The 44,985-nt window shown below is 61.7% G+C and carries 33 protein-coding genes, 2 tRNA genes, 1 other RNA gene, 1 pseudogene and 1 riboswitch; of the genes and pseudogenes, 16 read left to right on the top strand and 21 right to left on the bottom strand.

Translation table 11 applies throughout. From position 1 onward, the window contains the following. The 8 genes and pseudogenes from A3736_RS15090 to A3736_RS15055 form a co-directional block, all read right to left on the bottom strand. Positions 1-83, bottom strand: a pseudogene (locus A3736_RS15090) (glycine cleavage system protein H); the annotation flags it as partial. 3 nt (positions 84-86) lie between these two features. Continuing rightward, positions 87-1,277: a glycine cleavage system aminomethyltransferase GcvT gene (gene gcvT / locus A3736_RS15085; protein WP_067684632.1), complete on the bottom strand. Its 1,191-nt coding sequence runs from the start codon at positions 1,275-1,277 to the stop codon at positions 87-89. Positions 1,278-1,443: 166 nt separating this feature from the next. Next, a riboswitch (glycine riboswitch) is annotated at positions 1,444-1,552 on the bottom strand. 104 nt (positions 1,553-1,656) lie between these two features. Further along, positions 1,657-2,595 carry a sulfite exporter TauE/SafE family protein gene (locus A3736_RS15080; RefSeq protein ID WP_082851536.1) on the bottom strand — a complete coding sequence of 313 codons (939 nt, stop codon included), beginning with the start codon at positions 2,593-2,595 and terminating at the stop codon, positions 1,657-1,659. Then, a complete protein-coding gene (metH, locus tag A3736_RS15075) occupies positions 2,571-5,168 on the bottom strand; it encodes a methionine synthase (protein WP_067684630.1) in 2,598 nt (865 codons plus the stop codon). The genes A3736_RS15080 and metH overlap by 25 nt, the downstream gene beginning before the upstream one ends. Before the next feature lie 7 nt (positions 5,169-5,175). Next, positions 5,176-5,703 (bottom strand): GNAT family N-acetyltransferase, encoded by a 528-nt coding sequence (locus A3736_RS15070; RefSeq protein WP_067684628.1) that lies wholly within the window; start codon positions 5,701-5,703, stop codon positions 5,176-5,178. 10 nt (positions 5,704-5,713) lie between these two features. Further along, positions 5,714-6,760 (bottom strand): homocysteine S-methyltransferase family protein, encoded by a 1,047-nt coding sequence (locus A3736_RS15065; protein WP_067684626.1) that lies wholly within the window; start codon positions 6,758-6,760, stop codon positions 5,714-5,716. After that, complete coding sequence (gene metF / locus A3736_RS15060) at positions 6,757-7,662, bottom strand: methylenetetrahydrofolate reductase [NAD(P)H] (RefSeq protein ID WP_067684646.1); 906 nt, start codon at positions 7,660-7,662, stop codon at positions 6,757-6,759. Before metF ends, A3736_RS15065 begins: the two co-directional genes overlap by 4 nt. 17 nt (positions 7,663-7,679) lie before the next feature. After that, entirely contained in the window at positions 7,680-8,663 is a 984-nt protein-coding gene (locus A3736_RS15055; RefSeq protein ID WP_067684624.1) for a metalloregulator ArsR/SmtB family transcription factor, read from the bottom strand. Positions 8,664-8,939: 276 nt separating this feature from the next. On the opposite strand from A3736_RS15055, the gene A3736_RS15050 reads away from it, so the two are divergent. Then, entirely contained in the window at positions 8,940-10,745 is a 1,806-nt protein-coding gene (locus A3736_RS15050; RefSeq protein WP_067684622.1) for a fibronectin type III-like domain-contianing protein, read from the top strand. 1 nt (position 10,746) lies between these two features. Here the strand turns inward: A3736_RS15050 and A3736_RS15045 are convergent, their stop codons facing one another. The 4 genes from A3736_RS15045 to A3736_RS15030 are packed head-to-tail and all read right to left on the bottom strand — an operon-like array spanning position 10,747 to position 15,446. Further along, positions 10,747-11,946 carry an ABC transporter permease gene (locus A3736_RS15045; protein ID WP_067684644.1) on the bottom strand — a complete coding sequence of 400 codons (1,200 nt, stop codon included), beginning with the start codon at positions 11,944-11,946 and terminating at the stop codon, positions 10,747-10,749. Between the two features lie 8 nt (positions 11,947-11,954). Then, entirely contained in the window at positions 11,955-12,671 is a 717-nt protein-coding gene (locus A3736_RS15040; protein WP_067684620.1) for an ABC transporter ATP-binding protein, read from the bottom strand. Positions 12,672-12,690: 19 nt separating this feature from the next. After that, positions 12,691-13,995 carry an efflux RND transporter periplasmic adaptor subunit gene (locus tag A3736_RS15035; RefSeq protein ID WP_067684618.1) on the bottom strand — a complete coding sequence of 435 codons (1,305 nt, stop codon included), beginning with the start codon at positions 13,993-13,995 and terminating at the stop codon, positions 12,691-12,693. Further along, positions 13,992-15,446 (bottom strand): efflux transporter outer membrane subunit, encoded by a 1,455-nt coding sequence (locus A3736_RS15030; protein WP_233999428.1) that lies wholly within the window; start codon positions 15,444-15,446, stop codon positions 13,992-13,994. Before A3736_RS15030 ends, A3736_RS15035 begins: the two co-directional genes overlap by 4 nt. Positions 15,447-15,664: 218 nt before the next feature. Between A3736_RS15030 and rnpB the strand changes: the two genes are divergently transcribed. Continuing rightward, an RNA gene (gene rnpB / locus A3736_RS15025) (RNase P RNA component class A) lies at positions 15,665-16,086 on the top strand. Positions 16,087-16,096: 10 nt separating this feature from the next. On the opposite strand, the gene A3736_RS15020 is transcribed toward rnpB, so the two are convergent. Beyond that, positions 16,097-16,876, bottom strand: coding sequence for an acyl-CoA thioesterase II (locus tag A3736_RS15020; RefSeq protein WP_067684640.1), 780 nt, complete (start codon positions 16,874-16,876; stop codon positions 16,097-16,099). A gap of 179 nt (positions 16,877-17,055) precedes the next feature. On the opposite strand from A3736_RS15020, the gene A3736_RS15015 reads away from it, so the two are divergent. The 3 genes from A3736_RS15015 to A3736_RS15005 all read left to right on the top strand — a co-directional run bounded on the left by A3736_RS15015 (position 17,056) and on the right by A3736_RS15005 (position 20,696). Then, positions 17,056-17,129, top strand: a tRNA-Cys gene (locus tag A3736_RS15015). Positions 17,130-17,158: 29 nt separating this feature from the next. Continuing rightward, positions 17,159-17,234: transfer RNA gene (locus tag A3736_RS15010), tRNA-Thr, on the top strand. 264 nt (positions 17,235-17,498) lie between these two features. Beyond that, positions 17,499-20,696, top strand: a complete 3,198-nt coding sequence (locus A3736_RS15005; RefSeq protein ID WP_067684616.1) for a type ISP restriction/modification enzyme — start codon at positions 17,499-17,501, stop codon at positions 20,694-20,696. A 23-nt stretch (positions 20,697-20,719) separates the two neighbouring features. On the opposite strand, the gene A3736_RS15000 is transcribed toward A3736_RS15005, so the two are convergent. After that, positions 20,720-22,117: a hypothetical protein gene (locus A3736_RS15000; RefSeq protein ID WP_233999426.1), complete on the bottom strand. Its 1,398-nt coding sequence runs from the start codon at positions 22,115-22,117 to the stop codon at positions 20,720-20,722. 207 nt (positions 22,118-22,324) lie between these two features. Further along, the gene (locus A3736_RS14995) at positions 22,325-22,624 is read right to left on the bottom strand and encodes a helix-turn-helix domain-containing protein (protein ID WP_233999425.1); all 300 of its coding nucleotides are present in this window, start codon (positions 22,622-22,624) and stop codon (positions 22,325-22,327) included. A 13-nt stretch (positions 22,625-22,637) separates the two neighbouring features. Between A3736_RS14995 and A3736_RS14990 the strand changes: the two genes are divergently transcribed. From A3736_RS14990 to A3736_RS14960, 6 genes are all read left to right on the top strand, one after another. Then, a complete protein-coding gene (locus A3736_RS14990; protein WP_233999423.1) occupies positions 22,638-23,198 on the top strand; it encodes a DUF805 domain-containing protein in 561 nt (186 codons plus the stop codon). Between the two features lie 66 nt (positions 23,199-23,264). Further along, the gene (locus A3736_RS14985; protein ID WP_067684610.1) at positions 23,265-23,597 is read left to right on the top strand and encodes a hypothetical protein; all 333 of its coding nucleotides are present in this window, start codon (positions 23,265-23,267) and stop codon (positions 23,595-23,597) included. Positions 23,598-23,682: 85 nt separating this feature from the next. After that, positions 23,683-24,057 carry a hypothetical protein gene (locus tag A3736_RS14980; protein ID WP_067684608.1) on the top strand — a complete coding sequence of 125 codons (375 nt, stop codon included), beginning with the start codon at positions 23,683-23,685 and terminating at the stop codon, positions 24,055-24,057. Between the two features lie 706 nt (positions 24,058-24,763). Then, positions 24,764-25,039 (top strand): hypothetical protein, encoded by a 276-nt coding sequence (locus tag A3736_RS14970; protein WP_067684604.1) that lies wholly within the window; start codon positions 24,764-24,766, stop codon positions 25,037-25,039. Between the two features lie 67 nt (positions 25,040-25,106). Continuing rightward, complete coding sequence (locus tag A3736_RS14965; protein WP_197465627.1) at positions 25,107-26,348, top strand: VapE domain-containing protein; 1,242 nt, start codon at positions 25,107-25,109, stop codon at positions 26,346-26,348. Between the two features lie 277 nt (positions 26,349-26,625). After that, positions 26,626-27,783, top strand: a complete 1,158-nt coding sequence (locus tag A3736_RS14960; RefSeq protein WP_067684600.1) for a site-specific integrase — start codon at positions 26,626-26,628, stop codon at positions 27,781-27,783. A gap of 480 nt (positions 27,784-28,263) precedes the next feature. Here the strand turns inward: A3736_RS14960 and A3736_RS14955 are convergent, their stop codons facing one another. After that, positions 28,264-29,898, bottom strand: coding sequence for a recombinase family protein (locus A3736_RS14955; protein ID WP_067684598.1), 1,635 nt, complete (start codon positions 29,896-29,898; stop codon positions 28,264-28,266). 184 nt (positions 29,899-30,082) lie between these two features. Further along, positions 30,083-31,192: a ParB/Srx family N-terminal domain-containing protein gene (locus tag A3736_RS14950; RefSeq protein WP_156502161.1), complete on the bottom strand. Its 1,110-nt coding sequence runs from the start codon at positions 31,190-31,192 to the stop codon at positions 30,083-30,085. Positions 31,193-31,870: 678 nt separating this feature from the next. Here A3736_RS14950 and cobA point away from each other — a divergent pair. From cobA to A3736_RS14925, 5 genes are read left to right on the top strand one after another with little or no spacing between them, the layout of a single operon-like run. Then, positions 31,871-32,662, top strand: a complete 792-nt coding sequence (gene cobA, locus A3736_RS14945) for a uroporphyrinogen-III C-methyltransferase (RefSeq protein ID WP_067684593.1) — start codon at positions 31,871-31,873, stop codon at positions 32,660-32,662. 4 nt (positions 32,663-32,666) lie between these two features. Then, entirely contained in the window at positions 32,667-33,602 is a 936-nt protein-coding gene (locus A3736_RS14940) for a GAF domain-containing protein (RefSeq protein ID WP_067684591.1), read from the top strand. Between the two features lie 13 nt (positions 33,603-33,615). Further along, the gene (gene nirB / locus A3736_RS14935) at positions 33,616-36,051 is read left to right on the top strand and encodes a nitrite reductase large subunit NirB (RefSeq protein ID WP_067684589.1); all 2,436 of its coding nucleotides are present in this window, start codon (positions 33,616-33,618) and stop codon (positions 36,049-36,051) included. Then, the gene (gene nirD / locus A3736_RS14930) at positions 36,048-36,380 is read left to right on the top strand and encodes a nitrite reductase small subunit NirD (protein ID WP_067684587.1); all 333 of its coding nucleotides are present in this window, start codon (positions 36,048-36,050) and stop codon (positions 36,378-36,380) included. The genes nirB and nirD overlap by 4 nt, the downstream gene beginning before the upstream one ends. Next, complete coding sequence (locus A3736_RS14925; RefSeq protein ID WP_233999420.1) at positions 36,377-39,016, top strand: nitrate reductase; 2,640 nt, start codon at positions 36,377-36,379, stop codon at positions 39,014-39,016. The genes nirD and A3736_RS14925 overlap by 4 nt, the downstream gene beginning before the upstream one ends. Here the strand turns inward: A3736_RS14925 and A3736_RS14920 are convergent. The 4 genes from A3736_RS14920 to A3736_RS14905 form a co-directional block, all read right to left on the bottom strand. Then, on the bottom strand, positions 38,996-40,780 hold the full coding sequence (locus tag A3736_RS14920) for a bifunctional protein-serine/threonine kinase/phosphatase (protein WP_156502160.1): 1,785 nt from the start codon (positions 40,778-40,780) through the stop codon (positions 38,996-38,998). The two genes, A3736_RS14925 and A3736_RS14920, sit on opposite strands and share 21 nt — an antisense overlap. A 28-nt stretch (positions 40,781-40,808) precedes the next feature. Then, on the bottom strand, positions 40,809-42,293 hold the full coding sequence (locus A3736_RS14915) for a NarK family nitrate/nitrite MFS transporter (protein ID WP_067684585.1): 1,485 nt from the start codon (positions 42,291-42,293) through the stop codon (positions 40,809-40,811). Positions 42,294-42,311: 18 nt separating this feature from the next. Beyond that, complete coding sequence (locus A3736_RS14910; RefSeq protein WP_067684583.1) at positions 42,312-43,535, bottom strand: alginate export family protein; 1,224 nt, start codon at positions 43,533-43,535, stop codon at positions 42,312-42,314. Between the two features lie 741 nt (positions 43,536-44,276). Next, a partial coding sequence (locus tag A3736_RS14905) for an ABC transporter substrate-binding protein (protein WP_197465626.1) occupies positions 44,277-44,985 on the bottom strand: 709 nt, incomplete at its 5' end.

Here is a 44,985-nt window from a genome sequence, read left to right as displayed (position 1 = left end):
TGCGCATAGGCAGTGATACCGACGGTGGCGGTATCGCCCTCGACGTCGATCCATTCGTGTTCTTCGGTGAAATAACGAGCCATCGGTCAGTTTCCTCTGTGATAACGATGGGGGACGAAGGGCAGCTTCGCGACCTTCGCGGGCAGACGCTTGTTACGAACCTCGACGGTGAGTTCGGTTCCCGCTTCGGCATGGCCGCTCTTCACGTAAGCCATGGCGATCGGGTGGCCGAGCGTGGGCGAGAATCCGCCGCTGGTGACGCGGCCCACCTCGTCCTCGCCGTGATAGACGATGGCGCCCTCGCGCGCAGGCAGGCGGCCTTCGAACACCAGGCCGACGCGCTTATCGGCACATCCCTGTTCCAGCTTCACCGCGCAGGCGGAGTGGCCGATCCAGCCGCCGCTTTCGCGCCGCGTCTTGGTCAGCGCGAAGGTGAGATCGGCAGTGACGGGATCGATCTCGGCCGTGAGATCGTGGCCGTAGAGCGGAAGGCCCGCTTCCAGACGCAGCGAATCGCGCGCGCCCAGTCCGGCAGGACGCACTTCGATTTCCGCGCAGAGGCGATTGGCGAGCGATTCGACCAGTTCGGCCGGGACCGAAATCTCGAACCCGTCCTCGCCGGTATAGCCCGCGCGGGTGATCCGTAGCGGCCATTCTCCAAACTGGTAGAGAGTGGATTGCATGAAGACGAGATCGTCGGGCACGCCGCGCATCACCCGGCCCAGCGCCGTCGCCGCCTTGGGGCCCTGAAGCGCGATCAGCGCCTGCTCGTCCATGTGAGTGAGCGTGACATCGTCGGACAGATGTTCGCGCAGATGGGCGATATCGTCCCACTTCATCGCGCCGTTGACGACCACGTAATAGGCCGGTTCGCCCCAATGGCCTTCGGTGCCCGCCTCTTCGTCGCCTTCTATCCAGGGCGTGGCGTTGGTGACCATCAGATCGTCGAGGATGCCGCCCTCTTCGTTCAGCAGCAGCGAATAGCGCACCCGGCCCGGCTTCAGCGAAGCGATCGCGCCGGGCAGAAGTTTTTCCAGTTCCGCAGCGGCATTCTCGCCCGTGACCATCAGCTGGCCCATATGGCTGACGTCGAACAGGCCCGCCTGATCGCGCGTCCAGTCGTGCTCGGCCACGATGCCGCCGCCCTCATCCTTGTTATACTGGATCGGCATCTCATAGCCCGCGAAGGGCACCATGCGCGCACCCTTCTGTCGATGCCAGGCGTCCAGCGGCAGGGTCTCGGTGGTGTCGGGCGTATCGCCGGTGTCGTCGCTCATATCAGGCCCCGCAAGCATGGCGCACGCCGGGACGGCGCGCGTATGGATCCATGCCCCCTCTGTCGGGATACCTGAGAGACTGACGCGCGGCACAGCCTTGCGCGCTTACCCCTTCGGTGGTTCCGCCCCCGATCGTGGATCGGGCGGAACGCTTTCCAGAGTGTCGACGGCGCGCGCGGTCCCTATCGCCTGAGAGTTTCCGGGGCGGTTGCTCCTTCGGCGCCGCCCGGCCACCCGAAAACGGCTGACCCGGCGAGCTCTCCCGCGCGCACCCGCCGCAGAATCGCTCCCACGGCAGACGGATATCCGGTGAACGCTTCGCGCGCGCCGGTCAATCGGCAAACGGCGTCGCCAAGCGGTTTTGCACGCTGTATTCGCCCTAGGCGTTGAGCCACAACAGGTAGAGCGCCGACAGGACGATCCAGCCTCCGTCGAGCGTCTTCAGACGCTTCGCACCCAGCCACAGCGCGATCGGCCGCGCGAGGAACCCGCCGAGCATGGCAGCAGGCGCGGCAAGCAGGACAACCTCCCACGCGATCGTGCCCGCCTCGATATGCCACACGCTGCCTGCGATCACGCTGATGGCGGAGATAACACAGGCCGCACCGGTGCATAGCAGGACCGGATAATGGCGGATGAAGAGATAGAGCGCGACGAGCTCGCCCACGCCGACCGAGAACAGAGCGGTAATCGGCCCGCCGACGAGGCCGATCGCAGCGAGCATCGCCAAATCCCTGGGCGCAAGCCGGTCCCGCTCCGCGCGGCGCGCGTTCACTGTCCAGGTTGCGGCGATCAGGGCCGTGCCGAGCAGGATCGAGAACGCCTTGTAACCGAGCAGAACGGCATGCTGATCGAAGCTGCCCAGTCGTTGCGTCAGCAGCATGCCCGGCACGGACAGCGCAAGCACCCCGGCGACCACCAGCGCGAAATCGCGCGGGCGGACCTCCGCTTCGAGGGGCTTCGGCTCCGGCTGATGCAGCAGCCGGTCGGTCCAGCGCAGCGCCCCCATGCTCATCCCGAAGCTCTGGATCGCCATCGACACGCCGACCACCTGCAACGGCGCGAGCGTCATCACGTCCAATTCGCGCAAGGCGTTGAAGACAGGCACGAACACCACGCCTCCGCCGGTGCCCGACGTATTGGCGATGATCGCGCCTGTCAGGCCGACACCGGGGAGAAACCACAGGCTCCCCATCAGGCCGCGCGATACCGGCACCAGTAGCCACAGCGCGGCATAGGCCGCGAGAAGCACGGCACCCCCGATCAGGACCAGCCGCCCCGGCGGCAGTCGGCTCAGTCGAGATTGGGCCGCAGCCATCGTTCCGCCGTGGCAAGATCGACGCCGCGCCGCTCCGCATAATCCTCAAGCTGGTCGCGGCCGATGCGGGCGACGCCGAAATATTCGCTTTCGGGATGGGCGAAATAGAACCCGCTCACCGCTGCGGTCGGCCACATGGCGAAGTTTTCGGTCAGGGTCAGCCCGGCGTTTTCGGGCGCATCGAGCAGATCGAACAGGATCGGTTTCAGGGAGTGATCCGGGCAGGCGGGATAGCCCGGCGCGGGGCGAATACCGCGATATTCTTCCTTGATCAGCGCCTGATTGGTGAGCTGTTCGTGCGGGGCATAACCCCATAGATCGGTACGGACATGTTGGTGCAGACGCTCCGCAAAGGCTTCGGCGAACCGGTCGGCCAATGCCTTCAGCAGGATGTCAGAATAATCGTCTTTGTCCGCGCGGAAGCGCTCCGAATGCGGATCGATCCCATGGATGCCGACGGCGAAACCGCCCATCCAGTCGCCCGCCGGATCGATGAAATCAGCCAGGCACATATTGGCCCTGTCGCGCGATTTCTGGACCTGCTGGCGCAGGAAGGGAAGCGTGACATGGCCGCTGTCAAGGTGGAGCGTGATGTCGTCCTGATCCCGCGCACACGGCCAGAATCCGCAGACGCCGCGCGCGGTCAGCCATTTCTCCGCGATAATGCGATCGAGCATGGCGTTGGCGTCCGCGAACAATTGCGTCGCGGTCTCGCCCACCACCTCGTCGTCGAGGATCTTGGGATAGGTGCCGTGCAATTCCCATGCGCGGAAGAAAGGCGTCCAGTCGATATAGTCGCGCAATTCCGCCAGATCCCAGTCGGGGAAGACGTGGCGCCCCGGCTGGAGCGGCGGCGCGGCCTTGTCCGAGAGGTAGACGTCGCAGAAATTCGCCCGAGCCTCTTCGAGCGACAGCAGCACGCTTTTCGACTGGCCCTCGCGCGCCTTCCTCACCTTGACGTATTCGCCCGCCGTGTCGGTGACGAAATCGTCGCGCTGAGTGTCCGACAGCAGGCGGCTGGCGACGCCGACCGCGCGGCTCGCATCGAGGACGTGGATCACCGGGCCTTCATAGGCCGGATCGATCCTGAGCGCAGTGTGCACCTTGCTTGTCGTCGCCCCGCCGATCAGCAGCGGCATGGTCATCTTCGCGCCCTGCATTTCCTGCGCCACGGTCACCATCTCGTCGAGCGAGGGGGTGATGAGGCCAGACAGCCCGATCATATCGGCCTGGTTCTCGTTGGCGGCTGCAAGGATTTGCGACCAGGGGACCATGACGCCCAGATCCACCACCTCGTAACCGTTGCACTGCAGGACCACGCCGACGATGTTCTTGCCGATATCGTGCACGTCGCCCTTCACCGTGGCCATCACGATGGTGCCCTTGGCCTTGGCGCCGGGCTCCTTGCTCGCTTCGATGAAGGGGATGAGGTGCGCGACCGCCTTTTTCATCACGCGCGCCGATTTGACGACCTGGGGCAGGAACATCTTGCCCGATCCGAACAGGTCGCCGACCACGTTCATCCCGTCCATCAGCGGGCCTTCGATGACTTCGATAGGCCGCGAAAACTGCTGCCGCGCCTCCTCGGTATCGGCGACGACATGCGCATCGATGCCCTTCACCAATGCGTGTTCGAGGCGGCGCTTCACGTCCCAGCCGCGCCATTCCTCGGCCGCCTTCTCGTCCGCCGCGCTTGTGCCGCGATAGCTTTCGGCAAGGTCGATCAGTCGCTCGGTCGCGTCGGGACGGCGCATGAGGATCACGTCCTCGCAGGCCTCGCGCAGGGTCGGGTCGATCTGGTCGTAGACGTCCAGCTGCCCCGCATTGACGATCGCCATGTCGAGCCCGGCGGGGATGGCGTGATAGAGGAACACCGAATGCATCGCGCGGCGCACGGTCTCGTTGCCGCGAAAGCTGAAGCTCAGATTTGACAGGCCGCCGCTGGTCTTCGCCTTGGGACACCGCTGCTTGATCTCGGCCACCGCCTCGATGAAATCCAGGCCGTAACGGTCGTGCTCCTCGATCCCCGTCGCGACCGCGAAGATGTTGGGATCGAAGATGATGTCCTCGGGCGGGAAGCCGATCCCGACCAACAAATCATAGGCGCGCGAACAGATTTCGACCTTGCGCGCCTTCGTATCGGCCTGCCCCGCCTCGTCGAAGGCCATGACGACCACTGCCGCACCGTAATCGCGGCAGATACGCGCGTGATCGAGGAAGGGCTCCTCGCCCTCTTTCATCGAGATCGAATTGACGATCGGCTTGCCCGATACGCATTTCAGCCCCGCTTCGATCACGTCGAATTTCGAACTGTCGACCATAACCGGCACGCGCGCGATGTCGGGCTCGGCGGCGATCAGCTTGAGGAAAGTGGTCATCGCGTGCTTCGCGTCGAGCAGGCCTTCGTCCATATTGACGTCGATGATCTGCGCGCCGTTCTCGACCTGCTCGCGCGCGACTTCGACGGCGGTCTCGTAATCGCCCGCCATGATCAGCTTCTTGAAGCGCGCCGATCCGGTGACGTTGGTACGCTCGCCGATATTGACGAAACGGGCGGTGGAAAGATCGCTCATGGAAATATCAGACCTGTTCGAGATCGCGCGCGAGCACGACGTCATCGTAAAGAGTGCCACCGACATCGAAGCGGCGCGTGGCGATCTGGCGGAAGCCGTGCTTCGCATAGAAGCCGATCGCGCGGTGATTGTCGTCCTTGACGCCCAGCAGCAGGCGCGAGTGCCCTGCCGCCCCGTCAATTGTGCTGGTCAGCAGGCGCGCTGCCGTATCGCCGCAATGGAAGCGCGACAGAAGATAGATCTTCTTCAGCTCGATATCGCCGGGCTCTGCGGCATCCAGTTCGGGCTCCACCAGCAGCGCATAGCCGACCGGCGCGCCGTCGAGTTCGGCCAGCCAGGCCCGCGCTCCGGCGGCGAGGCCCGCGCGCAGATGGTCGGGCTCGTGATGGCGGGCGCAATGCGCCACCAGCGCCTCGCCATCGATCAGCCCCGCAAAGGTTTCGAGAAAGGTCGCATCGGCCACCAGCGAAAGGCGCGCCGCGTCCGTCGCGCTCGCCTCGCGAATGGCGATATCGGGTCGGGCGGTTTCGCTCATGCCGCTCCGATCACGCCGCGATCGTGAAGGATTCGAGCCCGGCCAACTGCATATTGGCGTCGATCTCCGGCACGGTGCGCGGCGTCACGCCTTGGACCGCGCGCGCCATCGCCGCGATATGATCGGGCGTCGAACCGCAGCAACCTCCCAATGCGTTGATCCGCCTGTTGTCAGCCCAGACGCGGGTCAGCGATGCGGTCGTTTCCGGCAGCTCGTCATATTCGCCCAGATCGTTGGGGAGGCCGGCATTGGGATAGGCCATCAGATAGGTGTCGGCGATATCGGACAGGAGCTGGACATGCGGGCGCAATTGTTCGGCACCGAAGCTGCAATTCAGCCCGATCGTCAGCGGCTTTGCGTGGCGCACCGTATACCAGAACGCCTCCACCGTATGGCCCGACAGATTGCGGCCCGAAAGATCGGTGAGAGTCAGCGAGATCATCAGCGGAATGTCGGTACCAAGCTCGCGCTCCAGCTGCTTGACCGCCATGATCGCGGCCTTGCAATTCAGCGTATCGAACACCGTTTCGATCAGGATGAAATCCGCCCCGCCCTCGATCAGCGCGGCGCATTGTTCGCGATAGACATCGACGATGGTGTCGAAATCGACCTCGCGGAAACCGGGATCCTCGACATCTGGGGACAGGGACAGCGTCTTGTTGGTCGGCCCCACCGCGCCCGCGACGAAGCGGGGGATACCGTCCTTCGCGCTGGCCTCGTCCACTGCCTCGCGGATGATACGCGCGGCGGACACATTGATGTCGCGCACCAGCCCTTCGGCCCCGTAATCGGCCTGGCTGATGCGGTTGGCGTTGAAGGTGTTGGTGGCGAGAATATGCGCGCCTGCATCGATATAGCTGTCGCAGATTTTACGGATCACCTGCGGCTGCGTCAGATTGACGAGGTCGTTATTGCCCTTCTGATCCGCGTTCAGCCCGGTATCGCCCGCATAATCTTCGGGCGAGAGTTTCGCGCGCTGGATTTCGGTGCCGTAGGGGCCGTCCTTGATCAGGATACGCGCCTTGGCGGCGGCTGCGAAGGCTTCGCGTTTGGTCATGATGCGACTTTCGGACGCAGGCCGAGCATGTGGCAGATGGCATAGCTCAGCTCGGCGCGGTTGAGAGTGTAGAAGTGGAACTGGCGCACGCCGCCTGCATAGAGGCGGCGGCAGAGTTCGGCGGCGATGGTGGCGCTGACGAGCTGGCGCGCTTCGGGCTTCTCGTCCAGGCCTTCGAACAGGCCCTCCATCCAGGGCGGGATCGCCGTACCGCAAAGGCCCGACATCTTCTGGACCGCGGCGAAGCTCATCACCGGCATGATGCCCGGCACGATTTCGCCTTCGATACCCGCCGCCGCTGCGCGGTCGCGAAAATCGAAGAAACATTCCGGCTCGAAGAAGAACTGCGTGATCGCACGGGTCGCCCCGGCATCGAACTTGGCCTTGAGATTGTCGAGATCGGCCTGGCGATCTTTGGAATCGGGATGCATTTCGGGATAGGCGGCGGCGGAGATTTCGAAGTCGCCGACCTTTTTCAGGCCCTTGATCAGATCGACCGCGTTCTCGTACCCGCCGGGATGGGGAGAATAGCCCTTGTCGCTGTCGGGCGCATCGCCGCGCAGGGCGACGATGTGGCGGATGCCCTCTTCCCAGTAATGGCGCGCCACCGCATCGACCTCCTCGCGCGTCGCGGCGACGCAGGTGAGATGGGCAGCGGCGGGAATCTGCGCCTCGTTCTGAATGCGAACGACCTGTTCGTGCGTGCGCTCGCGCGTCGAACCGCCTGCGCCATAGGTGACCGAGACGAAGCGCGGGTCGAGCGGCTTCAGCGTCTCGACGCTCTGCCACAGCGTCTCGCTCATCTTCTCGCTCTTGGGCGGGAAGAATTCGAAACTCACTTCGATATCGCCAGCGAGGTCCGAAAACATCGGCGCTTCCAGCGCGCGCTGCGCTTCTCGCATCTGATTGAGAGTCGGGCTCACGATGCGGCCCTCCTGTCGATGCGCGAGGCCTCGTCATGGGCCAGCGCAATCCAGATCTTCACAACCAAAGAACCTCCGTCGAGCGATATGGGGGGCCGATGCGCCAGTCCGGCGTCGGTCAGCAGGGTCTGCATCTGCGCATCGGTGAAACCGAGGCGCGCATGGGCGTGGCGCTCGCGCAATTCCTCCCGGCGATGCGCGGCGAAATCGACGATCGCCACGCGCCCGCCAGGCCTCAGCACGCGCGCCGCTTCCGCTATCGCCAGCGCAGGATCCTGCGCGAAATGGAGCACCTGATGGAACAGGACGGTGTCGAAGCTGGCATCGTCGAAAGGAAGATGGGCGAAATCGCCTTGGACCAGTTCCACGCGCTCCGTCGGCAGATGTTGAAGCTTGGCGCGTGCGACGCGCAGCATGGCGAGGCTCTTGTCGAGTGCCACGATGCGATCGGCGGAGCGGGCGAACAATTCCGCCATCCGGCCCGTTCCGGTGCCGATATCGAGCAGGCGACCGAGCGGATCTTCGCCCAGAGCCGCTGCCAGCGCATCTTCAACCTGTTCGTCCGAACTGTGGAGCCGCCGAACCTCGTCCCAATCCCCCGCATGCTCGGCAAAATAGGAGGCGGCCTCCTTCTCTCGCGCAGTGCGGATCTGGGCGAGCTGGCGCCGGTCCTGCTCGCACACGGCGCCGAAATCGCGATCCTCGCCCTCGCAGGCCTGGAGCAGTCCCTCGATGCGTTCACCCACCGCGTCCGAAACATCGCCCCCGTGGCGTGCGCGCAGGAAAACCCAGCTACCTTCCTTGCGCCGTTCGACGAGACCGGCGGCGCTCAATATCCCGACATGGCGCGATACGCGCGGCTGGCTCTGCCCGAGAACCTGCGCCACTTCGCCCACCGATAGCTCCATTGAGCCGAGCAGGCGCATGATCCGCAAGCGCGTCCCATCCGCCAGAGCCCGAAAGATCGCCTCGATGTCCATCGGACGCAATATAAAGATATCTGCAAGTCTGTAAATCGGCTTTCAAGTCGATGGATTTGACTGCGCGCGCGGCAAGCTGAACAATCGAAAACGATGGAAAAACCGTCTGTTAAACTTCCTTCCCCTATCGGATGGAAACGCTTCGGCCTGCGACGCGATGATTCGCGGGGTCATGTCGATTGGCGCTCGGATCACATGCGAAGGGTGGGGAAAATGCTTTCAGCGATGCAAATCGACACGAAATTCTCGCGACCCGCAGCGGAGGTTCGCTGAGCCTTGCCGCTGACTGCCGCCCTGCGATCCAATCTGCTGCACTTCGTCGAGGATCTGTTGTCCTACATGACGACGGCGGAAAAGCGCGGCCAGCTGGAAACGGCGATGCTGCCCTTGCGGGAGAGTGAAAATGCCCTCGATCATCAAACGCTCCGCAAGCTACGCGCGGGGCAGGTTGGGACAGTCATTGGGCCACGCTCGCCCGCAGAGGCGACGGAATTGCAGCGCCTTGCGGTTGAAGAGACACGGCTTGGCATTCCCCTTCTCTTTGCCGACCGGATCGACGAGGCGGCCTGGCCTTCTCCTCTTGCCATGGCAGCGAGCTGGGACGTCGAGGCGGTGGAAAATCTCGCACGGCACAAGGCGATCGAAGCCAACACGCGCGGCGTGACATGGGTCGCGGCACCGTCTTTCCGCTCCCTTGCCACGACCTCACGCTATCGGTCCTCCAGCGAGTTCACTTTTCTGGCACGGTATTTGCGCGATGCGGTCGTGCGTGAGCTCTCCGGTAGCGAAAATGGCAGAGATCTCGCTCGCTTCGGCCATGCCCTGGTTCTGCTGCGCGATGGCGATCTTGGATCGTCCGGTATCACTCGGCCGGACGATGAGCCCACGGAGGCGCCTAGCGAAGCTTTCATCGGCCGCGACTTTTCCAGCTGGCATGCGGATGTGGGTGCGGATGGTCCGAAGCTGGATCAGACGGTCCGCCGAATCCTGATGGCAAAGGCCCAGCTCGGCCTGTTCCGCGATCCGTTCAAACGCGTCGAAGGATCCCGCCTGGCCGTTTCGGGAGATTACGCCGCCGCAAGAGCCGCGCTGGCCCGCAAGTCGATGATATTGCTGCGCAACGAAGACTCCGTACTGCCCCTGCAGGTCCAGTCCGAGCCGGTGCTGTGCGTCGATTGCGGCAGCGGCATGGGCGAGGCAGTGGGCGAACGGCTCGCTGCGCGAGGCATCGCGTATCGCAAGTTGACCGGGCTGGCCTTGCGGCAGGAAGCCCTCGATCAGCCGAACGCGCTTTTCGCGGCAGATGGCATGGCGATCGGTATCGCCGCCAATGCGGCATCGCGCGCGCGGGCAGTGATGCTGTTCGTGGGCGAGGCGGATTGCGAGCCCGGCCCCGGCCTGCCGCGCCTCGGCCCGGCGGCGAAGGCCTTGCTGGCCGGGCTGGTGCACGCCAACGCGCATTGCTTGCTCATATCGGCGACCGCGCTGCCGCTCGATCCGACATGTCTGCCCAAGGATCTTGCCGCGCATCTGCATGCCTGGTCGCCGGAAACCGGCTTCGAGGAGCCCATCGCCGCAATCCTGACCGGAGAGAGCCCACCGCAGGGCAAGCTTCCCATGGCGCTCGGCGAGCCGGAGCAGCCGCAGTTTCATCCCTTTGGCCACGGCCTGACCTACGGCACGCTCCAATCTTCGCCTCTGACGGTCGAATTCGGCTGCGACAGCGTGATCGCGCATGTGAAGCTGACCAATCCGCACCCCCATCCGGTCTGCGAAACGGTTCAGCTTTATGTACGCACACCCCACACGCCGGACCTACGCCTGCGGGGTTTTCAGCGTCTCGAAGTTCCCGCAGGAGGCAGTCAAGAAGCGCGTTTCCAGCTAAGCGCCGCGCATCTGGGCGAGGCAAATGACAGTGCGCCTTGGCGGGTTCAATCCGGACGGTTTGCGATTTCCATCGGGTGCGACAGTGTGTCGGGGCAAACCGGCGAAGTAGATATCCCCGCCGATCTGGCTCGCGCGATTTCGGTCCCCGCGGCGTTACGCGGCTTGGACTATATAGGGGCCAGAAACAGCGGCTGATCTATTCGTGGCGAAGCGCGTCGATCGGGTCGAGCTTGCTGGCCCTATGGGCGGGATAATAACCGAAGATCACGCCCATGATCGCGCTGAATACGAAGCTGACGATATTCACGACCGGATCGAACAGGAACGGCAGGTCGATCGCATTGGCCAGCGACATCGACAGGCCGAGCGCCAGCAATATGCCGAGCAGTCCGCCGAAACAGCACAGCACCACCGCTTCAGTCAGGAACTGCATTCTTACCTCCTTCGCCAGCGCCCCGATGGCGAGGCGGATGCCGATCTCGCGCGTTCGCTCTGTCACGCTGACGAGCATGATATTCATGATCCCGATCCCGCCGACCAGCAGGCTGATCGCGGCGATCACGGTGACGACCGCCGTCATCGTGCCGGTCACGTTGTTGACCGTTTCGTTGATGTCGGCGGTATCGACGATGTTGAAATCGTTGGCCTCGCCTTCCTGGATCACGCGGCGTTCGCGCAGCAGGTCGATCAATTGCTGCTGGATCGAGGAATTGGTGTAGGAATCGTCGTATTTCACCACGAAGAACTGGACGTTGCCCGATCCGGTGAAGCGCCGCTGCACTGTCTTCAGCGGCATGAACACGACGTCGTTGGCATCCTGCCCGCCGCCGCCTCCGCCGGAAGACCGCTCCCCAACCGTGCCGATCACCTGGCAGCTGACATTGCCGATCCGCATCTGTTCGCCCAGCACTTCGCCCTCGACGAAGATCTCGTCGACCACCTTGGTGCCGAGGATGCAGACCGCCTCGCCGCTTTCCACTTCCTGAGCGTTGAAGCTGCGTCCTTCTTCCACGTCGATCGATTGCGCGGCGAAGAATGCGGGATCGGCGCCCTGGACGCTGGTGCGCCAGTCCTGCCCGTTGTGAAATGCAGTCGCGCCTGCCTGGGCGGTACCCGCCGCGCTCACGACGCCGGGTATTTGCCGCTCCACGGCGCGAATGTCGTCGTCCTCGAACGGCGGCGGGGCGCGGCCTTCGACGCTTTCGGGAAACACGATGAAGACGTTGGAGCCCAACCCGGCGATATCTTCCTGCACATCTGCGGTCAGGCCCCGCCCCAGCGTCACCATGGTGATCACGGCGGCGACGCCGATGATGATCCCCAACGTCGTCAGGAAGCTGCGCAGCAGATGCCGCCGGATCTCGCGAAAGGCGAGCAGCAACGTGGCGCCGAACATCCGCAGCCTCATGGCCGCACCTCCGCCCCGGCTCGCGCGCCCGCCTCGCTGCGTTCGACCAATCCGTCACGGAAGTGGACGATGGTACGCGCGAAAGCGGCCATCTCTTCCTCGTGCGTCACCGTCAGCACGGTGATGCCCGTTTCGCTGAGGCCGCTCAGAAGTTCCATGATCTCGACCGATCGTTCGGTGTCGAGATTGCCCGTCGGCTCGTCCGCCAGCAGGACATCGGGATCGGTCACGAGCGCGCGGGCGATGGCGACGCGCTGTTGCTGCCCGCCCGACAATTCAGCGGGCGTATGGCTGGCCCAGGGGAGCAGCCCGACCTTGTCGAGCGAGCGCTCCGCCGCCTCGCGCCGCGCCTTCTTGGTCTCGCCGCGATAGAGCAGCGGCAATTCGACGTTTTCGAGCGCGCTGGTGCGGGCGAGCAGGTTGAAGCCCTGAAACACGAAACCGAGATAGCGGCGGCGCAGCATGCTGCGCTGATCGCGCGACAGCGATTGCACTTCGACCCCGCGAAACCGGAACGTCCCGCTGGTCGGCGTGTCGAGGCAACCCAGAATGTTCATCGTGGTCGACTTGCCCGAACCCGATGGGCCCATCACCGCGACGAAATCGCCGCGCGCGATCGACAGGTTCACGCCCTTCAGCGCCTGGAACGCCGCCGCCCCGGTGCCGAAGGTCTTGGTGATCCCTTCCAATTCGATGATCGGTGCATCGCTCACGCTACGGGAATGCCTCGCGTCACTGCGGCCCCGCCGCGATGCCGGTGACGACGTTCATGCCGCGCTTCAGCTCCTCGGACGCGACCACGGTGAAGCGCCCGTCGCTCTGGCCAGTGACGACCTCGATACCGCGCAGGGATCCATCGCTTTCGACGACATAGACCGTCTGGCGGCTGCCCACGCCGATGCCGGCTTCGCTTTCCTGCTGGAGCCCGATATTGGGATTGCCGAAGATGCCGCCGCCCTCGTCCTCGCTCTCGGGCTCGAACCGCAGCGCGGCGTTGGGCACGAGCAGACGATTGCCGGTGCTCTGCGTCGCGATCGTGGCGGTGGCGGTCATGCCGGGGCGAAGCAGGCCCTGCGGATTATCGACCGTCAGCCGCGCTTCATAGCTGACCACGGACTGGCCCTGCTGCGCGCTTTGTTGCTGCTGGGTCTGCGAGACCGTGTTCGAAGCGAGGTCGACCCGCTCCACCTGCGCCGGGAAACGGCGGCCGGGATAGGCATCGACGGTGAAGGTCGCGCGCTGCCCCTGCTCCACCTGGCCGACATCGGCTTCGTCCAGATTGACGCGCAATTGCATCGTCGCGAGATTTTCCGCGAGCACGAACAGCGTCGGCGTGTTGAAGCTGGCAGCCACGGTCTGGCCCGGTTCGACCTGCCGCGCCAGCACCACGCCGGAAACGGGCGCGCGGATAACGGCGCGCTGCGACTGGGTCTGCGCGGTCGAAAGCTGCGCTTCCACTGCCGAGGCGTTGGCGCGTGCCGAGGCGACCGCCGCCTGCCCGCGGCGTACCGCAGCGACGGCCTGCTCCATTTCCGCATCCGAAGGCACGCGCCCGCCGGACAGCCGCTCCACCTCACGCAGCCGTTCGAGCTGCGCGCTGTCGGCCGATAGCGTCGCCTGCGCCTGCGCGATCTGGGCGCGCGCGGCATTGAGGCTGGCGCGGTTCTGGTCGATCTGATCCTGAATCACGTCCGTGTTGATGACGGCCAGCACCTGGCCGCGCGTGACCTGGTCGTTCACATCCACGAGGATGCGATCGATCCGACCCGATATTTCCGAGCCCACCTCGACCTGATTGGTCGGGCGCAGATTGCCCGTCGCCGTCACGGTCAGGTCAAGCGAGCGCGACACGACTTCCGCCGTCACGTAATTGGGCGCAGGCTCCTCGCCCATGCAGCGCGAAAGGGCGAAGACCAGCAGGATCGCCACGATGATGCCGCCCCAGACCCGCTTGCGCCTGTACCATTTGCGCGGCTTTCCGGTGTCGAGATAGCTCTCGATTTCCTCTTGTGGGCTTGCGGCTTCGGGATCGCTCATTCGGCTGTCCTAGCTTGGCCCTGCGCCGCATAGGGTGCGGGCAGGGGAAAATCGTAATCGCTCGCGCTCCATCCGCCGCCCAGCGCCTGGGTCAGGCGGACGAAGGCCGTGGCGCGATCGGCCTGAGCGCCCACCAATTGGTTGCGCGCGGACAGAAGCTGGTTCTCGACCACCAGCAGCGTCTGGAAATCGGTGAGGCCGGCTTCGTACTGGCTGCGTGCGAGAAACGCGGAATTGTTCGCCGCGTCGAGCGCTTCTTCGGTGATCGCCACCCGCTCGTCCGCCGTTCGCTGATCGACGGCGGCAGTCTCGACCTCCTCCAACGCCGACAATACGGTGCGCTCGTAACTGGCGAGCGAAGCTTCGGCGATCGCCTCGGCGCTGTCGATTCGCGCCCGCGTGCGCCCTCCGTCGAAGATCAGCTGAGTGAGGCCTGCGAACAGATTGCCGGTGATGATGTCGAACAATCCGCCGAGCGAGGTCGCTCCGGTCGCTATCGTCCCACTGATGCGTGCGGCGGGCAGCAAATCGGTCCGCACCACGCCGATACGGGCCGCGGCGGCGATCAAATCCGCTTCCGCCGCGCGCAGATCGGGGCGGCGGCGAAGCACATCGGCAGGTGCGGCGAAGCCGGAGGCGGCGGGTGGCACCGGGACCGGCTGCGGTTCGGTTTCGGTCAGCGCTTCGTACGTCCGGCCCGGCGGCTCTCCGATCAGCGTTGCGATGGCATTGGCCCGGGCGACGAGATTGCTTTCGAGAAGCGGGATCGTCGCGGCGGTCTGCGCCCGCTGCGCCCGCGCCTGCTCGACATCCAGACTGGAGACCAGCCCTGCCTGATTGCGCCAGCGCGCGAGTTGGAGATTGTCCTCCTGAAACACTAGCGTCGAACGTGCGATGGCGAGCTGTTCGGCGAGCGCGCGCGCCTGTACCGTCTGGATCGCGACCTGGCCCACGATCAGCCGCTGAACGTCCGCCAGCGAATAGCCCGCCGCCGCCAGATCGGCGCGGCTGGCGGCAATCTGGCGCGAGATGCGGCCGAACAGATCGGCTTCCCAGGCGATATCGGCACCGACGCTGAGATCGAATTCCTCGCGCGCGAAATCGCCCACATCGCGGCTCACGCCCGCCCTGCCCGATACGTTCGGGAGATAGCCTGCGCGCGCCAGACGCAATCCGGCCCGCGCCTGATCGAGGCGCGCGATCCCCAGCGCAATGTCGCGATTTTCCGCGATCGCCTGACGGACGAAATCGTCGAGCAGCGGATCGCCTAGAGCGGTCCAGTATTCGGACAGATCGACAGCGATCGGCGCAGTGTCGGAAAAGGCCCAATCGGCCGGAACGGGCACGGAGGCTTCCTCGATCGCCCCATCGCGCGTCCCCGCGAATGTCGCACAGCCGCCCAGCGCCAGCGTCGTCAACGCCAGCCCGCCCCTACGGAACAGCCTGCCCACCCCCGTTTTCAAATCGAAATCACCCCCAAATTCGCCCCCTTTTCACGATCCTTCGCCAATCGCGCAAGTCCAAAGCCGACCCATTTTTAATCTAAACACGAACGATTACGTCGGTCAGGCGTGCATCGGCGGACATGCGACTGTGTTCGATGAGCCACCCCCACGGCTACTTTCAGGACATCTTGGCGAACGGGTTCGGATGGCCTATCGCGCCCCTGCCAGGGGGCTGGGCAGCCGCGGCATTTCGATGTCGAGGAAAGTCCGGGCTCCACGAAACGAGGGTGGCGGGTAACGCCCGCCAGAGGCAACTCTAGGGAAAGTGCCACAGAGAGCATACCGCCGATGGCCGGCCACGTACCGGAACAGGCAAGGGTGAAAGGGTGCGGTAAGAGCGCACCGGGGCTTCGGCAACGCGGCCCGCATGGCAAACCCCACCCGGAGCAAGGCCGAATAGGGGCGGCGCGCCGGCTCGTCCGGCAGGGGTGTTTCGCCCCTGGCCTTCGCGCTGCGACCGCCCGGGTTGGCTGCTCGAGCCGTGGAGCGATCCACGGCCCAGACGAATGGCTGCCGCCGCAGATACGGTCCGCCTGTCGGATACCGTCTGCGGATACAGAACCCGGCTTACAGGCCCCCTGGCACCTTAAATGCGCTCAACCGAAGATCGCGGCGCACTGCATCCCGTCCAGCACCTGCTGGCCGTCCGTGTTCCACAGCCGCAACCGCTCGCTCGAATACCCGCCATCGGCGTGCTGGCTTGCATTCTGAGACAGCCACCAGCCATCCTGCGTCCGGGGTTCGGGGTCGAGCAGGTTGAAGGACCAGTTGATCGAACTGAGCGGCCCCGGGCGCTGCATCGCGCGCACGGCGCCGGGCGGCAGCACGTCGCCAAGCAGGATAAGCTCGGACACCGGATCGAGCCCCTGACGATCCGTGACCCGCGCCCAGCGCTGCACCACCGGCTCGCCCGGCCCGCGCTGGTCCTGCGCCCGCCGCAATTCGAAATTATTGCGGATGAAGGCCGGACCCTTGTCGGCGAGGACCGTCTCGTTCTCTTCCGGTCCACCGGGCCAGTCGGCATGCTTTTCCGCCGGGTGGACCGCATTGGGCTCGCGCGCGGCGCCAAACAGCCAGAATGCGGTCAGCGTGCATTGCCCCTCGCACCAGATCTCGCTGCGGACCTGGGTGACGTTGCGCCCCTGCCGCACGATCTCGCGCCGCAGATCGACCTCGCCGGACGAGGGCGCGACGAAGGCGATCTGACCGGCGCGCAGCGGCGGCAGGTCGGGAAAGGCGCGGATCGCCGCCGTATAGGCGATCAGGGCGGAGGCGCCGCCATAGAGCGTGCGGCCCTGCATCCAGTCTTCGGCATCGGGAAGCGTGCAGGAACCGCCTTGCGCGGTGATCGGTGCGAGCAGATCGAACATGGCCATGGCCCCGCCATAGCAAGCGATCATCGCAGGTCCAGCGCGGGCGATTCCGAAATGACGATCAAGCGGGGTCGGCGCAAAAACCGGCAAACAGGCGATTGCCTTGCCGCGCGCCTTTCGCTAGGTGGCCGCTTCCCTGTCGCGCACCCGCTTCGCAAGAGGCGGCGAACGATATGGGACGAGGCCCGATGGCGGAGTGGTTACGCAGAGGACTGCAAATCCTTGCACGCCGGTTCGATTCCGGCTCGGGCCTCCATAATTTCCCGGTTCATGCCGGGCTGGAATGCCGCTTTAGCTCAGTTGGTAGAGCACATCATTCGTAATGATGGGGTCACGTGTTCGAGTCACGTAAGCGGCACCACCACTTCCAAGAGGCAAATTCAGCGGTTGAGGCGAACGGTCGTTCGGCTGATTGCCTGTCTTGGGTTCTGTTTGGGGCACTTTGGGTAAGAAAGTAGGCTGCGCCTCCCCTATACCCAGTTTCACTGCATTGCAGCCTACAAGCTTGGCGGGGCAGGCTCGGTTAATTCAGAACAAATGTGATCCAACGATCATGTTTCCGGAGGCGCTTGGCGAAATCGGTACATAGCGTTAAGCCCCTGTGGGCAAGAGGGCGCAACCGCAAATGGACGTTCAAGGTTATCTATCTGAAATTCGTGCGCTCTACGCCAGTGGCCAGACAACCGAACACAGTTTCCGTCCTGCATTGGCGAAGCTGTTCGCGTCGATCGATCCGGCCATTACCGTCATCAATGAGCCCAAGCATATTACCGATGTCGGCGCGCCTGATTTCGTGTTCCAGCGCGGGGATGTCGCCATCGGCTGGGCCGAGGCCAAGGACATCGGCAAGGACGTTCGCAAGTTCGCTGCCAATGACTACAGCAAGGGCCAGAAAGAGCGTTACCGGAAGGGCCTGCCCAATCTGATCTACACGAACGGGCTAGACTTCGAGTTCATTCGGGATGGCGAGGCTGTGGATTTCATCACCATTGCCGACCTGACCCCGACCATGCCCGCAAAGCCGGACAGCTTTGCGCTCTTGGAAAACCGGCTACGCGACTTCACTCACGTCACGCCACTCAGCATCACGTCATCCAAGCGGCTGGCGGAAATGATGGCTGGCAAGGCCGCCATCATCAAGGACATCATGGGCCGCGCTCTGGTGGCCGATATGAAGGCAAAGGAGGCAGGCCAGCCAGCTTCCGACCTGATCGGGCAGTATGAGGCGTTCAAGGCAAACCTGATCCACGACATCACGGTTGATGAGTTTGCAGACATCTACGCCGAGACAATTGCGTACGGGCTTTTCGCGGCGCGCCTACATGATGATACGCCGGCCACGTTCACGCGAGGCGAAGCGCTGGATCTCTTGCCTAAGTCCAATCCGTTCCTGCGCCAACTGTTCATCTACATCGCGGGGCCGAATCTGGACGAGCGCCTGCGCCGCGTGATCGATGAATTGTGCAACGTCTTCTGCGCGACGAACATGGAACAGGTGCTTCGCCACTTCGGGAAGGTCACGGCGCGGCAAGACCCGTTCCTGCATTTCTACGAAGTGTTCCTGGCCGAATACAACCCGGCCAAGCGCAAGGCACGGGGCGTTTGGTACACGCCTGAGCCTGTCGTGAATTTCATCGTCCGTGCGGTCGACGAAGTGCTGAAATCAGAATTTGGTCTGTCAGACGGGCTTGCTGATACCAGCCGCATTTCGATTGATTGGGACACAGGCCAAACGGACAAAAAGGGCAAGCCAGCTACCATCAAAAAGCAGGTTCACCGCGTCCAGATTCTAGACCCTGCAACCGGAACAGGAACGTTTCTGGCTGAAGTATTGAAATTAGTGTCGGAGCAGGTGAAGGGCATCGCGCCCGGCCAATGGTCAAACTATGTCGAGCAAGACCTAGTTCCTCGTATCCACGGCTTCGAACTACTTATGGCGAGTTACGCCATGTGCCACATGAAGCTAGATATGATCCTGACGGGTCTTGGCTATAAGCCAACGGACAAGCCGCCTCGCCTGGGAGTTTATCTCACCAACTCGCTGGAGGAAGGCGAGCGCGTGGAACAGACGCTTTTCGGCCTGTCCCGTGCTATCGCAGAGGAAGCGAAGGCCGCTAGTGACATCAAGCGCCAAACGCCAATCATGGTGGTCATCGGCAACCCGCCATACAATTCGAGCAGCTCGAATAATGGACCTTGGATCGATGGGCTCATTGCGCCGTACAAGGCGGAACTGGGCGAGCAAAAGGTCAATCTCAATGATGACTACATCAAGTTTTTGAGGCTTGGCGAAAGTTTCATTGAGCGGAGTGGCCGAGGCATTTTGGCCATGATTACCAACAACTCTTTCCTCGATGGAATCACACAAAGGCACATGCGCCGTCATTTGCGCCGAACCTTTGACGCAATTTATGTCATGAATCTCCATGGGGATATTCGAACGGATTCGGGATTTTCCGACAGGGACGAAAACGTCTTCGACATCACCCAAGGTGTTGCCATATCCATATTCGTTAGGAAGGGGACGTCTGAAAAGGCCAAACTTGGCCAAGTGCATTACGTCGACATCCACGGAAGCCGAAAATCGAAGTATGAGCGGCTGTTTTTAGATTCGCTTTCGTCCGCAAAATTCTCTGAGATTGAAGCTGAAGCGCCCAATTTCCGGTTCGTGCCATCCAGCGACCCCTCGCGGGAAGCCTATGAAGCTGGGTTCCCCATCAATGCGCTCGCTTTGACATATAGTTCAGGGGTCCAAACCAAGCGAGACAGCATCTGTGTTGCACACACGCGTGCAGACTTGGAGGCGGTATTATCGGACTTTGCTGAAGCTCCAGAGGATAACCTTCGCGAAAAGTACGGCTTGCCGAAAGACGGTCGCGATTGGACCATCAGCAACGCTAAAGCCGATGTTATTTCCGGCAAGGGCGAGATTCGTGAGTTCACCTATAAACCGTTTGACACCCGGTTTTTCTACTACTCTGGCAAAACGAAGGGCTTCGTGGCCTACCCGAGGCGCGATGTCATGCAGCACATCGTCGACAGGCAGAACCTGTCGTTATTGTTCAACCGCCAGACTGTAAGGGACTATTTTTCATATGCAGGATTGACGCCGTTTGCCTGCAATCACGGTACTTTCTATCTCGGGAACAGAGGACAAGACTACTGCTTCCCGCTCTACCTCTACCCGGAGGATGACACCCTCGACCAATCGATCCAGGTCAATTTCGAACCCAAGCTTTACGCCCGCATTCGCAAGGCGGCTGGTCTCAGCAGCACCTCCGCCGCGCCCGATGGCACAGAGGCATTCCGCAGCGTGACAGGGGAGGCACGGCCCGATGAAGTCAAGGTGTTCGACTACATATATGGCGTCCTGCACTGCCCTGCCTACCGCGCAACCTATGCGGAGTTCCTGAAGATCGATTTCCCGCGCATCCCTTTCCCGCCATCACCCAAGGTGTTTCGCAAGGTGAGCGAGAAAGGCGAAGAATTGCGCCGCCTTCACCTGATGGAAGACGCGGCCATCGGCGAAGCCAAGTTTCCCTTTGAAGGCGAAGGCGATAGCGTTGTCGACAAGCCCCGCTTCGAAGGCGGCAAGGTCTGGATCAACAAGGATCAAGGCTTCGCTGGCGTCCCCGCCATCGCTTGGGATTTCCCCATCGGCGGCTACCAGCCCGCGCAGAAATGGCTGAAAGACCGCAAGGGCCGCGCACTGTCATGGGATGACATTCGCCACTATCAGAAGATCATCAAAATCCTCGCTGAAACCGACCGCATCATGCAGGGCCTTAAGTTGCCGTTGAGCGCTGCGAACGCAAGCGACTGATTGGTTTGGCGGGCTTGCTCCCGTCAGAGCATCGTGTCGTTCCGTACGCTCGCAGAAGCCTTCCGGCGCGCATCGATGACCACGATTTCCGAAGTCCGTTCACCGCGTGCTTCTGCGTCCTGCTTAAGCTTTTCGATCTTGCGCAACTTTCGGCCCATACCACCAATATCCATGATGACGAAAATCGCTTCGGAGGTGGTTGCTGCCTTTTTGTAGATTTCTAGCTGCGTCTTATAGCCATGCTCTACGCGCCCCTTGGAAAGCTTCATCTCGACAAGGACGCGCCCACGAAAGCCCGTGGAGAATTTGAAGTCTACCGGTCCGCCGCCTGAGTTAGTCTCTGGCGAGATGTCAACGTTGTTCACCGCGCACATGATGTTGGCGATTGCGAAGAAGAGTAGCTGACTAGCCCGTTCGTGCTTATGCGTGTTGCCGTGCCAGAGCAGCTCCCACATGTTGTTGTCTTCGACCAGGCCCTGGAACGTTTCCACGATGGTCATGACCGATTCGAGGAGTGTCGAAGCATGCTTCGTAGCGGGATTGCTTAGTGCTCCGACATAGGGGGTAGGGTCTTCACTGAGGATTCGCCGGAACTGAAAGTATCCGTCTAGGTCGGCTTTCTCATCATAGCTTTCAGCCGCGGCTCCCACAGCTTCGATCAGTTCGCGAAGTAGCGATTCCGACGAAAGCACGGCTCTCCGCAGCGCTGCCTTCTTTTGTGACAGGGTAGCCTTGGCGAGGTTCCCGAACATGCTGTTTACCGCGTCCCGGATTTCCTGAATTTCCATGACAACACGGCTGACATCCGACCAGTCAGCGGCGAGAGGCAAATCACGAAGAATATCGCGTGGCACCAAAATGACGGGCTTGTCCGGCTGGTACGGATTCTCGGGCAGCCTGCGGTTGTCGTATTTCTTGCCGAAAGCGCGAACAGGGACGTTGTTAGCTGCGCAGAATTCCTCAGTCACCTGACACAGGACGGGCAGAAGGAAATTCGTTGTCATATCGCTGAGCGTGTCTGGGCCGACCCCCTCTTCAAATAGAGGCATTAGCGGGATCATGCTTGGGTCTTTTACGCCAAGCGCAATGATCTCCTTGGCCGTTCGAAGGATTCCGTTTCTGAGCTTTGGCGGCCGGGAGCTGCCACTTGTTCCTGCGCCGCCATAGCCCAGCCCGGTTTCCGACCGTTCTGACAAGTCGAGAGCATTGAACGCGCCGCGCCACGCGACATCGCCCTCATTCTCCGAAATGGATAGCAAGCCGACAACGTGCTGGAAGCCACTTTCAAGATCCTTCCGTCCCTGCCTCTTCATTTTCGTGTTCTGACTTTTCGGGACGAGCAGAGGATCGATGAAAAGCTTCGTATCGCTGTTGAGCACGGGATCAAGCAACTTGGCTTTGGCGAGCGCTGTGGTGCTCACCCTAAAGTGCTTTGAGAAAAGCACCGGGTTCACGAGTGTTTTTCTTGCTGCCATACTGCCTCGCAAATTTGGAAATTAATCGGATGCTCGGTTTCGTAAGTCCTACTTCATATTAGCGGAAACCGATTAGCAATTTATCCGCAGCAATTTTATGCAGAGCGAGTTCCGGTCAAACACGCAAACCTCAGTATCTTATGTGGAAGTCCGTTAGTCGAGCAGGTCGCCGAGTTTGCAACCAAGTGCTTTGGCGATCCGTTCGACGACCGTGATCGTCGGGTTCTTCACTTGCCGCTCAATCCCGCTGACATAGGTCCGATCAAGCCCGGCTTCACCAGCGAGAGTTTCCTGCGGCCAACCGCGCTCTTTCCTGAGCGCCTTCATGTTTGCGGCGAGGCGGCAGCGGACTTCCATCCACCAGACTGAACCGAACTGTAGTCCATCAAACCACGGACTATGAATCTCATTTTTCCTTGCCTTTGCGCCCGCAATGGCAAAACGATCCCACACGACAGGAGGACATATGATTGACGAAGATAACCTGAAAAGCATCGAGAAGCTTCACGCGATGCGAGCTGAAGGCATTCTTTCAGACGAGGAATTTGATGCAGCGAAACGCAGAATCTTGAACGGGACATCAAACCGTCCAAGGACGCGCCCTCCCACAGGACGACCTGCGCAAGAGCCTGGCGAAACCGATTATCTTGCATGGGCCATTCTTCCCTTACGTCGATACGCTCAATTCACGGGTCGATCGGGACGGAAGGAGTTTTGGCTGTTCCTGTTAGGGGTGAACCTTGTCGGAGCTGCGCTCGCGATTGTCTGGACAGCCGATACCAATGTCCTCGGCTTCACCGGTACGATAGGGAACATGGCATTCGCCGTTTTGATTATCGGGTTCCTGGGCATCCTGTTGCCGTACCTCGCAGTGCAGGTCCGCAGGTTCCACGATCAGAACCGCTCGGGCTGGTTCGCACTGATCAATCTCATTCCGTACATCGGTCCTCTGATCGTTCTCGTGATGATGGCCTTGCCGGGGGCCGACGGGGAAAACGAATACGGCCCCGATCCAGCCGAACTCTGACTATCTACACCTTAGCCAACGAGGCCTCCGGAGCGATCCGGGGGCCTTTTTTATTGGAGATTTCTCATGCTCTATATCTCGACAGCCAACACGTTGGCACACATCCTCGAAACCGGTTGCGATCGCAATTTAAATACGATCCTGGCGCGCTATCAAGAGCACCTGTCAGATGAACCGATTGCGGAGCTCTTCGTCATCCAGCCTGGCGATTTGCAATCCGACTTAGCTCGTTGCCGAGGACGTCCTTTCAAACTTTGGGAGTTCATCGACTTCGCCGACGGTTGGTACGAGGCCGTGTTCATCATCAGCGACGATGGTTTCGGTCACGTGGTGCTGATCCCGGACCAGCCGAGCACCGACCCCACGCTGAGGGCCATTTGCAAGGCTCACGGCAGCTAACCAACCTACCTAATTAATCGAACCGAACCGCGTCCAGGCACCCCGCCTCGGGCGCATTTTTTATGCCCAAATTCGGAGTATTCATATGATCGATCTACCCTCTATCGATTCCATCAAAGCCATTCTGAACCAGCCGCTCGATGAGGCCCTTAAGAAACTGCTTGAGGATCGGCTTGCTGATACCATCCACTGCGGCTTGCAGGATTATACGCATGTCCACGTGGTCGAGGCAGGCGACACGGAACAACAGATTATTGATGCAATCGGCTTCTCACCGCTCAGAACTCGAATTGATAACCGTCCGAACTGTCCCGATTGGGACTGGTGCGAGCGGCACCCCGGCTGGTGGGAACTGCTCTACACCGTCGGCGACGGTGGGTTCGCTTACATCCTTCTCGTCGAAGATGCCGAAAGATCGCCGCTAGCAAAGCTTTGCCACAGCGAGGGGCCGAGCCGATGAGGTTGCTGGGTCAAATAGTGCTCGCGTGCCTCATCCTCACGGCTCTGCGCTGGGGATTCCAGGTAGCCTTCGTAGCGATGGCACTTGGCTTGATCTTCGCCCTCTATCGAGCCCCAATGCAAACGCTGTCGATCCTTTTCGGCCTGATCCTACTTGGTGCGTTCGCTGCGTACCCACTCCCCGGCCTTATTCTCTTCATTCTGGCGATGTTGGGTGGGCAGCTAACTGCCAAGTGATTCGCAGAATAGCTTCAAACAGGCGTGCGAAACGAAGTCCGCGCCCGGCATTCCAACCGGTAGACCATCACCGACCACTCTGCTGAAAGTACCGTTCGCTCGGATGCTCGGGCGATGACCGGGTTTACGTGCCTTTCGCCGGACGAAAATTAATTCACCTGGCGAATGTACGTAAACCCGGATAATCCTTTGAAAACAACATTTTACGCGAAATTTGTGCTTGCGTACCTGCTTCATGTTTTTAGATGGAAGCCAACCCCGGCGGAAACGCTGGGGAGATCCAGTTTCGATCCTGCTGAGAATAGATCGCTGACCCTCAGGCGAAGGGTTCAGGTCTTTGACAGTCCGCAATCGCCACGGCAACTAGAAGAAAGGAATTATATCATGCTCTTGGCATTTTAATAACACCAAACCCAATAAATTTTTACAATACACTTGTCGTCCAGGACGACCAATAAAGAGAAAAGACTATGAATACGAATATCAATGCCGACCTTGGCTTCATCATTTTCAAGCGCGCGCAAAACCTCTCACTCGATTTCCTCCGAGCAGGTTATGAAGGTGCGATCAGCTTCGCCAAGGCGGCGATCAGTCTCGGCTACACAAGCGACGATGAGATCATTGCCGAGGCCTGCGCCATCGCAGGAGATCATGTTGAGGCTCGCTTCGAAACCTTGCTGATGGAGGGTGAAAATATCCATTGGCTTCGGACCGGCGACGGACAGCTAGCGCTGCTCCCGAACTGAGATGGAAGGCGTACAGACAGCTGGGGGATCGAAAGGTCCTCCAGCGATTTCCAAGACCCTAGCTCAAGTGAGCAAACTCGATCGCGACGAGTTTCCCGATCAACCTCGATCGGCGAACAAATCGGTCCCAGCGACCTACGAGAACTTTCTGCACGTCCTTGAGGCGACCGGCATCGACGTTCGCTTTAATGTCATTGGGAAGCGTCCGGAGATCACCATTCCTGGCTTGATCGCAGGGAGGCAGAATCGCGATGCTGTGCTGCTCTCCCACCTTGAGAGCTTCATCATCCGGAACGATATGTCTCCGGCAAAAGTCTGCAACTATCTGTTGGCACTCGCCGATACCAAACCCTTCGATCCGTTTGCTGACTGGGTGAATGGAAAAGAGTGGGACGGTAAGACCAGGCTGCCTGACATTTGCGCAACGATCGAACCGGAGGACGACTATGATCGGTCCTTCAGGGACACGCTCGTAACAAAATGGCTACTGAGTATCGTCGCTGCCACCTTCAAGGCGGAGGGCTTCCGTTCACGAGGGGTCCTTACGCTACAAGGCGGTCAGGGTATCGGGAAAACGACTTGGTTGTCCAAGCTAGTGACCCCGCAAGCTCTCAGAGACGATGTCGTGAAGCTTGGTCATAGTTGGGATGGCGGCAGTAAGGATGCTAAATTGGGTGCCTTGCGGCATCGCATCGTCGAACTTGGGGAGATCGAGGGTTCATTCCGAAAGCAGATGCCATCGCTCAAGGCCTTCCTCACAGAGACCAGCGATAAGATCCGCCCACCCTACGGCAGGGTCGAAGCAGAGTATCCGCGCTCGACCATTTTTGCTGCCACGGTGAATGATCGTCAGTTCCTAGTCGACACAACCGGGAATAGCCGCTTCTGGACCATACCGGTCACGCGGCTCAAATCCGATCATACAGTCCCTATGCAGCAGGTGTTCGCGGAGCTCAAAAGTCGCTTCGAAGATGGCGAGCAATGGTGGCTGACGGACGAGGAAGAGGAAACGTTGGCGACCATCAACCGCCAGCATCGCCTCATTAGTGCCGTCGAAAGCAAGATCGAGGAAGCGCTCGACCTTGAACTCGTTGGTGCCAGCGGTCTTCCTCGGATGACAGCCAGTCAGGTTCTGAAGGCAATCGGGATCGAGAAGCCGACGAATGCCCAGTCCAAGGAAGCGAACGTAGCCCTACGTACGCTACTGGGAGAGCCGACCCGATCGAAAGGCTACCACTGGTGGAGGGTGCCGTGGCGTCAGCCGGATCAGTCAGGTGCCGCCTACGACCCTGAGTCCGAGACTTACTAAAGCTCGGAACTTGCCCACCCCTGCCTCCCCCCCTTTGCACTGTGGCCAACTGGCCCTTTCGACAGGGGTGAGCAGGGGGCGGCAAAATCACCCATAAACCCCGTCCCGCGTCCGGCTCCGAGTTCGGCTGGCGCAGGACGGGGTCTTTTTTCGCCCCCGGCCCCGCTGGGGCACCCTCCGACCACGAAAGCGCACGCTCCGGCATCCTCCCCTCCGGAGGGCGTCGACGCATTTCTGCAAGCTGCGCTTATCGTACATAAATAAGGAAAATTCGATCATGCCAAAGCAAGCGCTCACAGCCGCGTTCTGCAGCGCCGCCACCTGTCCAACGAACGCAACCAAGGCGGTGTACTGGGATACTGTGGTTTCGGGCTTTACGCTCGAAGTGCGGGCCACAGGAGGCAAAACCTATTACCTCCGCTACTTCGACGCTCATGGGAAGCAGCGGCAGCACAAGATCGCGAAGTTCAACGATATCACTTTCGCGCAAGCCAAGAAGGTAGCCACACAGCTGCGATCCGAAGTCGTCCTAGGCGGCGACCCCGTCGCTCGGAAGCAGAAGAAAAAAGCAATCCCGCTGTATAGCGAACTCGCCGCGAAGCATCTGGAATTCGCCCGGTCGCACCAGCGTCGACCATACAACACCGAAGCCGTCCTGCGCATTCACGTCACTCCGCGTTGGGGCAACATGCGGCTGGATGAAATCAAACAGGAGGACGTGGCCACGTGGCTGGCACGGAAGCGTGAGAGTGGGCTGTCTCACTCGACCGTCGAGAAAATCCGCATCACACTGAACCGGTCGTTCGAACTGGCCAAGAGGTGGCGAATTCCCGGTGCCGAGATTAATCCCGTCCATGGCATCCCCCGCCCTCGGTACAATAACAGCCGCGAACGTTTCCTGACGGCTGCAGAGGCTAGGCGGCTGATCGATGCGGCTGGGCGGTCGGCTAACCCGCAGCTGAAGTCGATCGTTCAGCTATTACTCCTCACCGGAGCACGGAAGACGGAGCTGCTCACTGCCAAATGGGAGCACGTCGACCTCGTACGGAAGGCATGGCTCATTCCCGACAGTAAGACAGGGAAGCCACGATACGTCCCACTATCGAAAGCTGCCGTCGCAGTGATCGAGGGGTTGGTTCGGATACCGAATTGCACATGGCTCTTGCCCAACCCCGAAAAGCTCAAGCCCTACTACGATATCAAGCGGGCATGGGACACCGCGAGGGAGGAGGCCGGTCTGACGGGTCTTCGCCTTCACGACCTGCGGCACTCGGCAGCATCGTTCATGATCAACGCCGGGACCGATCTCTATGCGGTCGGGCGCATTCTCGGCCATGCCGATCATCAATCTACGATGCGTTACAGCCATCTTGCCGACGCTACCCTGATGGCGGCGGTCGAAGCGGGTGCGGCTGGTATGGCGGAGGTGCTCTGACATGGCGTTCGAAGATGGAAGCCACGACATCACCTGCCCGAATTGTCAGACAAGGCAGCGTGCAGGTTGGTACCGAATGCCTTTCAAGGAACCACATAATTGAAGTGTCTCGTCTGCGACAGCATCCTTCAGAAAGGAAATAGCATCCGCAGCTACGAGTCTGTATCTCTGATCCCAAATTGACCCTGCCATCTCGCCCCCGGACCGCTCGCCCTTCATGGTGTGCGGTCCGGGGGGCACTATTTTATATTTTTCGGCGAGCGCCTACCATCATCGCATCGGTTTCAAGGGGCCTGGAAGGGGATGCATTTCGCGTTCGGACCAAGCCAAGGCACTTTCAATAGTGTACCGATTCACGCGCACGTTAACGCTCTTTGGGGCATTTTTGGGAAAAGGGGGAAAGGGTGCCCTCGACCATGCTTAAGTGCATGCATTACCTAACTTTTATACGCCCCTTATCAGCGTTTCGTAATGATGGGGTCACGTGTTCGAGTCACGTAAGCGGCACCACTTCTGGTCAAAGATGGGAACACTGCCCTCCAACCGGGGGAGCCCCTTTGCCAGTCCGCGCTCCAGCACTAATTTCGAACCAGAAATCTGGACGCCCTGATCGCTTACCGACACCTCGGAAACGAACATTCTGAGGTATGCCGAGCGCAGCGAACTGTCCTCGTCCTGAAGCTTCTCAGCGACTTGCTGTGAAAATTTCTCGATCACGGCTGGCGTGATTTTGCGGCTGCCCCGAGCGAGCTGGCTTTCGATGACCTCGATGCGACCGGTAATGGCGGCGATCGTTTCGCGATGCTCAGCGAGGCGGTGGGCAAATTCCGGATCGCTCGCCTTCATGACCCCGTCCTCGATGAGGCCGAGCAGGCGATCGATAGCGGTCCTTCGGCGAGTGCGTTCGGCCGAGGCGTGCGAAAACTCTTCCTCAAGTTTCTGCCGCTTCGCATCACTTAACTCGAGGACACCCTTCAGGAGCTCACGCAGCCTGTCGGGTGCGAGAATGCGTTTCTGAACAGCCGAGAAGACCGCTTTGTCCAGAACTTCGCGTCGTACGTTCGGACAGCGGCATCGCTGCCCTACGTTCGTGCGGCAGTTGCACTTGTAGTAATAATACTTTTTGCGACTGCGAGAGGTGCCTGATCCGATCGTCATCCCAGCGCCGCAATCAGGCATTCCACATCTCGCGATGCCGGAGAGAAGGGTCGTGCCTGCCGCTTGATGTGGAGGCATGCGCGTCGGAGCGCGCGATGAGCGAAGAGCGGATACCCTTTCGAATTGATCGTCGCTGATAATGCGCGGACATGGTACCTCGATCCACTCCTCGCGATCGGGCACCTGGCCCTCGTCATTCTTCGTCTTATCAAAGTAGCGACCTGTGTAAGCAAGGCGTCCGAGAATACCTGCCAGGTTTCCGTTGCTGAACTTGGCGCCTCGCAGTGTGCTGCCTCGGTCATTGAGCGTCTTGACGATCCAACGGCCTCCACGCCCGATATCTGCCCAGTCGAAGATTTCGCGGACGATGGCCGCTTCCTCGGGAACAAGCTCCAGCTTCATGCGGCGCTTGTCCCCATCGGTCTGAGCCACGAAGGTACGGTAGCCAAAGGGCACCGGCCCGCCGTTGAAGAAGCCTTTGCGAGCGTTCTCCCGGCGGCTCTTCCGCGTATAGATGCTGTCATCGATTGCTCGTTGCTCATCCATTAGCGCGGTAATGGTCTGAGAAATGAGCTTGTTACGGCCTTGCCCGAAGTTCTCCGTAATGCTGACCATCTCGACACCGCACTCGGACAGAGTGTGTATGGTGTTCAGGAACAGGCGCGTATTTCGGGCGAATCGCGCTTGGCGATAGATCAACACGACATCGACTGGGCGTTCGGCGCTCGTCGCTTCGGCTATCATCCGATCAAATTCGGGACGCCTAGAAAGTGTCCCGCTTAGCCCGCTGTCGACGTATTCTCGAACGATCTGGATGTCATTGCGTCCTGCGTATTCCATGCCGGCATGTCGTTGCGCGTCAATGGATTGAGCGTTGCCGTCCTCCTTGTCGACTGACAGCCTCAGATAGAGGGCAGCCCGCAACTTGGTTTTCTTTCCACCTGATCGCGTGACCATCAGCTATCCTCCTCGAACAAGGCTGCGACAGCCGACCCCATCGCTTCGGCAATCATTTGAATCTCCTGGGCGTTGACTGGCAAGTCCAAAGGTAGGTCGCTTCGCATTGCGACCCGCCGGGGAGCGCTTCGCCGAGACAATGTCGGCGAAGCGCTATCCAGTGAACGATCTGGCCTGCGAGACATCAGTCGGCATCCAGTTCGAAATAGGCATAGATCTGTTTGATGAATGCCTTTGCTGCAACTTCCCGTTCCTCGATGGTCATAGCGTTCGGATCGGGTAGCCGCAGGCGTGTGACATTGTCGGAATGCATGTCGAGAGATCCCACCACCTGGTCGTCATCTCCGAAGACCTCCGTACGGTCGGCTGGCTCGAACGGGTCGGCCTTCAGCCCACCGGCCTTCTTAGCCGGTCCATCGATGCCGAAAGCTTCAAGAAGTTCGGTGGTGGTGAAAGAGGCGCCCTCGGCTGCGAGATCCTCTGCCTTCGCAATGAAGGCGCCAACTTCTTCGTCACCGGCGTCCTTCATCCGGTCATGAATGCGGACGCATGTGTCTATCGACACTCGGTCCGGCCTTCGAAGAAGATTGAAGACGACAGGATATTCCTCGAATACGCCGGCCGCCTTGATCATCAGACTGACCTGATCCTTCTTGAGGGCCGGATATTGTTCGGTGATAGCGACCTGAGTCAGACCCGTGATCCGGTGGAGGTTTCGGACGGCGATAGCTGATTGAATTTTGGTTCGCATCGCCGTGCCGACCGCGTCGTCACACATATCGCGTACAGCTTGCTCCTCGGTTCCGGTGTAGACGATGCATCTGATCAGCGTGTCCATCTTGTTGTGATGAACGGTTCGAAGTGCTCGCACGCGGCGATGCCCGTCCTTGACCGCATATTTGCCATTGCCGCCCTCAATGACTTCAATGGGCGGGAGAAACTCGGGATCGACGGCTGCTGAAACCAATGCCGCGTCTGCTGCGTCGGACTGCTTCGACATGACCGCACAGTGGTATTTCCAGTCGCTCAGATCACCGAGAGAAAGGGTAATTTCTCCTTCCAGTCTCGGCGGGGCATCAAACTCTGTCTTGCTGGGTTCGACTTCTGACGCAGAGTTTGGGGACTCGGCTGGCCATTCTCCTCCGAACTCCTCCATCGGCGCATCATCCTGCGCCGGACTCATAAATTCCTGAGAGTGTTCTGCGGTTTCTGTAGCTCGAGCTGCTGGTTCGCCTTCAGGAAGATTAAGGAGATTACGCCGATCTTCGCTATCGAAAGAACTATTTTCATCCATTGTATCACCGTTCGCTTGAGACCTCTGACACCGCGTCTGGTCTGCGCGAATCGGTATGATCATGCGGCGCATTGCCGTCTGTCCTGACTTACTCCTCTTTTTTGAGGTCTGAAGTATGCTTCCGTTGGCGACTTGCCGCTCGCCACACTGATTCCGATGGTCAGCTTTGCGCCCAGTTCAAGCCATTCCGACTATCGCTGCCCAACCCAGAAAGCGGCCATTCGCCTTTGCCGAAAAGTGCAACAGCCTGCTCAAAGAGTGGGGCATTCACTATGCATGATGGCGCGGTCAGCCCGCGTCTGCTCGCCTACCCGCATATGCCACTCTGCTGATGGGCGACACGGGCGACTTTGCTAGGCCTTGCCCCCCAATAATGGGGCTTCTTCGCGATCACTCTTTGCCGCACTATCGGCAAGTCGGGAATTCAGGCCGATTTTTTTGTTGCATTGCACCAAAATATTAGCCACTTTCGGTCTTCAATCGGATTCGCCCAGCGTAGGGTGTTTGACCATCCGATGATATCTTAGATTTGTTGGCAATGGTGCCGCTCGACCGATCCTCCCGGATCGCACGTCGCAGCGGCTTTTTTGCGTTTTGGGTTCACGTTCGGAGGCTAAAAATGCGTTTGATCCGCAAGGCGAAACCGTCGGGACCGACCCTTGATGCAAGGTTGCGGCGGTGAGGAGTGGCGATCGGAAATTCGCTCCCGGCACAGTGTGGCTCGTAGGGGCGGGACCCGGCGATCCGGATTTGCTGACCAGAAAGGCGGAGCGGCTGCTGCGGCGTGCGGATATCGTCTTCTACGATGCACTGGTCGGGCCCGGTGTGCTGGACCTGATCGGGCCGGAAGCCGAATACGTGTCGGTCGGCAAACGGGCGGGCCGACATTCGCGGGACCAGCGTACCATCGATGCGCTGATCGTGGATGCGGCACGGGCGCGCAAGCGGGTCGTGCGGTTGAAGGGCGGTGATCCGTCGATCTTCGGGCGGGCGAACGAAGAACTGGAAGCGTGCCGTGCGGCGGGCATTCCGGTGTCGATCTGCCCTGGCGTCACCGCCGCCAGCGCCGCTGCAGCCGATCTGGGCCTGTCCCTGACCTCGCGCGGGCTTGCCAGGCGGCTGACCTTCGTCACCGCGCATACCAGCAAGGGGGCTGTGCCGGACGTGGACTGGGCCGCGCTGGCCGATCCGCAGGCCACGCTGGCTGTCTATATGGGCAAGGCCGCAGCCGCGCATATATCCTCGGGCCTGATCGAAGCCGGACTCGCGCCCGATACGACCGTCGCGCTGATGGAAAATGCCAGCCTGCCCGTCCGGCGAAGCTTCGTCACCCGGCTGGACCTGCTGCCGCTGGCCGCAAAATCCGCGCTGGGTGACGGGCCTGCGGTGATCCTGATCGGCGAGGCGCTGCACGGCGCGGCTGTTGCGCGCGCGATGCCTGCACGAGAGGTCGCCCATGCCGGAGAGTGATATTATGGCGAGCCGCGACCCATCCTCCTTCATCAAGGCCGCCGAGATCTGGCTGCCCGATGGCGATGTGCTCAAGTCGGGCGGCGGCAATTACGGCGCGCTGGATGCCTTCGCGAAAACCTCCGCGCAGACCGTTTTCGCGCATGGCGAAGGATTGCCCGGCAAGGCCTGGGCGGAAGGTCGCCCCGTCGTGCTGAAGGAATTCGACGGCTCCTATTTCCTGCGCGCGCAGGCTGCTACCGAGGCAGGGCTGACCTGCGCGGTTGCCATCCCCGTCTTTTCCGAAACGACGCTGAAAGCGGTGGCGGTCGTCTTCTGCGGCGATGCGGATGAACAGCTCGGCGCGATCGAACTGTGGGCAGAAGCTGGCGATCGCCTGCGTCTGGATGCGGGCTATTATGGCGCTGCGCAGGCATTCGAAGAAGTCTCGCAGACCGTCGCCTTCGCGCCGGGCCAAGGGCTTCCGGGCGGCGTCTGGTCCGCTGAAATGCCAGTGCTGATGCGCGCCATCGGATCGCATCACGGTTTCGTCCGGGGACAGAGCGCGAGCGAAGCGGGCCTCAAGACGGGGCTGGGCATTCCCGTTCCGTCTCCCGACGATCGGACCTGGATCGTGACGCTGCTTTCGGGATCGCAGACCCCGCTCGCCCGTCGGTTCGAAATCTGGGACGCCCGTCCCGAACGGGTCGGCCCGCGCCGGGCGGCCATGCTGATCGACGGCATTTGCGAACGCGAGGGTCCTTTATGGCCCAAGCAGAATCCGCCGGTCGATATCGTCACCGTCGGGGCCTGGCAGGGGCCGGTCGGGCAGGTGCTTGGCTCCGGCCTTCCGCACATCGTCGGCAACGGAACAGGGCTTCCGGCCGGCTATCGCAGCATGGTCGCCCTGCCGGTTTATCGCGGCGAAGACCTCGCCTTCATCACCGCCTGGTATCTGTAAGGGAGCGCAAGGCATGGAAAGACTGGTCGTCATCGGCGCAGGCATGGCCTCGGGACGGGTGCTGGAGCATCTGTTCGAAGCTGGCGCGCCATTCGAGGTCACGTTGTTCAACGCCGAGCCGCGCGGCAATTACAACCGCATCATGCTCTCCCCCGTGCTGTCGGGCGAGAAAGCCTTCGATGAAATCGTCACCCACGACGATGCCTGGTATGCCGAACATGGCGTCACCTGCCGCTTTGGCGAAAAGGTCGTCGCGATCGACCGCAGCCGCAAGGTCGTGGTCGGGGAAAGGGGCGAAGTCCCTTACGACAGACTGATTATCGCGACCGGTTCCGCTCCCTTCATCATTCCGTTGCCGGGACACGATCTGCCAGGCGTGGTCGCCTATCGCGACCTGGAAGACACCAATGCCATGATCGAGGCATCGGCCCGGCCCGGCGCGAAAGCGGTGGTGATCGGCGGGGGGCTGCTAGGGCTGGAAGCGGCGGCGGGCCTGCGCCTGCGCGGCATGGATGTGACCGTGTTGCATCTGATGGGCCACCTGATGGAGCGCCAGCTCGACGAGGCGGCGGGCTATCTGCTCAAGAAGGATCTGGAAAAGCGCGGCATAGAGGTGCTGCTCAAGGCCTCGACCAAGGCGATCGAGGGCCAGGGCAAGGTGGAACGGGTGGTGCTGGAGGATGGCACGGTGCTCGATGCGGACATCGTTTGCATGGCAGTGGGCATCCGGCCTGCCGGGCAGGTCGGCGCGGATGCCGGGCTGACATGCGGCAAGGCGATTACGGTCGATGCGCAGATGCGCACCAGCGATCCCGATATCTTCGCGGTCGGCGAATGCGTGGAGTTCGAAGGCAATCTGTTCGGCCTTGTTGCCCCGCTTTACGATCAGGCGCGGGTGCTGGCGAAGACGCTGCTGGGCGAGGACGATGCCTTCGCCATGCGCGAATTGTCGACCAAGCTGAAAGTCACCGGCTGCGACCTCTTCAGCGCAGGAGATTTCGCGGAACGAGAGGGGCGCGAGGATATCGTGTTCCGCGATCCGGCGCGCGGCATCTACAAGCGGCTGGTGATCGAGGACGACCGGCTGATCGGCGCGGTAATGTATGGCGACACGGCGGACGGCAACTGGTTCTTCGGCCTGATCAAGGACCAGACCGATATCGAGGAGATTCGCGACACGCTGATCTATGGCCCGGCATTCCAGGGGGGTGGCGCTGCCGGTGCGGACCCTCTGGCAGCCGTTGCAGCATTGCCGCCTGAAGCGGAGATCTGCGGCTGCAACGGCGTATGCAAGGGACAGATCGTGGACGCCATCGGAGCGGGAGCGGATACGCTCGACGCCCTTCGCGCGCAGACCAAGGCCTCTGCCAGCTGCGGCACATGTACCGGGCTGGTCGAACAATTGCTGGCCGTGACTCTGGGCGACAGTTTCGATGCGGGCGGGGCGAAGCCGGTCTGCGGTTGCACCGATCTGACGCACGAGGATGTGCGCCGCCTGATCAAAGCACGCGAGCTGCGGACCCAGCCCGCCGTGTGGCAAGAATTGGCGTGGAAGACGGTCAATGGCTGCCCGACTTGCCGCCCGGCGATCAACTTCTACCTCCTCGCCGAATGGCCGCTCGATTATCAGGACGACGCGCAGTCGCGCTTCGTCAACGAGCGCAATCACGCCAACATCCAGAAGGACGGCACCTATTCCGTCATGCCGCGCATGTGGGGCGGGATGACCACGGCGGACGAGCTGCTGGCCATCGCCGCGGCGGCGAAGAAATACGAGGCTGCGGTCAAAGTCACCGGCGGCCAGCGGATCGATCTGCTGGGCGTGAAGAAGGAAGACCTGCCCGCCATCTGGGCCGATCTCAACGCCGCCGGGATGGTTTCGGGTCACGCCTATTCCAAAGGGCTGCGCACGGTGAAAACCTGTGTGGGCACGGACTGGTGCCGCTTCGGCACGCAGGATTCCACCGGCCTCGGCATCAAGCTGGAAAAGAAGCTGTGGGGATCGTGGACCCCGCACAAGGTCAAGCTGGGCGTGTCCGGCTGCCCGCGCAATTGCGCCGAGGCGACGTGCAAGGATGTCGGCGTGGTCTGCGTCGATTCCGGCTACCAGATCGGCGTCGCAGGCGCGGCGGGAATGGATGTGCGCGAGACGCAGCGGCTGGTCGATGTCGCGAGCGAGGAGGAGGCGATCGAATGGACCGCCGCCTTCGTTCAGCTCTATCGCGAGCACGCCAGATATCTCGACCGGCCTTACAAATGGGTCGACAAGGTCGGGCTCGAATGGGTGAAAGAAGTCCTCTCCGACTCTGCAGAGCGTGCGGCGCTCAACGAACGCTTCGAAATCTCGCAATCGGTCTATCGCAAGGATCCGTGGGCCGAGCATACGAGCGAGCCCGAAGCGGAGAAATTCCAGCCGATTGCCGATCTGACCATGGAGCCTGCCGAATGATCTGGACCGATATCGGCACCCTGGCCGACATCCCCCTGCGCGGTGCGCGGCGGGTGAAGACGACGAAGGGCTGCATCGCCGTGTTCCGCACCGGCGAGGAAGAGGTGTTCGCAACCTCCAACACCTGCGCGCACAAGCAGGGCCCGCTGGCCGAAGGCATCGTGCATGGCCGCAAGGTCACCTGCCCGCTGCACAGCTGGACCTATTCGCTCGAGACCGGCGAGGCGCAGGGCGCGGACGAGGGGGCGATTGCCACCTATCCGGTTAAGATCGAAGCGGGACGCGTGCTGCTGGATGTGAGCGCGTTGGCAGAAAAAGCGGCGGCATGATGCCGGCTGTCGAACCCGGTGAGGTTCGATCGACCTGCCCCTATTGCGGGGTCGGCTGCGGCGTTCTGCTGAAACCCGATGGCAAGGGCGGATTGACCGTGCGGGGGGACCCCGATCACCCGAACAATCGCGGACGGCTCTGTTCGAAGGGATCCGCGCTGGGAGAAACGGTGGGGTTGGCGGAGCGCCAGCTAGTCCCACAAATCGGTGGGCGGGATTCCGATTGGGACGAGGCGCTGAACCTCGTCGCCGGCGAATTCAAGCGCGTGCGCGAAGAACATGGCCCCGATGCGACGGCGTTCTACGTCTCCGGCCAATTGCTGACCGAGGACTATTACGTCGCCAACAAGCTGATGAAGGGCTTCATCGGCAGCGCCAATATCGACACGAACTCGCGGCTGTGCATGGCCTCTTCCGTGGCAGGGCACAAACGGGCCTTCGGCACCGACACAGTGCCCGGCATCTACGAGGATCTGGAAGAGGCCGACCTGGTGGTCTTGGTCGGATCCAACCTCGCTTGGTGCCATCCGGTTCTCTACCAGCGCATCGTTGCGGCCCGACTGACGCGGCCGGAGATGAAGCTGGTCGTTGTCGATCCGCGCCGCACGGCGACTTGCGCGGAAGCCGACCTTCACCTGCCGCTGGCGATCGGCAGCGATGTTGCGCTGTTCAACGGCTTGCTGGCAGAAATCGCCCGGCGCGGCGCGGTCGAGACGGACTATGTCGCCGCGCATACCAGCGGTCTGGACGATGCGTTGGAGGCTGCCGGAAGCGACGATCCGGGTGTGACCGGCCTCGACGCCGATCAGCTTGCCGCGTTCTACGATTTGTGGATCGGCACAGACAAGACCGTCACCGTTTACAGCCAGGGCGTGAACCAGTCCTCCGCCGGGACGGACAAGGTCAATGCGATCATCAATTGCCATCTCGTCACCGGCAGGATCGGCAGGCCCGGCACGGGTCCGTTTTCCGTGACCGGTCAGCCCAATGCCATGGGCGGGCGCGAGGTCGGCGGGCTGGCGAATATGCTCGCCTGCCACATGGATGTGACAGACGACGAGCACCGCGAGGCAGTTGGAACCTTCTGGAACTCGCCCGGCCTGCCGAACAAGAACGGCCTCAAGGCAGTCGAGATGTTCGATGCGGTCGCCGATGGCCGCATCAAGGCACTGTGGATCGTCCATTCCAATCCCGCCGTGACCATGCCCGATGCCGACCGTGTGCGCCGCGCCATCGCCGGTTGTCCCTTCGTGGTCGTCTCCGACATCACCACGCGCACCGATACGGCGCGGCTGGCCGATGTCTTCTTGCCCGCCGCCGCCTGGGCCGAGAAATCGGGCACGGTCACCAATTCGGACCGCACGATCAGCCGCCAGCGCGCCGCTTTGCCCGCCCCCGGCGAAGCGCAGCCCGACTGGGCGATCATGGCCGAAGTGGGCCGCCGCATGGGCTGGCAGGAGGCTTTCGGATGGGAGGGTCCGGTGCAAATCTTCGATGAATATGCGCGGCTCTCCGCGATCGCGGGCAAATTCGCGCTGGACTTCGACATTTCGGAGATGGCGGGCAAAGGTTCAGCGGCATATGACGCGATGCCTCCGCAACGCTGGCCCCAATCGCCTGCCAAGCGTGGCGGGCGATTCTTCGCCGACGGGCAATTCTACCACGCCGACAAGCGCGCGCGGATCGTCCCTGTCCAACACCGCGCACCCCAGGCCGAGCTCACCCGCAAGCTGCCCTTCCGGCTCAACACCGGGCGGCTGCGGGATCAATGGCACACGATGACGCGCACCGCGCTGTCGCCGCGCCTTTCCGCGCATCTGCCCGAACCCTTAGTCGACATGCATCCCGAAGATGCCGCGCGCCTGCACTTGAAGCCTGCCGATCTGGTGCGGCTGAGCAATGCCTGCGGTAGCGCGATCCTGCGGCTGCGCGAAAGCAGCGAAGTGCAGCCCGGCACGCTGTTCGCGCCGATGCACTGGACGGGACAGAACGCGCCCGCATCGCGCATCGACGCGCTGGTCCCTTCCGTAACCGATCCCCTGTCCGGCCAGCCGGAAAGCAAGGCGGCCAGCGTGCGGGCGGAACGGTTCGCGGCGGGCTGGTACGGCTTCGCCATCGCGCAGGACCGCTTTTCTCCGACCTGCGAATATTGGGCGATGGCGCGCACGACTGCGGGCTGGCGAGCGGAGCTGGCCGGGATTGAGAGGCCACTCGATCCGGAAAGTTGGGCGCGCGCGCTGTTCGGCCTACCCGATGTCTCTGCCCAGGTGGTGGTTGACGAAGCCCGTGGCAGCTTCCGCATGGCGTTCTTCGAAAACGAAACGCTACTCGCCGCGATCTACCTTGGCCGCAAGCCCGTATCGCTCATGCGCGATTTCCTCGTCGGGCTGCCGGGCAGCGATGCGGTATGGGCGCTTGCCGGGCAATCGCGCGGAGACATGCCCGATCCCGGCCCGGTGGTGTGTTCGTGCTTTTCCATCGGGCGCAACACCATATGCCGCGCGATCGAGAGCGATGGGCTGACCAGCGTCGAACAGATCGGCGGCGCGACATCGGCGGGGACGAATTGCGGATCGTGCAAGGCGGAGCTTGGACAGATCCTCGCTGCCATGCTCTCAAACGAGCCGGCCGAATAACGCTACCGCCAGCACCAGAGCGGCAAGCGTCGCGATCAATGCCCAATTGCGCCACATTGTCTTCGATCCACGCTCGATCAGGGGGACGAACTCGGTCCGCATCAGTGCCGCACTCTCGCCCGCGCGCGCCAGCGCGCCGACGAATTCAGACATCGCCTGTGGCCGCTTCGCCGGATCGTGCGACAGGGCGCGCTGGAGGACCTGCTCGACCGCCGGGGGCAAATCGGGGCGGAGCCGGTCGAAGACCCCACGAAGCCGATCCTCCTCGCTAATCGAGATGCGCGCCGCGCCCTCACGGGCGAAGGGCAATTGCCCGGTCAGCATCTCCCAGGTGATGGCGGCGATGGAAAACAGGTCGGAGAGCGGTTTCGCCTCGCCACCGGTCAGCAATTCGGGCGCGATGTAATTGAGCGAGCCTTCGGGCCAGTCTGCGATCGGCTCGCTGCGCAGATCGGCAAATCCGGTCACCTGGGCGGAGCCGAAATCGATGATCTTCGCCGTGCCATCGGCGGATATCATGATGTTTTCCGGCTTTAGATCGCGATGGACGATATTCATGCGATGGAACACGCGCGCCGCCGGTACGATCGAGCGCACCAGCGGCAATATCTCGTCGAGCGCGGGTTCGGGATGGTCCGCCATCCACTGGCGCAGCGTGGCCCCCTCGACATATTCGGCGACGAAATAGAGGAAGCGGCTGTCCTCGCCCGGCAGGATCCGCATGACCTGCCGATTGCGAATGCGGCGGCCTACCCATTGTTCGACCGCGAAGCCCTCCAGATAGCGCAGGTCGTCCGCGAAATTGGCCGATGGGGCCTTGAGCACATAGCGCCCCTCGCGCTTGGGCCGTTCGACCAGATAGACATGGCTGCGCGTCGAGGCATGCAGCACTTCGGCCACGCGCCACCCGTCTAACCTGTTACCGACCTCCATGGCCGGCGGAATGGTGCGGCGCGTCAGGCGGCTATGCGCTTCCGACAGGGTTTCGGACGGCAGCGCCTCGACCAGCACCGTCAGGCAGGAGACATTGTCCGCGCTCCCCGCCGCCAGCGCCGCATCGCACAGCGCGCGCGATGCCGCTTCGAGTTCGGCGCGGCTGCCGGGGGTGACCCCGCCGAGGATGGAGGCCATGTCTTCCGCGCTGAGCGAGCCGTGGATGCCATCGCTGGTCAGCAGGAACAGATCGCCCTCGCGCGCAGGCTCCTGCCTGTAATCGACCTTGATATCGGCATCGATACCCAGCGCGCGAGTCAGCACTTCCGACTGGCCGAGATAGGGCGCGCTATGATCCTCGGTCAGCAGCTTAAGCCGTCCGTCGCGCAGGCGGTAACAGCGTGTGTCCCCGACATGGACGATATGCGCCGTGGTGGAGCGCAGGATCAACGCGGTAAACGTGGTGGCGAAGCCTTCGTTATCCGCAATCCCGCTGCGGTTCTGCGAATGAAACCAGCTGTTGAGCGAGCCGAGCAGGCGAGATGCGCAATTTTGCACCGTCCAGCTTTCCGGCGCATCGTAGAAATCGCGGGTGAATTGCAGCACTGCCAGCTGCGCCGCGCGATCGGCGTTACGCGCGCTCGAGAGACCATCGGCGATGCAGGCAACCACGCCCCGCAAGTGCCGCTCATAGGTATCATCCGGTACCTTGCCGACGATGGCATCATCGTTGCGCGCTTTGCGCCCGGCAGCGCTGTGGCCGCCCATCGCGGCCTTCAGTGCGTTGGAGGGGAGCTGTTCCTGCACAGTTCCCTTGTCGGTTGTTGGCAAGAACCCACTCCCCTCGCTTACGCACCGTTCAGGCCGTCTGCGGCGCGCCCGCCGCGCGCCCAACCTGGATCATCGTGACGCTACCGTCCTCGTCGACCTCGGCAATTTCGCCAGTCGGTTCTTCAAGCAGCAGCAGCGAGATGAAGCCGATTACGGCTGTCCCGGCAATCACCATGAAGAAGGTCGAGGTATCGACCACCGAATAGACGATCAGATAGATCACCGCGCCGACATTGCCGTAAGCGCCTGTCATCCCGGCGATCTGCCCGGTCAGTGATCGCTTGATCAGCGGCACCACGGCGAACACCGCCCCCTCGCCCGCCTGGACGAAGAAGGAACAGACCATCGCTGCAACCACTGCCAGCCACACCGGCCAGCTAGAATCGACAATCCCCATCAGCGCATAGCCCACCGCCAGCCCGCCGGTCAGGATCAGCAGCACGGATTTGCGCCCGAACCGGTCGGACAGCAGCCCGCCGCCGGGCCGCGACATCAGATTCATGAAGGCATAGGCCGAAGCGACCATCCCGGCGACCACCGCCGAGAGGCCGAAAGTGTCGGCAAAGAACAGCGGCAGCATGGAAACCACCGCCAGCTCCGATCCGAACGTGGCGAAATAGAGGATGTTCAGGATCGCCACCTGCTTGAATTTGTAGCGTTGAAACTCCGGCACCTCACTGGTGAAGACGCTGCGATTGGCACGCACGGCCAGCATCGCGTCATAGGCATAAAGCACCACCAGCCCGGCATAGACGGCCAGTGCGGTGCTTTCGGTGAAAATATCGACATTCGTCAGCCGCCAGGCGAGAGCACCCAGTGCGAGATAAAGCGGCACCTTCATTACAAGCAGCAGCCACAGATCGCCCTTGGAGGTGACTTCCATCGCTGTCGCGTTGCGTGGCTTGAAGTACTTGGAACCTTCGGGCACGTCGCGAGCGCTGGCGTAGTAGAGGAAGCCATAGAACAGCGACATCGCGCCCGTCAGCCCGATCGCCCAGCGCCAGCCATCGTCGCCGCCGAACCACAGCGCGATCGTCGGCAGGGTGAAAGCCGCCGCAGCGGAGCCGAAATTGCCCCAGCCGCCATAGATGCCCTCCGCCGTGCCCAGCTCGTTGGCAGGAAACCATTCGGACACCATGCGGATGCCAATCACGAACCCCGCCCCGATAAAGCCCAGTGCGAAGCGGGCCAGCGCCAACTGGACGAAGCTTTCCGCCATCGCAAAGACAAAACAGGGTATCGAGGCGCCGATCAGCAGCGCGGAATAGACCCGCCGCGGGCCGTAGAGGTCGGTCAGCATTCCGATCACGATGCGCGCCGGAATGGTCAGCGCGACGTTGAGGATCAGCAGGGTCGTGACCTGATCCTTGGTCAACCCCAGGCTCTCCTGGATCGACTGCAGCATCGGCGCGAGATTGAACCACACCACGAAAGTGAGGAAGAACGCGAACCAGGTGAGATGCAAGGTTCGCATTTTTCCGGTGAATGAAAACAGATTGAACGAAGTCGACATGATCTATTCCCCCCGATATCAGAACGAGATTTCGGCTTGGAGCCACAGCTTTTCGGTATCGACGGCGAAGGCGTTCGCGTCGTAATTGGCGTATTTCATCAACAGCGAGACCGGTCCGGCCTTGAGTCCCAACGCGGCATCCCATTCGGAGCCGAGATCGAGGCTGCCCGCATCGCTGTCGAACTGGTGATAGGTGACGTTCGCGTTGAGGCCGGGCAGCAGGCGAATGCCATCGAAGCTGCGCCCCACTGTCACGTGATAGTCGCGCACTCCGAAGGCCGGCGTGGTCAGAAATACGTCCGCCCAACCGTTGAACGCATGAAGCGTAGCCATCGGCGTCTGGAATGCCGCGACGCCGCCATCGCTACCCAGCTCCTCGTATCCCGTGGTGAGACCGAACCCGCCAACGGTCGCGCCCAGCTTCACGCTGTAATAGGGCGCCGAATAGTCCGTCGGATTTGCTCCATAGTCCGACTGGGTCGCGACACTTGCTTCCACTTTCAACGCGAACAGACCGGGCAGATCGAGATCGGCATTGGCGCGCAAACCGTAGGTCTGGCTGGAAAATGCGATCCGGTCATCGTAGTCGATGAGGTAGGCGAAGGCCTTTGCATCCACGCCCGCGATTTCGAAGCCGCCAGTCAGGAAAACGAAGTCGCCATCGAAATGCTCGTTCGGGCTGTCGACGCCGAAGATCGTGCGCTGGCTGATCGCATAGGTCGCATCGAGCGCCACCGGACCGATATGCGCCTGGCCGCGGACGGCATCGAAGGTCTGCTCGTTCTGCCGCCAGCCGACATTGCCCACGAAGCGCGCATCATCGAGGATGATACGTTGGCGTCCGATCGTCGCGCCCGTTCCCCCATCCATCACAGCGACCTGCAGACGGTTAAGCTCGAAGTTCTCCGGGTCGGCAACAACCGGAAAGGGTTCGACACCGTTGAACGGCAGCGTGTCGTTGTAATCGGCCGCCAGGGCCAGCGTGCCTTCCGTTTCGGCAAGCAGGGACACGATCCCCGCCTTGATCTCCACACCGGCGCGGAGGCGGGCGGTCAGCGCGTCCGCATCCTTCAGCCCATTGTCCTGATCGACAGTCTCGTAACGCAGCCGTGCGGCCACGATCGGGTCGAGCGTGACCCCGTCTGCAACCTCGATCGGCGCGAATGGCCCTTCCTGCGCGAAGGCGGGGCTGGCGGCCGATCCGATCGCCACCCCCATCAGGCTTACCAAGCTCTTCTTCATCGAACTGCCTCCCGATTGCTCGGCCTCTAGACAGCCCCTCCCGTCACTCCGTCGGGTTTTCGTTTCCCTCGCGCATACAAAAAAGCCGCTGCGACCAGATCGGTCGAAGCGGCGCCGTTGCCACGCATTTTCGGAGTCTTAGCCCCGACCCTTGAATGAACCCGCCCTTGGGTACGCGTCGGAGCGAGGAGTTCATATGCGATTCGATTGTGCGATGCAATAGACCGCAATCGTTGGCCCTTATTCGCGAGGCCAACTGGTCAGATGCACCTCCAGACAACAAACCTCGAACGGTATCATGCTGGAATTTGCGACCATCATCGCGTGCGGCGGAGACGCAAAAACGCCTTGGCGCGGACAAGCGACAACAGGCGCTAGGCGCGCAAACACTTCTGGATCGAGCCATTGCCAGGACCGCATCCTTTGGCGGCCCGGTTGCTCTTGCCGTACGAGACCGGATGCAGGCTCCCGAAACGGACATGCCCGTTCCAGTCGATCCGCAGAAAAATCTCGGCCCTATCGGAGCAGCGGATGGAGTGGGACACGCGAGATGCAGATCCCTTCACCGATATCGACACACAGCCGACCTGATCGCTACACAAGCGCGGATCAGAACCGAGTAGTGTACCGCCCCACTTGCAGGGCATCTTCATGCGCTGACCAGTGGATCAATCTAATCCTCTGGACCAAAGGGGGTCGCGATATCTGCCGATCCTACACTGCATGAGGCGGTGCGCAGTCTCATCGCTGGCTTGCGACATAGTCTTCGATCGCATCGGGATCGAAGATGCGACCATCAAAGAAGCGATTGGAGCTCAACGTAATCTCGCCTTGCTCGGCGCCCACAGCGAGGGGGCCGTCGATGCTGCCTTCGACCTTTGAGCTTGCGCCGGGCAGCAAGTCTCCGGTCCCGCGCAGAGCCTTGCGATAGATGTCCGGGCGAAAGACACGCCCGGCGCGCTCCGCATCGGCATCGTCAAATGGCTTGCCCTCCCAGAGAATAAACTGGGAATACAACCATTTAGCCTGGCTGATCCACGGGAAATTCGCCGCTTCGTTATATTGGAACATGAAATCCGGATAGGGGCTGGCAGCCGCCCCGGCCTTCAGCACGATCTGATCCGCGATGGCCCGACCGATCACCTGGGCCGAACCATCCAGATATTCCGGGCGGGCGAGAATGGCGGCTGCGCTGCACCGGTTCGCGGGATCGACGAACCATTTGCCCGCCTGCCGCATGGCGCGAATCAGCCCCTCCACCGCCTCCGCGCGTTCCGCAAGGCGCGCTTCCTTGACCGCGAGAACCTTTTCCACGCCCCGCCGCCAGATTTGCGCGGTCGCCAGCACGATCCGCCCCGCGCCGCGATCCACGGCGACCGAGTTCCACGGCTCCCCGACGCAGGATCCGTCGATCTCGCCCGATTCCAACGCATCCGCGGTGAACGGCGGG

The sequence above is a fragment of the Erythrobacter sp. HI0063 genome (genome assembly GCF_001635685.1).
In the GTDB taxonomy this organism is placed as follows: Bacteria; Pseudomonadota; Alphaproteobacteria; order Sphingomonadales; family Sphingomonadaceae; genus Qipengyuania.
Note: the sequence above shows the minus strand (reverse complement) of the source record. Positions and strands in the feature narration are given on the sequence as shown.

Coding starts and splice junctions, on each gene's coding strand:
- A3736_RS15020 (WP_067684640.1), bottom strand. CDS start 16,876: ATGGCCATGTTCGATCTGCTCGCACCGATCACCGCGCAAGGCGGTTCC.
- metF (WP_067684646.1), bottom strand. CDS start 7,662: ATGCGAGAAGCGCAGCGCGCGCTGGAAGCGCCGATGTTTTCGGACCTC.
- A3736_RS14925 (WP_233999420.1), top strand. CDS start 36,377: ATGATGCCGGCTGTCGAACCCGGTGAGGTTCGATCGACCTGCCCCTAT.
- nirD (WP_067684587.1), top strand. CDS start 36,048: ATGATCTGGACCGATATCGGCACCCTGGCCGACATCCCCCTGCGCGGT.
- gcvT (WP_067684632.1), bottom strand. CDS start 1,277: ATGAGCGACGACACCGGCGATACGCCCGACACCACCGAGACCCTGCCG.
- A3736_RS15065 (WP_067684626.1), bottom strand. CDS start 6,760: ATGACCAAACGCGAAGCCTTCGCAGCCGCCGCCAAGGCGCGTATCCTG.
- nirB (WP_067684589.1), top strand. CDS start 33,616: ATGGAAAGACTGGTCGTCATCGGCGCAGGCATGGCCTCGGGACGGGTG.
- A3736_RS14985 (WP_067684610.1), top strand. CDS start 23,265: ATGCTCTATATCTCGACAGCCAACACGTTGGCACACATCCTCGAAACC.
- A3736_RS14950 (WP_156502161.1), bottom strand. CDS start 31,192: ATGGATGAAAATAGTTCTTTCGATAGCGAAGATCGGCGTAATCTCCTT.
- metH (WP_067684630.1), bottom strand. CDS start 5,168: ATGAGCGATCTTTCCACCGCCCGTTTCGTCAATATCGGCGAGCGTACC.
- A3736_RS15035 (WP_067684618.1), bottom strand. CDS start 13,995: ATGAGCGATCCCGAAGCCGCAAGCCCACAAGAGGAAATCGAGAGCTAT.
- A3736_RS15080 (WP_082851536.1), bottom strand. CDS start 2,595: ATGGCTGCGGCCCAATCTCGACTGAGCCGACTGCCGCCGGGGCGGCTG.
- A3736_RS14910 (WP_067684583.1), bottom strand. CDS start 43,535: ATGAAGAAGAGCTTGGTAAGCCTGATGGGGGTGGCGATCGGATCGGCC.
- A3736_RS14980 (WP_067684608.1), top strand. CDS start 23,683: ATGATCGATCTACCCTCTATCGATTCCATCAAAGCCATTCTGAACCAG.
- A3736_RS15070 (WP_067684628.1), bottom strand. CDS start 5,703: ATGAGCGAAACCGCCCGACCCGATATCGCCATTCGCGAGGCGAGCGCG.
- A3736_RS14955 (WP_067684598.1), bottom strand. CDS start 29,898: ATGGTCACGCGATCAGGTGGAAAGAAAACCAAGTTGCGGGCTGCCCTC.
- A3736_RS14940 (WP_067684591.1), top strand. CDS start 32,667: ATGGCGAGCCGCGACCCATCCTCCTTCATCAAGGCCGCCGAGATCTGG.
- A3736_RS15005 (WP_067684616.1), top strand. CDS start 17,499: ATGGACGTTCAAGGTTATCTATCTGAAATTCGTGCGCTCTACGCCAGT.
- A3736_RS14960 (WP_067684600.1), top strand. CDS start 26,626: ATGCCAAAGCAAGCGCTCACAGCCGCGTTCTGCAGCGCCGCCACCTGT.
- A3736_RS15045 (WP_067684644.1), bottom strand. CDS start 11,946: ATGTTCGGCGCCACGTTGCTGCTCGCCTTTCGCGAGATCCGGCGGCAT.
- A3736_RS14915 (WP_067684585.1), bottom strand. CDS start 42,293: ATGTCGACTTCGTTCAATCTGTTTTCATTCACCGGAAAAATGCGAACC.
- A3736_RS14990 (WP_233999423.1), top strand. CDS start 22,638: ATGATTGACGAAGATAACCTGAAAAGCATCGAGAAGCTTCACGCGATG.
- A3736_RS14970 (WP_067684604.1), top strand. CDS start 24,764: ATGAATACGAATATCAATGCCGACCTTGGCTTCATCATTTTCAAGCGC.
- A3736_RS15055 (WP_067684624.1), bottom strand. CDS start 8,663: ATGGACATCGAGGCGATCTTTCGGGCTCTGGCGGATGGGACGCGCTTG.